Source organism: Hymenobacter sp. ISL-91 (assembly GCF_018613725.1).
GTDB lineage: Bacteria > Bacteroidota > Bacteroidia > Cytophagales > Hymenobacteraceae > Hymenobacter.
Genome location: NZ_JAGGPS010000007.1, coordinates 124,277 through 181,947, shown reverse-complemented (window position 1 = coordinate 181,947; position 57,671 = coordinate 124,277). Strand labels below are relative to the sequence as shown.

Here is a 57,671-nt window from a genome sequence, read left to right as displayed (position 1 = left end):
GCGGTGTGGGTGCTGCTCAACAACCGGGCGGGGGGCTTTACCAACCGCGGCACTTTTGGGGTGGGCAACGGCCAGCAGTATTTTTCGCAGCCTTATCAACTGGCTTTGGCCGATGTGGATGCCGATGGCGACCTGGATTGCATCAGCCTGAATAGCAACCCCAACGGGCTGGTCGTGCGCCTCAACGATGGGACCGGCCAGTTCAGCGGTACCTATCATATGGCGCTCAACGGCGGCGGCAGCCTGGCCGTAGCCGATGTGAACGGGGACAACGTACCCGATGCGCTGGTAGGTGCCAACAACACGGTGCAAACCCTGCTGGGCACCGGCCAGGGCACGTTCACGGTCGGTTCCAGCGTGAGCGTGGGCAACTTTCCGCGCACGATGGCCACGGGCGACGTGGACGGCGACGGCGACCTGGACCTGGTCACCAGCAACTCCGACGGTTACTCGCTTTCCGTGCGCCTCAACGATGGCACCGGCCGGTTCGGCGGCACTGCCAACCTTGCGACGGACCAAAACCCCATCGGTGTGGTTCTGGCCGACCTCGACGGCGACCTGGACCTGGACCTGCTCATGTGCCAGTCGACCGACAGCAATGTGCGCATCAGCCTGAACCCCGGCGTCATCACCACCACCACCACGGCGCCCGATTTCACGGCCGCGGTGCGCCTTTTCCCAAATCCGGCCAGCCAGCGGTTCAGCCTCATGCTGCCGGCCCGGCCCCAGCCGGCTTCGCTCCGTCTCACGCTACGCAACAACCTGGGCCAAGTGGTACGGAGCCAGCAGCTGCAGCTGCCCGCCACCGAAACCACGGCAGAAGTTGATGCGGCCGGCCTGGCGCCTGGCATGTACCTGCTTCAGGGCAGCATCGGCAGCCAGGGATTCAGCCGGCGCGTGGTGCTTCAGTAGGCGGCCCGGCCGAGGTATAGTGCTTTTTTGGCCGTGCGCCATGCCTATCCCAAAGCTCACCCGCTTTCCCTACGACTACCTTGATTTTATCCTGGGTTGCTTACCTCCTTGCTTAGCCCCCTATTCCTCCGCATTTTCCGCTTTTTAATGAAAACAAGTCTACTTGCGCTGCCCTGGTGTTTAGGGCTGAATCTGCTGGCTTTCGGTGGCCACGCACAACCAACTGTACTGTCAGTTTCTCCCGTGGCCAACACGCTTAGTGCGTCCCGGCAAAGCACGGTAAGCGCCACGCTTAGCGAGGTGCTGGATCCTGCAAGCACCGGAGCGCTGCTGGTACACAGTAACCGGCGCGGGGGGCTGCGTAGCGGCTCCAGCGGCACTACTACCGTTAGCGGCAACACCGTGGCCTTTGCCCCCACTTATGCCTGGCAACCCGGCGAAACCGTGCGGGCCACCCTGACAACGGGCCTCCGCAACCCGGCGGGCCAGGCGCTAGGTACGCCGCGGGTGTTCGAGTTTACAACGGCCACGGGCGGTACGGGCCGTAGCAATTTCCTGCCCGCGGCCGCCGCCCCCGATGTGGCCGTAGCCTCTTCGGCCCGCGATGTAATGCTGGGCGACATCGACGGCGACGGCGACCTGGACTTGGTTGCGCCCAGCCCCAACTTCACCGGTCCGGGCACAGTTAGTGTCAGGTTAAACAACGGCAGCGGCGTTTTTGCGCCGCCCGCTACCAACGCCGAAGTGGCAGTGGGCCACTACTGCCTGCGGGCAGCGTTGGCCGACGTAGACGGCGACGGCGACCTGGACCTGCTCACGGCCAACGCCAATTACAACGGTCCGGGCAGCGTCAGCGTCCGCCTCAACGATGGCCACGGCTCTTTCAGCGCGCCGGCTGCCAACGCCGAGGTGGCAGTGGGCACCCACCCCGTGCACCTGGCCCTGGGCGACGTAGACGGCGACGGTGACCTGGACCTGGTAACGGCCAACGAAACCGGCTCGGTGAGCATCCGCCTCAACAACGGCAGCGGGCGCTTTACCCCGCCGGCCCTCAACCCCGACCCCCAGTTAGGCAACACCCTCAAGTTTGTGGCGCTGGGCGACCTGGATGGCGACGGCGACCTGGACATCGTGGCCGCCAACTACGGGGCGCTGCCTTCCCTGGTGAACGTGTTGCTCAATACGGGGCAGCAGACGGCCAATTTTCAGCTGCCCGCCACCAACGGCGCTATCCGGGTGGGACTGAATCCGGTTAGTCTGGCGCTGGGCGATGTGGACGCCGACGGCGACCTGGACCTGGTGGTAGGCACCAACGACGGCGGCCCCGGCCAGCTGAACGTGCGCCTCAACAACGGTAATGCCAGCTTCAGCAACGGCCCCAACGCCTACGTGGGCAACGCCTACAGCCTGCTGCTGGGCGACGTGGACGCGGACGGCGACCTGGACGTGGTGGCATCGGCCGGCTCGCTCAACTCGGTTAACGTGCGCGTTAATATGGGCAACGGTACCTTCGAGGCACCACCAACCACTCCTAATGTAGCCATCGGCGAATTTGTAACGGGGGCGGCCCTGGGCGACGTGGATGGCGACGGTGACCTGGACATCGTCAGCACCAACTCCGGGGGTATGGTCAGCGTCCGGTTCAACCAGCCCACCGATGCGTTGCCGGCGCCCACCATTACCGCCTTCAGCCCCACCAGCGGGCTGGTAGGCACCGAGGTAACCGTGTCGGGCACTACGTTTACCAGCGCCACCACCGTGCTGTTCAATGGCGTGGCGGCAACCCGCGTAACGGTCGTCTCTGCCACGCGGCTTACGGCGACGGTGCCGGCCGGGGCTAGTACCGGCCCCATCACAGTGCGCACACCCAATGGGGAAGCCGTGAGTAGCACTTCGTTTTTCGTGCTGCCCCCGCCCACGCTGCCTACCTTGGTTGTGGCCGGTTTGAACCCGGCCCGCAACCAGCCCAATGCGCCCCGCGCCGGTGGCGTGGCCGTTACATTCTCTTCGCCCATGCAGGATGTTGCCGCCACCCGCCAGGCCCTGCGGGTGAGCAGTGCCCAGCGCGGCGGCTGGCTGACGGGCGCGGCCAGCGTGAGTGGCAGCACGCTCCGTCTGCAGCCCAAATACACGTTCATGCCCGGCGAGAAGCTGTTTGCTACCGTGCTGCGCGGCCCGCGTAGCGTAACCGATACGCTGTTTCGGCGGCCCTACGTGTACCAGTTTCACGCGGCCACTTCGGGCGCGGGCCGCAGCTACCTGCGTCCCGGCTCCGAGGTAGCCGTGGGCTACTACCCCAGTAGCGTGGCGCTGGCCGATGTGGATGGCGACGGCGACCTGGATATGATTACGACCAACCAATATGCCGCCACCGTGAGCGTGCGCCTGAACGGGGGCGACGCCTCCGGCTCCAATACCGGCCGGTTTTCGGGTGGGCAAACTATTGAAACGACCAAAGGACCGCGCCAGGTGCATCCGGCCGACGTGGATGGCGACGGCGACCTGGACCTGGTGCTGGCCTGCGAGGGCTATACCGGCGGCCAGGTGAGCGTGCGCCTGAATGGGGGCGACGCCTCGGGCTCCAATACCGGCCGGTTCTCGGGCGGCAATGATATCCGCGACCTATCCAGCCCCTACAACCTGGCGCTGGGCGACATCGACGGCGACGGCGACCTGGATATGGTAACGGCCGACCGCAGCCTGGGCTACATCCATGTAACCGGCAACGGAGGGGCGGGTCTTTTTGGCGTCAATTACCGGATTCCGGCCGGGCGCGACCCCAGCGGCGTGGCGCTGGGCGACGTGGATGGCGACGGCGACCTGGACCTGGTATTTGCCAGCGGCGGCGACGGCACCGTGCGCATTTGCCTCAACGAGGGCAACGAAAGGGGCGGCTACGGGGGACGCTTCAACCCCCAACCCGCGCAGGAGCTGCTGAACGGCAACACCCCCGCTAACCTGCTGCTGGCCGACATTGACGGCGACGGCCACCTGGACTTGCTGGTGGGCAACGAGCAGGACGGCGTGAGCAAGGTGCTGGTGTACCGCAACACCGGAGCAACTTCGGGCAGCGGCGCGCCCCTGTTTGGGCCGGCTACCGGCGTGGCAGTGGCCGGCACGCCTCGCCGCATTGCCCTGGCCGACCTTGATGCCGATGGCGACCTGGATCTGGCCATCACTTACGGCAGCATCAGCACCTCGGTGAGCGTGCGGCTGAACGGGGGCGATAATTCGGGCTCTAACACCGGCGTTTTTTCGGGCGAAGGCAACTACGAAGTCGGCATCTCACCTCAGGGCCTGGCGCTGGGCGACGTGGATGGCGATGGTGACGTGGATGTGCTGACCGTGGGCCAGAGCAACAGTGCGGTCAGTGTCCGCCTCAACACCGATGGCGGCGGCGTGCTAAGCAGCCCGGCAACGACGGTCTGCGCGGGCTCCAACCAAGGCACGCTTACGCTAAACTACGCCGTAGGCACGGTGCTCGGCTACCAGGCCAACACGGGTTCCGGCTACACCAACCTGCCCGGCACCGAGCTGGCCTTTACGTTTACCAACCTCTCCGCCACCACCACCTTCCGGGCCGTATTGCGCAACCCGGCCAACGAAATCGTGTATTCCGAGCCGGTAACCATTACGGTGCTGCCGCTGCCCGTAGTGGCACTAGCGGCGGCGGGCCCGACTACGGTTTGCGCCGACACTTCGGTTCGGCTTACCACCACCACCGATGCGCCGGGCTACACCTACCAGTTTCTGCGCGACGGGCAGCCGATTGCCAGCGCCACGGCTACCATTTACGCGGCTACCGCCAGTGGTTCCTACACGGTTCGGGTTACCAGCTCCGCCGGCTGCAGCACGGTTTCGGGCGCGGTAGTCGTGCGCGTAAATCCCGTTCCGGTTCGCCCAACGGTATCGGTGAGCTACGCGCCGGGGCCGGTATTAACCAGCAGCGCCCCAACCGGCAACCAATGGTACCTGAACGGAACAGCGCTGCCCGGTGCGACGGCCACTACCCTGGCCACCGACCCCCATGCGGCCCAGGGTAGCTACACGGTCATCACAACCTCGGACCAGGGTTGCGCTTCACAGCCTTCTCTGCCGCTGGTCATCACCACAACCCGTTCCTCATCGGTGCCTACTGCTCTGCAGGTGTATCCTAACCCCACGCCCGATGGCCGCCTAACCGTGTTGCTGCCAAACAAGCGCGGCCAGACCACCCTCCTTAACCTGTATAATCTGACCGGCCAGCTCCTGCTTTCCCGCACCGTACTGCCCACCGATAACCAGGTATTGCTGGATATCGGCACGCTCCCGGCCGGGGCCTACCTGTTGCGGTCAGTTACCCCACAGGGCTCCGAAAGCCGCTTACTTATCAGGAACTGATTTTGGCAGATGTGCTGCCGAAGTGATTTTACGGCCTGAAAAAAGAGCAGAAGCCCAACGAGCGAGTACCCCGAAAATATGCTTTGGAATACTCGCTCGTTGGGCTTCCGCTACTTCATACGGCTTGCTTGAAAAGCGCGTGTATCAGAGCCGCTGAAATACTTCCGGAAGCCGGCCGGCCCGAAAGTCACGCTTGCCCGGCTGACGCTCTACTGGCTCCGGTGAATACTACGCGAAGCGGAAGCAGCAATTTACTGCCTCATGAACCGCCGCAGGTACGGAGCCGTTTTGCTGGCTTCCGACCTGGCTACCGTGGCCGGCGAACCTTCGGCTACCACCTGGCCGCCCTCGTCGCCGGCGCCGGGCCCCATGTCGATTACCCAGTCGGAAGCGGCCACCACGCGCATGTCGTGCTCCACTACTACCACCGTGTTGCCGGCCGAAACCAGCGCCTGCAGCTGCACGAGCAGGCGCTCCACATCGGCGGGGTGCAGACCGGTGGTGGGCTCGTCGAGCACGTAGAGGGTGTGGCCGCGGGCGGGGCGCTGCAGCTCGGTGGCCAGCTTGATGCGCTGGGCCTCGCCCCCGCTTAGCTCGGTGGCCGGCTGGCCCAGGCGCAGGTAGCCCAGGCCCACTTCGCGCAACACCGTCAGGACCCGATGCACGGGCGGCTCGTCGGCGAAAAAGGTGCTGGCCGCATCCACCGTCATGCCCAGCACCTGGGCAATGTTCTGGCCGTTGTACTCAATTTCGAGGGTTTGCTCGTTGTAGCGGGTGCCGTGGCAGACGGGGCAGGGCGCGTACACGCTGGGCAGAAACAGCAGCTCCACCATCACGAAACCCTCACCCTGGCAGTTTGGGCAGCGGCCTTTTTTCACGTTGAAGGAGAACTGCCCGGCATCGTAGCGGCGCCGGCGGGCCTCGGGCGTGGCCGCGAACAGCCGCCGCACGTGGTCGAACAGACCGGTGTAGGTGGCCATGTTCGAGCGCGGCGTGCGGCCGATGGGCTTCTGGTCGACCTGCACCAGCCGGGTGAGCGGGGCCGCGCCGGGCGAGAAGCTGAACGTGAGGGCCGCACCGGTTGCATCGTCCTGATCGTCGCGGTCCAGAGCCAGCCGTTCGTCGTCAGTTTCCGGCTCGTCCTCCATCGGGGTTTTCTCGCGGGCTCCTTTCACTTCCAGCTTCAGCAGCTGGCTCACCAAACTCGATTTGCCCGAACCCGACACGCCCGTGATGGTCGTGAGCACGCCCAGCAGGAAGCGCACCGAAAGGTCGTGCAGGTTGTGGCGGGTAATGCCCGAAAGGGCCAGCCAACCGGCTGGCTCGCGGGTTTCGGCTGGGGCGGCTGGTTTATCCTCTTCTTCCGGAAACAGAAACCGGCGCGTGTGGGAGGCCGCTACCTGCCTCAGTCCCTCGGGCGGGCCGCTGTACAGAATCTGGCCGCCCTGCTCGCCCGCCTGCGGCCCCACGTCCACGAGCCAGTCGGCGCGGCGCACCACGTCGAGGTTGTGCTCGACTACGAACAGCGAGTTGCCGACGCGGCGCAGGCTGGCCAGGGCCGTGAGCAGGGCCTCCGTATCGGCCGGGTGCAGGCCCGCCGAGGGCTCATCGAGCACGTACACCACCCCAAACAGGTTGGAATAGAGCTGAGTGGCCAGCCGCAGCCGCTGCAGCTCGCCGGGCGAAAGGCTGGGCGTACTTCGTTCCAGGGAGAGGTAGCCCAGACCCAAATCGAGCAGCACCGCCAGCCGGGCCCGCAGGTCTTCGGCAATGCGGCGGGCGGCCTCCACCTGAGCCGGGTCGTGGGCGGCGTGTTGGGCATGGCCGGTTTCGGTGCCGGCCTCGTAGGGCTGCAGCAGGGCCGCTACCTGCTTGAGCGGCAGGGCCGAGAAGTCGGCAATATCGAGGCCCGCAAACGTCACGCTCAGCGACTCGCGGCGCAGGCGCTTGCCGTGGCAGGTAGGGCACGCGGTGCTCAGCATGTACTGTTGCACCCGCTTTTTCATCTGGGCGCTTTGGGTGTTGGCGAAGGTATAGAGCACGTGCCGCCGGGCGCTGCTGAAGGTGCCCATGTAATTGGGTTCCTGCTTCCGCTTAACAGCCCGCTGGGTTTGCTCGGGCGAGTAGCCGGGGTACACCGGCACCACCGGCTGCTCGTCGGTGAACAGTATCCAGTCGCGCTGCTGCTGGGGCAAATCCTGCCAGGGCGTGTCCACGTCGTAGCCCAGCGTCACGAGGATGTCGCGCTGGTTCTGGCCGCCCCAGGCCTGGGGCCAGGCGGCAATGGCCCGCTCGCGAATGGTGAGCGTGGGGTCGGGCACCATGCTCTGCTCGGTTACCTCATACACGCGGCCCAGCCCGTGGCAAGTGGGGCAGGCGCCCTCGGGCGTGTTGGCCGAAAACGCTTCGGCATAGATGATACTTTGCCCCTTGGGGTAGTCGCCGGCCCGCGAATACAGCATGCGCACGAGGTTGGAGAGCGTGGTAACCGAGCCCACCGATGAGCGGGTAGTGGGCGTGCCGCGCTGCTGCTGCAGGGCTACAGCTGGCGGCAAACCTTCAATAGAATCCACCTCAGGCACCGCCATCTGATGAAACAGCCGCCGCGCATACGGCGAAACCGACTCCAGATAGCGGCGCTGAGCCTCGGCGTACAGGGTGCCGAACGCCAGGCTGCTTTTGCCCGAGCCCGACACGCCGGTAAACACCACCAGCGCGTCGCGGGGTACATCCACGTCTACGTTTTTCAGGTTGTGCTCCCGCGCCCCGCGCACTTGCACGAAGCCAATAGTTGGCTGTTCAGCTTTCAATTCCGGCATACATTCAGCGTAAAGTAGAACCCGGCAATACGCAGAATTCACCCCTTTTGCCGAATAAGCCAGGCTTTACTCCAGCAAAACAGCTCTGCGTTTCCTCTGCGCAACCCTCCGCGGACCTCTGCGGGGAAGCCGTCCGCCCCTATTCGTCTACCAGCACCAAACTGGCCGAGTTGATGCAGAACCGCAGCCCGGCCGGCGCGGGCCCATCGGCCGAAACGTGGCCCAGGTGGCCGGCGCACATGTTGCAGCGCACTTCCACGCGGTGCATGTGGTGGCTGTCATCAAACTGAAACCGCAAGGCGTGGCGGCTGGCCGGCTGGGTGAAGCTGGGCCAGCCGGAAATGGCGTGGTACTTGGTGGCCGAATCGAACAGCAGCTGCCCGCAGCCGGCACAGCAGTAGCGGCCCGGCGCGTAGGAGCGGCAGAATTCGTTGCGGTAAGCCGGCTCGGTTTCGGCTCCGCGCAACACCCGAAACTGCCGCGCCGTGAGCCGGGCGGCCCACTCGGTTTCCGGTAGCTCCAGGCGGTGCGGGGGTTCGGGGTTGCCGTAGCGGGCGTATGTCAGCACGTCGCGCCAGCGCAGCAGCGGCCTAGGGCCAAGCGCTTCAATTTCCATACATTTAGCTCTGAAGATTTCCTACAAAGCACTCCCAGATATGGAAGTCCTCTACGACTCACCGCCACTTGCTATTTCCTACGATCCGGCTCACGAATGGCTCTACGTGGAGTGGCGCGGGAGCCATACGGCAGCCAGCGCCCTTAGCGGGGGCGAGCAGGTACTAGCCTGCCTGCGCCAGAAGCCCTGCCACAAAATGCTCAACGACAACACACTGGTAACGAATGATTGGGAGCCAGCTGCCCGCTGGGTAGGGAACGACTTTTACCCAGAGTTAGCCGACCTGCAGATGCGCTACGTGGCCTGGGTGTGCGCCACCAACTGGTCGGCGCGCAAGAGCATGGAAACGGCCATGCTCTTCATTACCACGCCCACCGTGGTGCTGAAGCTGTTTAGGAAGTCTGAGAATTCAAGGTTGGACGTCATGCTGAGCTTGTCGAAGCATCTCTACCGCTTCATTGAACGAACCTGACGAAGCGGTAGAGATGCTTCGACAAGCTCAGCATGACCGCCTGACGACTTCCTAAACAGCTTCGCTGTTTGATGATGTGGCCACGGCCTACAGCTGGCTCGTGCGCCAGGGCCGCTACTAACCGACACCACACCGGGCAGCGGCTACGAGCTGCACGAAAGCGTGGCGCTTCCGGGCTTGGTAGCGGCCCACGCGGGGCGGCGGGCTGCCAGGGTCTCGTGCTCAGGCTGCTCGTCAAAAGGCCGTTTCAGCACTTCGTGCAGGGTGTGCAGCGGGGCCAGGTTGCCCGCCTCGGCGGCTTCGATGGCCTGCTGGGCCAGGTAGTTACGCAGCACGTACTTGGGGTTCACGGCCAGCATGCCGGCCCGAATGGCTTCGGGTGTGCCTGGCTCCTGCCGCAGCCGGGCAGCATACTCCTCCAGCCAGGCCCGCAACGGCGCGGCTCCGGCAGCCTCGGGTGCGGCGTACGAAACGGCGCTCAGCAACTCCGTTGCCAGTCCCTCCGCCGATTCGTCGGCCAGTAGCCGGGGCACGAGGTGGGACAGGTGGCGGTAGAAGAGCGTCATATCCACCTGCGCTCCTTCCATGGCCGGCAGCAGGCTCCCAACCAGCAGCTTGTCGGCAGCCTCATCGGTGGAAGCCGTGAGGCCGAGCTTGGCCAGCAGGCGCACGTGGTGGCTGCGGTTGAAGGTGGCCACGTACTGGTTGAGGGCCGGGCGCAGCAGCTCAGGGTCGGGTACCAGGGGCGTGAGGGCCTGGGCCAATTGTGTGAGGTTCCAGAGGCATACCTGCGGCTGCTGCCCGAAGGCGTAGCGGTAGTTGGTGAAGTCGGTGGTGTTGGGCGTCCAGCCGGGCTCGTAGGGTTCCAGCCAGCCGTAGGGGCCGTAGTCGATGGTCAGGCCCAGGATGCTCATGTTGTCGGTGTTGAGCACGCCGTGCACGAAGCCCACCGTTTGCCAGTGCGCCACCATCTCGGCCGTGCGGCGCGCTATTTCAGTCAGCCAGGCCACATACACCTCTGGCGAATCGGGGGCGCCCAACTCGGGGAAGTGCTGGCGGATTACGTAATCGGCCAGCGCCCGCAGGTTGTCGGTTTCCTGGTGGGCCAGCAATATCTGGAAGTTGCCGAAGCGCACGAACGAGGGCGCCACCCGGGCCACGATGGCGCCCGGCTCGGGCCGGGCGTTGCCGTCGTAAAACATGTCGCGCAGCACCTCATCACCGGTGCTCACCAAACTCAGGGCCCGGGTGGTGGGCACGCCCAGGTGGTGCATGGCCTCGGAACACAGAAACTCGCGCACCGAGGAGCGCAGCACGGCCCGGCCATCGGCCCGGCGCGAGTACGGTGTAGGCCCGGCCCCTTTCAGCTGCACTTCCCAGCGTCGTCCGTCCTGGCCCGGCAGCTCGCCCAACGAAATGGCCCGCCCGTCGCCGAGCTGGCCGGCCCAGTTGCCAAACTGGTGGCCGCCGTAGCGGGCAGCGTAGGGCCGCATTGAGTCGGCCACGCGGTTGCCGGCCAGCAGCTCTACAGCCGCACCCTGCTCCGGCGGCCGCTCCAGGCCCAGCTCCGCCCCCATCTCTGCCGACCACTGCAGCAGCTGCGGGTTGGCCACGGGCGTAGGCGCTACGGGCGAATAGTGGTAGCCCGGCACTTGGCGCGGCACGTTCTCGCGCGAAGGGTCGCCGGCCAGCTCATCGACGAAGGAATTGGTAAACGTGGCAGTTTCAAGTGGTTTCATGGGGCGTAGTTGAGGGTAAACGAACGAAGGCCGATGCTGAGCGAAGTCGCATCGTCTCTGCTGCAATGCTAATCTATGAAACGTAACCCGGCTGCATTTGGCAGCTGGTGCCGCTTCTAGTAAGCCTGCTTCCCCCAGGCAGCAATAGGAGGCAACGGTGAGAAGAGCAAGTATCTTATTATACCTATATTACTTCCGCTTACGGGGTAAGCAGCGCATACTACGAGCACTCACCGGCAGAACGCATGAATGAAAATAGCTTTTCCAAGGTTCCCCTGGCTGGCACAGTCCTCATAACAGTAGCTGTCTGGGCGCTGCTGGCCTGGAGCCATTACCACGGCGGCGTGCCAAGCCATCATTTCCTGGCCCGGGCAGATATGCCCGAAATATCAAACTGGTGGGGCGGGCTGTTGCTGCCGCTGCTTGCCGGGTTGCTGCTCTTCCGCATCCGGAAGCAAGCCCTTAGCCAGACTGACTCGCATTCAACACCCACTCAGGCGTTGCTGCGTGCCCTGTACGGGTTTGTGGGGGCTTTGCTGTTTGGGGTCCTGATAGCCGTTTTGTTTACGGCCGGCAAATCGGATATGGCGGGTAATTTGCTGCTTGGTCTGTTTGCATTTGCCTTTTTTGTCCCGATTTACCGGCCGGAGTGCCTGCTGGGCTTTGTGCTGGGCATGACCTATACCTTCGGGGCCGTGCTGCCCATGCTAATTGGCACCGGATTGGGGCTGGTTGGCCTGGTGCTGCACGCCTACCTCCGGCGGGGCCTGCTGTATGCTGGGGCCAAGGTGCTGCCAACCAACAAACCCGGAGTCAACGGCTGATAACTATTGTCAGGCATTTGATCCGGTGCCAGCCAGCACCTGCCCGGCGTCCCTGGTGCCAGCTTCCACGGCCCCATTGAGGCGGCCCCACTCGCCGGTGGCAGTTTCAGCCCCTGCCCAGACGAGACGGCCCTGCCAGAGCGGTGTACGCAGCTCGGGTGGGCCCTGCAGCGGCACGGATAGCGGCGGGGCTTCCGACGGGCGTGCTGGTAAATGGTTCTTGGGCCCAGTCGAGTTCCTGGTAAGCCAGCGGGCGGGCAGCATCCGGCCCGAACACCCGCACCAGCTGGTCCACTACGGCTGCCTCACGGATGGCAAGCGGAGCACTACGCAGCGGATGAGGCGCAGCGAAAAACCCAAACAGCACGCCCAGCCGGCCTTCGGGCGGGCTGGCATCGTGGATTTCTGTGAGAGGCCCCTGCTGGCTCACGGCAAAACCCGACCAACCCTGGTCGCGCCAGAACGGCGTTTCGTAGGTCACCAGGCTTTTCATGGAGTGGCTCATCCAGGTAGGCAGTTGCTGCTGGGCGGCCTGCACGGCGGCGGGCAGCATGGGCTCAAAAGCCAGGTTGTGGGCAGCCAGGCGCGGCGGCAGCGCCACCACCACTGCATCGGCCTGGTAGGTGCGTGGCTGCCCGTTTTTCTCTGTTGTTACCTCTATCCCATCGGGCAGCTGCCGCAGGGCGGTGGCGCGGGTGCCCAGCTGCACGGTGCCACTGGGAAGCGCCGCAGCCAGGCGCTGGGCCAGCGCCGCCGCACCGCCCGCAAACCGCAGGTAGCCCGCCGAGCCCGATGGGTTGGGCAGCCGGTGTACTACGCCGCCCGTTTCGTAGGCGGTAGCTCCGGCGCTGAACTGCTCGAATAGCGCGAGTTGTACCTCCTGTGCCAGCGCCAATAATTGCGGCTGATGGCTCCAGCCCCAGGTGGCGCCCAGGTCGGCGGGGGCGGCACCGGCGAGGGCGGGCACGGCATGGGTACGGCCGCCCACCCGGTGGCGAGCCTCCAGCACCCGCACGGTGCGGCCGGCTGCCACCAGCCGCCGGGCCGCCACCAAGCCCGAAAGTCCGGCCCCCAATATAATAACCGAAGAAGAATCTGTCATAGGCTCCTTAACAGCTATGGGGCTGCAAAGTAACAGGCCAATACACTCAATCGGCCGTTTCAGGTGGATGTCAGCCCAATACCAGCGGAGTTTGCGAGGCGTTGGCAGTTGCAAATAAATTCCTTTATCTATATATTAATACACTGTCCTGCTGCTGGTTCTCGGCAGATTTCTCCCACCTTTCGCCACCGTACCATGAAAAACATTCTGGTTCCCACCGATTTCTCCCCCGAATCCCGGTATGCCTTTGAGGCGGCGCTGCAGCTGGCACAGCGCAGTGGGGGGCATCTGCTGTTGCTGCACTGCTTCGTCCCTCCTATCGACTCTAATATTTCCACCACCGGCGGGCTGGTGGGCAGTCATGGCCTCAACGATGTGTACGTACTCAAAAGCCTGCAGGCCGTTAAGCGCCGCATGCACGAGCTGATGGACCAAGCCCGGGAGCTGGCGCCCGGCGTACCGGTGCACGAGCTGGTGCTCACGGAGGAGCCCGAAACAGCCATTCCGGAAATTGTTCGCGAGCGAAACATTGACCTGGTGGTGCTGGGAGCACACGAAAACACTTCCTGGACCCGCTTTTTCCTCAGTTCGCATACCGAGCAGATCATGCGCGAAGCACCCTGCCCGGTGCTCACCGTGAAGCATCCGGTCAATAACTTCGATGTACGCCACCTGGTATTTGCCTCCGACTTCTCGGCCGAGGCCAACCAGGTAGTACCGACATTGCAGCAGCTACTAGGCCTTTTTCCGGATGCCATGCTACACCTGCTCGATGTGGTACCCAGCGCCGGCCACCATGCCAGGGCCCTGGAGGCCATCCACGCATTTGCCAGGCGCCACCAGTTCAGCCACTACGAACCCGACGTGTTCGATGCCCCCCGCGTCAGCACCGGCATCCCACGCTTCGCCGAGCAGGCCCATGCCGACCTCGTAGTAATGCTCACGCACGGCCGTTCCGTCCTCAGCCACCTGCTGCAGGGCAGCATCTCCGAATCGGTAGCCCTGCATGCGGCTCCACCGGTACTTACAGTACACGTGTAGCACGTATAGCCGCAGGCTGCTTTGCGGCCTTATGGAGCATGGTAGTTTGTGTTTATCAGCACGGTGTAGGGGCGGGGCTTGTCCCCGCCCGCCGTCCGCGCCGCTGCAACGGTTTTGTTCAACAGGAATCGTTCACCGGCGGGCGGGGACAAGCTTCGCCCCTACACCTTTTATGCTTATCCGTTCTGGTGGCATCGTTTTGCACAGAATATTCGGACGGTGCAGGGCTTGTCCCCGCCCCTACAGCGTGCTGGCAGGCGTATAGCGCGCAGCTTGGGGTTGCTACTTTTTCAGTGGATCGTGGCCCCAGTTCATGAGGGAGTAGCGCCAGGGCGAGGTGTCGGTTGTGCTTTTGTCATCGGGGCCGCCCTGGGCCAGGTGGCGGCTGATGTAACTATGCACCTTGTGCATGTGGTCGTGGTCGGCGGCGGTGAGGTCGGCTTTTTTCTTCTGCAGAATCTGCACGATTTTCTCGCCCGAGTGGTGGCCAATGCTGCTACCGTCGCCGCTGTCCTGGCCCACCGACTTTGAGTCGTCGGTTTTCAGCCACTTCTCCAGCTCCGTCGCCGTCATGTTCACGTCGTTTTTGAATTCGGTGTAGATAGTATCGGAATCGTGGTCGTTGGCAGCCATAAGCAGGTAGTTTTAAATGAGGAAGTATGGACCGCAGTTAGCCCGTTTCTTCAACGCAGTGCCTGTGGTACCGGTTACGCCCGACCCCACGCAAAAGGGTGGAGAAGCATCAGGCGTCGGCCCTGCTTCTCCACCCTTCCGCGCATTCAGCTTTTGCGCAGCAGCTTACAGCAACGTAACCCCTGCGTCGGCCATTTCGCGGCGCACTTCCTCGGGCCAGATGCTCACCTGCACCTCGCCAATGTGGCCTTTGCGGAGCATGAACATGCACACCCGGCTCTGGCCAATGCCGCCCCCAATGCTTTCGGGCAGTTCGCCCCGCAGCAGTCGGCCATGGAAATCCAGCTCCTGACGCTGCTCGCAGCCGCGCACGGTCAGCTGCCGCATCAGCGCCAGGCTATCCACCCGAATGCCCATCGACGACAGCTCCAGGGCCGTTTGCAGCACCGGGTGCCACACCAGCAGGTCGCCGTTGAGGCCACGGTAGCCGGGGGCAGTTTCGGTGCTCCAGTCGTCGTAATCGGGGGCGCGGCCGTCGTGGGCCTCCCCGTTGCCGAGCGCGCCCCCAATGCCCATCAGAAACACAGCCCCGTACTGCCGGGCGGCCTCATGCTCGCGCTCTTTAGGGGTAAGCTCGGGGTACTGGCGCAGCAAATCTTCGGCGTGCAGAAACGTGATGCGGCCGGGTAGCACTGGCAGAATATCGGGGTATCGGGCAGCCACTTCGGCCTCGGTAGCCCGCAGGGCCTCGTAAATCTGCTCGACAGTAGCGCGCAGGAACTCCGGTGTCCGCTGCTCGGCGGTGATGCACTGCTCCCAATCCCACTGGTCAACATAGATGGAGTGAATGGGCGAGTAATCCTCGTCGGGGCGCAGGGCGCGCATGTCGGTGAGCAGGCCACGGCCGGCCGTTATGCCCAGCTCGCGCAGCCGCAGCCGCTTCCACTTGGCCAGCGAATGCACCACTACGGCCCGGCGCTCGGCCAGGGCCTTTACCGGGAAAGCAACCGGCCGCTCTATCCCGTTCAGGTCGTCGTTGATGCCGGTACCATCGAGCACGACAATGGGGGCCGAAACACAGCTCAGGCGCAGGCGGCGGGCCAGCTCGCGGGCAAATACGCTTTTTACCAGGCTAATTGCCTCTTCGGTTTCGAGCAGGTCGGTGGTGGTCATTTCGGCGGTAATGGTGGTCATCATGGCGCTGTCTTTTAAAGAGTTTTGAGAGAGTTTTTATTTTCAAAAAGGCACACAGGTTTCCCTGCTCCGGCCGGAGCATTTTTTCGATTTTTATTCTACCAAATTCATTTAAGCTCCGACGCAGCAATCAGCCGTTGCAGGGCTATTTCTGCTTCAAAGGCACAAAAAAAAGCCTTCCGGAGAGGAAGGCTTGAGAAAAAAATCAATTACTGATTTTTAGTTTTCCCAGGGAGCAATAGCCTTCCAGTCCCGAATAAGATTATTATTCGAGTTATTATTCTGGCGGATATTGCGAAAGTGGCGCATTGGAATACCCCGTTTATTCAGGGGTTATACAAGTATAGCAAGACGCTATATTATTTGCAAGTTTTTATCCACATATTTTTGTTTATCCTGCTGTGTGGCCTGCTACGCGGGTTCGTCATCCGGCTCGCCGTTTAGCGCGTGGCGCACAGTACGCACGGCGGGCAGCACCGACAGCGGCACGGGCGCTTCGGGGTGTAGCAGGTGCAACAGCCGCAAGTACTTGGCCCGGCCTTCCGAACGCATCAGCGGCGGCACGGCATATACAAACACTTTAAAGGGTTCCGTTTTCTGAACGCCTATCAGCAAAAACCGCTCAGCCTGCAGCGCATCCGCATAAAAGGCCGCCTGCCGGTCGTAGTCGTAGTAGGTGCACTGCTCCACGAAGTGGTTGTAGTCGCGGGCCATGGTGGTTTTGAAATCCACAACCGTATAGGGGTAGCCAGGGTGGTCGATGACCAGATCGGCGCGCAGCTTGCAGAGCGTACCCGTAACCGGCTCGGTGAAGATGCAGCTAGGCTCGGGCGTGCCTACCTCAAGCAGCACCTTTACCTCGGGGTCGAGCTGCACGCCTTCCACCATCCACCAGATGAGCGTATCGTTGATGCCGGGCTGGCCGGCCTCGTAGAGGTCGGGTTCGAGCAGAGCCGTATGGAAGGCCGTGCCCAGGCCCAGCGCTCCGCCCACGCTGCTATGGGGTCGCGGCGGGCGGCCATTGAGGGCGTCGCGCAGGCGCGAAAGGTCGGAGTTGGCAATGGCCGGCAGGACGCGGTAGTCATCGTAGGGGATGCGCAGCAGATCGGGGCGGGCGGGCAGTGGCGTAGCGGTTGAGTCAGTCACGGAAGAAGAACAGCAGAACGGAAAGGATAGTTGGGCCTGGCCGGAATAAGGAGGTCTGGCTCACTCCTTTTGCTGCGGCTGCCCTCCTTTTGCAAATTTCGGCATTTCGTACTCGCCCACGCGGCCAAAGCGCCGTTCATGCTTCAGTCCTTCGTCTTCGCCATAAGGGTGGCCGCCAAAGCCGTGGCGCATCATGGCAATGGCCTTGGCCCAGGTGGGGTTTTGGTCGCGGGAGGTGAAGAGCTGCATAATGGATTGCGAAATAACCGGAATGGGCACTTCCATGCGCAGCGCATCGGCTACCAGCCAGTTCACTTCGCCGGTGTCTTCAATGTAGCTGGGTACATCGAAGCTGCCGCCTTCCTGGTCGTACATCTGTTTCATGAGCTGCACGAGCCACGAGCGCACCACCGAGCCGTTGTTCCAGAGGCCCAGAATGGCGCTGATATCGAGCTGGTCGCGGAAGTGCGTGAGCATGCCCATGCCTTCGCCGATAGCCTGCAGCATGCCGAACTCGATTCCATTGTGCACCAGCTTCACGTAGTGGCCCGTGCCAGTTGGGCCAGTGTGCAGAAAGCCCTCGGGCACCGCAGTATCCACAAAAAAGTCTTTCAGCTGGCTTACGGCTGCTTCTTCGCCACTCACCATGTAGCAGGCACCATTGCGGGCACCGGTTGGGCCGCCGCTGGTGCCGCAGTCGATAAAGTAAATACCCTTATGCCGGAGCCGGTCGGCCCGGCGGATGGAGTCGCCCCAATAGGAGTTGCCGCCGTCCACGATAATGTCGCCTTCCTCAACATACGGCTCCAGCTGGTCGAGCAGGCCATCGACAGCCGCGCCGGCCGGAATGTAGAGGAATACCTTGCGCGGGCGCTCCAGTTGCTGCGCCAGCTCGGCCACGGTGCCTACCACGCGCAGGTTTTCAGTTTCGAGGTCGGGCCGGGGCCGGATGTCCATGCCCACTACGGGGTAGCCCTTCTCAACGGCCTGCAGGGCCAGGCCCGCCCCCATCTTCCCTAAGCCGATAATTCCTATTTGCGTCTTTTTCATGCGGTGAATGCGTGAGTTGGTGAATGAGCTGTCATTGCGAGGAGGCACGACGAAGCAATCCATGGGGACAATGCCCAAAGCCCTGATAAGCGAAAAGCCCTGCGGTTGGAGTTTATTTCTTTCCGAGGCTTCGTGTTTTGTACGAGCGGATTGCTTCGTCTTACCTCCTCGCAATGACAGTTTGTCTACCCTGCCTCGACCCAACGGGCCAGTACGCGGGCGGGCGCCCCATCGGTGCCTTTTATTTTCAGCGGCAGGCACAGCAGCTCGTACTCGCCGGGCTGCGCGTGCTGCAACGCCAGCCCCTCAATGACGCTGATGCCCGAGCCCAACAGAATATGATGGGTATCGGCGTTGCCGACCGAGAGGTAATCGACGCCCACGCACACTACGCCTTTCTCGCGCAGCCAGGTGGCGGCTTCGGCTCCCAGGCGCACAAAGTCGGGGTCGAAGGGCTCTGTTGACCAGTTGCGGGCTGAGTTGCGGGTTTTGAACAGCACCCGTGCGCCTTTCTCCAGCGTTAGGTGCTCCACGTCGGCCAGGGCAATAACCTTTTCCGAATCGACGGCTACCACTAGCGCCGGTCCCATCAGGTGGCTTAAATCGAGGCTGGCTGCGTCGGAGCCGTCGGCCAGGAAGTGCAGCGGCGCATCAACGTGCGTGCCCGTATGCACGCTCATGCTAATTTCCGACACGTTGGCCGCCGCGCCATCGGCCATGCTCAGGGTGCGCCGGATGCGCACCGGCGCATTATCGGGCCAGTAGGCCATGCCGTCGGTGATGGGAGTTGTAAAATCAAGCCATTCCATAGTTCAGGGATTTAGAATCGGGGACAAACCGTGTTGAGGACGCTACGCAGACGCCCGGCCTCATTTCGGCATCCCCGGCATCTCATCGGTGTGGGGCTGAATGAGCTTGGCCACGAGGCCAGTCCAGCCGGTTTGGTGAGTGGCGCCGAGGCCCTCGCCGGTGTCGCCATTGAAGTACTCGTGAAAAAGCAGGTGGTCGCGGAAATGGGGGTCGGTCTGCAACTGCTGGTTGGCCCCGAAACAGGCCCGCTGGCCATTTCCATCGCGCAGAAATAAGCTAATGAGCCTCTCGGATAGCGCCTGTGAGATTTCGAGAATCGTGCAGTATGTGCCCGAGCCCGTGGGGTATTCCACCTTGAACTCGGGGCCATAATAGTGGTAAAACCGCTGCAACGACTCGATAATCATGAAGTTGGTGGGCATCCAGACGGGGCCGCGCCAGTTGCTGTTGCCCCCGAACAGCGACGTGGTAGACTCAGCCGGCTCGTACGTAACCTTCGCGTTTACGTCCCCTTCATGATCGAACACATATGGGTGCTGCAGGTGGTAGCGTGAGAGGCTGCGCACGCCGTGCTCAGACAGGAACTCGGCCTCGTCGAGCATGCGGCGCAGCAGCAGTTTCATGCGGTGGCCGCGCAACAGGCTCAGCAGGTGGCTCTGGCCTTTGCCTGGCTCCTGCCAGCGGCTTACCAAAGCGGCCAGCTCGGGGCGGTTGTCCAGAAACCAGTTCAGCCGGCTTACAAACCAAGGCACATCCTGTAGGGTAGCCGTATCGAGCACCTCCACGGCAAACAACGGAATGAGGCCCACCATAGAGCGCACCCGCAACGGAAAGCGGCCACTGTCGGGCGTATTCAGCACGTCGTAGTAGAACCCGTCCTCGTCGTCCCACATGTCGATACTTTCATCCGACACGCGGGTCATGGCCTGGGCGATGTACAGGAAATGCTCGAAAAACTTGCTGGCCAGATCCTGATACACGGGGTTGGTGCGGGCCAACTCCAGGGCAATGCGCATCATGTTGAGGGCAAACATGGCCATCCAGGCCGTGCCGTCGGCCTGCTCGATGTAGCCACCGGTGGGCAGCGGGGCCGAGCGGTCGAATACGCCAATGTTGTCGAGGCCCAGAAAGCCCCCTTCGAATACGTTGCGGTTGTCGCGGTCTTTGCGGTTCACCCACCAGGTAAAGTTGAGCAGCAGCCGATGGAAGACGCTTTCCAGAAACACCGTGTCGCCGGTGCCGCCGCGCTGTTTCTGGTCGATTTTGTACACCCGCCAGGTGGCGTAGGCGTGCACCGGCGGGTTTACATCACTAAACTTCCACTCGTAGGCCGGCAGCTGGCCATTAGGAGCCATGTACCAGTCGCGGCACAGTAGCCGGAGCTGATTTTTGGCAAAGTCAGCATCAACCATGGCCAGCGGCAGGCAATGAAAAGCCAAGTCCCAGGCCGCATACCACGGATACTCCCACTTGTCGGGCATTGAGATGATGTCGGCGTTGTTGAGCTGCTTCCAGTTGTGGTTGCGTCCGTGCAGGCGGCTGGCGGGCGGCTCGGGCAAGGCAGGGTCGCCGCGCAGCCACTGGGCCACATCGTAGTAGTAGTACTGCTTGCTCCAGAGCATGCCGGCCAGCGCCTGGCGCTGCACGTTGCGGGCGTCGGCACTCTCCACCCCCTTCTGCAGCTCGTGGTAATAGGCATCGGCCTCCTGCTGGCGCTGCTCCAGCAAGGGGGCAAAATCGGCGAAGGGCTGCGCGAGGCCGGGGGCCGCCAGCCGCAGCCGCACGGTGCGGCTTTCGCCGGCCGGTACCTCCAGCAGGTAATGCGCGGCGGCCTTGGTGCCCCGGCGGGCCGGATTTACGGCCTGCTCCTGGCCGTGAAGCAGGTAGTCATTGATGCCATCTTTGCAGTAGGCCGACGGGTTTTCCGAGTTGAAAAGGCGTTGGGCGTTGGTTTCGTTGTCGCAGAACAGCAGTTCGGGCATCTGCTTACCAGCCGGCTCGCAGTACAGCTCCAGGCCGGGCAGGCTGGTGTGGTCGACGGCTATAGAAGCATCCGATTCGGATGCCCGCAACTCGGGCCGGTACTGGTTGTAGCCCCAGGCCCAGGTGTTGCGCAGCCACAGCTGGGGCAACACATGCAGCGGGGCGGGCTGGTCGCCGCGGTTGTGCACTGTTATCTGCAGCAGCAGGTCGTCGGGGCCGGCTTTGGCATATTCAATCACAATATCGAAGTAGCGGTTCTGCTTGAAAACGAGCGTATCAATCAGATCGAATTCGGGCTTGTCGCGGCCGCGCCGGGCGTTTTCGGTTACCAGCCAGTCGTACGGAAAAGCGTGCTGCGGATACTTGTAGAGCATCCGCATGTAGGAATGAGTAGGCGTGCTGTCGAGGTAGTAGTACAGCTCCTTTACGTCTTCGCCGTGGTTACCTTCGGGGCCGGCCAGCCCAAACAGCCGCTCCTTCAGAATAGCATCCTGCCCGTTCCAGAAGGCCGGTGCCAAGCACAGTAGCTGCTCGTCGTCGCAGATGCCGCCAATGCCCTCTTCGCCCCAGCGGTAGGCGTACGAGCGGGCCATGTCGTGGGTAGTGTAGGTCCAGGGCTGGCCATCGGCCGAGTAGTCTTCGCGCACGGTACCCCATTGCCTGTCCGATACGTACGGGCCGAAGCGGTGCCACTTGGCCTTACCATCGCGCAGTTCCTGCTGCCGCTGCTGCTCCTGGTTCATGCGTTGGGGGTTCTTAGTTGTCAGTTGCTAGTTGTCAGTTGTCCGGCTGTTCAGTAGCAAGGTGGCGCTGAACAGCCGGACAACCAACAACTGACAACTAGCAACTGACAACTAGCAACTGACGACTAAACGCTTCAGCCATTATCGGCAAAGCCCGGATACAGGGTCATGCCACCATCGGCGAAAATGCTGGTGCCGGTTACATAATCCGACTCGTCGGAAGCCAGCCACACGGCTACCTTGCCAATATCGAGGGGTTGGCCAATGCGGCCGTAGGGAATGAGCGTGAGCAGCGACTTTTCTTCCTCGGGCGTGTCGCGGGCCGTGAGGTTGATGGGCGTGGCAATAGCGCCCGGCGCAATGCTATTGATGCGGATTTTGTCGGGAGCCAGCTCCTGGGCCATGCTCTTCATCAGCAGCATAATGCCGCCCTTGCTGGTGGCATAGTTTACGTGCCCGGCCCACGGAATTACCTCGTGCACCGAGCTCATGCAGATAATCTTACCCAGCGCACTCGAAATTTCCTCCTGCATGCCGCGGCGCAGAAACTCGCGGGCCGCCTCACGGGCACACAAGAACTGCCCCGTCAGGTTTACGTCGATTACCTTTTGCCACTGCTCCAGGGTCATGTCCACGAACTTGGCGTCCATTTGAATGCCCGAATTATTGACCAGAATGTGCAGGGTCTCGAACTTCTCGCGCACAAAATCGAACATGCGCAGCACATCGTCTTCCTTGCTCACATCTGCCCGAAACGGCACGGCCTGCCCCCCGGCATCGGTAATCTCCTTCACTACCGCCGCCGCCTCGTCGGCGCTATGGGCGAAGTTCACCACGACCGTTGCGCCCTCGGCGGCCATAGCCTTAGCTACTCCCGCGCCAATGCCGGAGCTGCCGCCCGTAATCAGGGCAATCTGGTTTTTGAGTCGGTCGGATGACAGGGGAGCAGGCATATCGAAAGAGTTGGGAAGCAAGCGCAGGCACTAGGCTGCAGCTAACCGCAGCCATAGGGTAGACTGCTTTAAAGCAACTTTGGTTACACCTAAACATTGCAATTAATTATAATTCAAGTCATTACAATAAATCACTTGCTTCCAGCCATCTAATCGACTACTCTTCGTGGCGGGTAAGAAGGAGATGCCGCTACCGGAAGCTATGGTGTCCCGACCCAAACGTGCGGACGCAAAAAACCGCCGCACCTGACAGGCACAGCGGTTTCAGCCATCCGGGCACACTCCCCTCAGAATGCGCCCAGATGTTTGGTTGCCCACAATAACCGCAGACGGCTTTTATGCCGGAAGGGTAGCAAACCCATGCATCTATTTCGCACGGCCGCTTGCCTTCTCGTTAGCGCCATATCTGCGGCAACAGGGCGAGGGCGTTGACTTATGAGTTGGAGAAAGCGGCAGAAGCCTCCTGGGCCACCGACTTCTCTTCAGCAGACATAATACCGTAAATGGGGTCCAGGTCAGCAAGGCTTTCGTTTTCCACCTGCAAATCCTTCAGCAGACCGTCATTGATATCGTAGACGAGGCCGTAAAGCTTTGGGGGGTTGGGGCCTCGCAGCGCGTTCTGGATGATGCTGGTTTTGGTCAGGTTGCGTACCTGCTCAATCACGTTCAACTCCACGAGACGTCGTAACCGGGCCGCTTCATCCTGAATGCCTGAAAACTCCGTTTCGTGCAGCCGGATAACGTCGCGGATGCCGGTCAGCCAGCCATCGATCAGGCCGTATTGCTTGTCGCCGGCCGCTGCAGTTACACCACCGCAACCGTAGTGGCCGCACACAACCACCATCTCTACTTTAAGCACTTCCACAGCGTACTGCAACACCGAGAGCAGATTGAAATCGGTAGGCACCACCAGGTTGGCAATGTTGCGATGCACGAACATCTCGCCAGGGCCGGTACCGGTTATGGCCGAAGCAGATACCCGGGAATCGGAACAGCCGATAAAGAGGTACTTAGGCTTCTGTCCGTTGGCCAGCCGGCTGAAAAACTCAGGGTCAGCCTGCCGGCTCTGGGCCGCCCAGCGGCGGTTATTTTCTAGTATTTCTTCCATTGGTTGAAGTTGAGTAACCGGTGTATTTTCAATCAAACTATACAGAGCTCATACCTGCCAGCACGATGTAGCGCCAACCGGAGGCCCTTATTTGCCTGCCCTTAGTGGCCCATTACCTCTACCTGAGGAATATTGCGCAGCTCTACCTCAATGCCCCGCTCGGGTGCTCCCCGACGGAAGTTTTCGATGGCCTCCAGCACATCGTAATCAATATGTACCGAGTCGGAGCCGTCGACAACTACACGCGTATCGTGCGGTAGTTCTTCCAGAGCCCGCATGATGCTGGCTTTGTTCAGAAACGACACCTGCTCGGCCAGCCGCAGAACAATAGGACCATCGGCTGCCTGTCCTGGCTCGCTGCGGAAGTAGGCCGAATCGTAATTGGCTTTGAGGATATAAAAGACTCCTACTACCAGGCCCATTACCACTCCCTTGAGCAGATCGGTGAACATAATGGCAACAATGGTGATGATAAAGGGTAGGAACTGCTGCAGCCCTAGCTTCCACTGGGTACGGTACAGCGTAGGGTTGGTGAGCTTATAGCCGATAACGAGCAAAATGGCCGCCAGCGCCGACAACGGAATCCGGTTGAGTAACGGGGCCAGAAACAGCAGGCTCACGAGCAACAACAAGCCGTGGAAAAAGGCCGACATCCGGGTTTGGGCACCAGCATTAATGTTGGCCGAGCTGCGGACGATAACAGCCGTCATAGGCAAACCACCTAGCAGGCCGCTAATCATATTGCCCGCGCCTTGGGCCATCATTTCGCGGTTGGTGGGCGTATTACGCTTGTGCGGGTCGAGCTTATCGACAGCTTCTACGCTAAGCAGGGTTTCGAGCGAGGCTACAATAGCAATGGTAAACGCCACCGTGTAGGTTTCGGGGCGGCTGAAAGCCGTCCAGTCGGGGGTTGTAATAAGTCCGGCCGCATCCTGCAGCGAGTTGATGGGCGGCAGGCTCACCAAGTGCTCCGAGCCAATCAGCAGGCCGGGCGCCATGCCCCGGAAGGCCTCGTTGAGCAGAATAGCTACCACTACTACTACCAGTGCCCCCGGCACCAGCTTGGCCACTTTCACGCGCTTGCTCAGCACCTTATCCCAGAACAGCAACAGCCCCAATGCTACAAAACCCACTGTAGCCGGACCAGGCTGAATGTTTTGCAGGGCATTGCCAATCTCGCTGAAGGTGTTAAAACCGTCGAGTTGCGTAAAGGTCAGGTCCTCGAAATAGTCGGCATCAACCCCCAAAAAATGAGGAATCTGCTTTAGAATCAGAATCAGGCCGATAGCAGCCAGCATACCGCGAATAACCGAGGTAGGAAAGTAGAGGCCGATGATACCAGCCCGGGCTATGCCCAAGCCAACCTGCAGAATGCCAGCCATTACCGTGGCTGCCAGCATGGCTTCAAATGAGCCCAGCGTAGCAATACCTGCTACAATAATGGCTGTGAGGCCGGCCGCCGGACCGCTTACACTCAAAGCCGAGCCACTAAGCCAGGACACGACCACGCCGCCCACAATACCGGCAATTACACCCGACAGCAGCGGTGCGCCCGAAGCCAGGGAAATGCCCAGGCATAGCGGCAATGCCACCAGAAATACCACCAGTCCGGCAGGTAAATCCTGGCTCAGCGAACTAAACGGTGATGGAAGGCGGTCGGAAACGACCGGAACAGCCTCCTTGTTCGGGGCCGGTGCATTTTTTATCATAACGAGGGGATGCAGTGCAGAAAATCAGGAGGGCAATCCACTCACTTGAGCGAAATCACCCCCCTAATGCAACAGTACGGCCGGCTCGTTAAACTCTGGTTAAAAATGAATTAAAGCCCGATTAAAACTATGTAAACACCTTTCTTACAGATATTTAATTTATGTACCTACTGCTATTTTTTTCGTATTTAGCCCCCTTTTAGGTTTTGAAGTATCTACCAAATTGTCAGGCAGCTAACCGGCTGCCGGGAAGCTGAGCTGTACACGGGTACCCTGGCCCAGAGTACTGGCCACTTCTACGCGTCCGCCATGCAGCTCCATTATTTTGGCCGTAAGCGGCAGGCCGATACCATGGCCGGGCACGGTCCGTACCGCTTCAGCCCGGAAAAAAGGCACGAATACCTGCTGGCGGTCGGCCTCACTCATGCCCGGTCCCTGGTCGACGACGAGCAGCTGGATGTGACTACGGGTGGCGGTAAGCGTGGCCACAATGGGAGCAGCCGGATTGGTAGCGGTGAATTTGCAGGCGTTTTCCAGAATATTGAGGAAGGCCACCAGCACCAGCGCCTCGTTGCCGAGCACGGCAAACGGCACGGCAGCTGCCACACCGGGGGTTTCGTGGAAATCGAGGTCGATGCGTCGGGTGGGATGACGCCGGTGCAACTCTTCGTAAGCCTGCAGCAGCAGCTCGTCGAGGCGCAGCCGGCTGCGTGGTACCTGGCTGGGGTCGTCGGAGGCGCGGGCAATCTGAAGCAGGCCGTTGGTCAGGTCTTTGAGTAGCCGGGCCGCATCGAGCGTGGTGCGCAGCACCCGCTGGTACTCTTCGGGGGTGCGCTCCTGCTGGAGCAGGGCTACTTCGAGCTGCCCGATAATAGCGGCAAGAGGCGTACGCAACTCGTGCGAAGCGTCGCGCACAAAGGTTCGCTGGCCTACAAAAGCTGTTTCGAGCCGATCGAGCAGGCTGTTGAAGCGCTGGGCCAGCAACGACACTTCGTCGCGACCCTGGCCAGGGCTCAGGCGCTGATGCAGGTCGGAAGCCGTTATGCTATCCACCTCGCGAATGATACGCTTCATGGGCATAAGCGCCTGACCGGCAAAAACCAGCCCCCCAATCCCTACTACTACAAGCGAAACCAGTAACCCGAAGGTGAGTACCGTTAGCAGGTTGCCCAGCTTTTCTTTGCTGTCGGCATCTGCCGATGAAGCTACCACCACAAAGTTGCCCCGGCCGGGCTCCTTGTAAAGCAGGCCCACTGTTTGATGGAAACGGCCCTTGAACCGTACCTCCCGGCCGGTTTGGCGCACCTGCTGCAACAGGGTAACCGGCACATTCTTGCCCTTGCGGCCCTCGCGAAACACCACCCGGTTGCGGGCGTCAAACACGTATACCTCTTCGGCTGGCAACGTGCGGTAAAACTGCCGCAGGTAGCGGCGGTACGATGCCCGGCTACGCTCGTCGCCGCGGCGCGTGCCATCGAGGTACACATGCGCAACCACCCGGGCCCGCGAAAACAGGCTTTCGGTAAACGCTTCGTGCCGCGACTGGTAAGTAAAAAAGTAGATTACGGCGGCAAACAGCAGCAGCGTAACCACCAAAATGGCTGCAAACTGCACCGTAAGCCGCGCCCGAATTGTCATCAGTTAGTTTTCGGTTGTTGGTTGCCGGGGGTTAGCTGGCTGGCACTGGATGGAGTTGCATCCTGCCAAATAGCAACTCATTTACTCTTCCTTCATCACGTAGCCCATGCCCACAAGCGTGTGGATGAGCTTGGGCGTGAAGTCTTTATCGAGCTTTTTACGCAGGAAGTTGATGTACACATCAATGACGTTGGAGCCGGTATCGAAGCTCGTATCCCAGACCTGCTCCAGAATATCTACCCGCGACACCACCCGGTTCTGGTTGCGCAGCAGGTATTCGAGCAAGGCAAACTCGCGGGCCGTTAGTTGGATGGGCTGGCCGGCCCGGTGTACCATTTTGCTGGCCGGATCGAGGGTGAGGTCGGCCAGTTGGAGCGTACCCCCGGCCGGGGTTACATCGTGGCGGCGGCGCGTGAGGGCCCGGATGCGGGCCAGCAACTCCTGAAACGCAAAGGGCTTCACCAGGTAGTCGTCGGCCCCGGCGTCGAGGCCCCGGATTTTGTCGTCGGTTTCGCCCAGGGCCGTCAGCATGAGGATGGGCACACCCGTGTTCTGGGCCCGCACCTGCCGGCACACTTCCAGTCCGTTCAGGCCCGGTAGCAGCGTGTCGAGGATGAGCAAATCGTAGCCTCCTTGCTTGGCCAGGCGCAGGCCCAGCAGACCGTCGGCCGCCAAATCTACCTGGTGGTGCTGTTCGCTCAGGCCCTGATGCAGAAACGCGGCTACCTTAGGTTCGTCTTCAACCAGCAAAATTTTCATGGCTGCAAGATACGTGGCCGGCCGGCATCAGCCCTATCAACGAAAAACCCCTCACTACGAAACGTAGCAAGGGGTTTTGGTGATCCCGCTGGGATTCGAACCCAGGACCCATACATTAAAAGTGTATTGCTCTACCAGCTGAGCTACAGAATCAGTCCACTCCACCAGGCCAAAGCCTTTTCAGAAGGGAGTGCAAAAGTAGCAGGCTTATTCGGACGGTGCAAGCAAAGGCGGTACTTTTCACCTCAGTTCGCGCTGTTCACCGTTCAATGGCCTGACAATCAATCAAAATTGTTTATTACCCTCCTATTCTTCTGCAAAGGAGCAGCCGCTATATTTTTGCCATTTCATCCTGTACGAAGTCGGCCAGGGTACGCAGGTATTCGGTGCTGAAATCGAAGCGGATGCCAGCCGCCGCGTAGATGTCGCCGATGGGCGCGGTATAGCCGAGGGCCAAGGCGCGCTGGTAGCCAGCTAAGGCATCCTGCGGGTTCTGGCGGTAGTTGCGCCACACGGCAATGGCGCCGAGCTGGGCCATGGCGTACTCGATGTAGTAAAACGGCACTTCGTAGAGGTGCAGCTGCTTCTGCCAGAGGTAAGGCTTGATATGCTCCAGTCCTTTCCAGCTCACGGTACGCTGGTTGAACTCGTCGAACAGCTCGACCCAGCGGGCGTGGCGCTGCTCCTCGGTGTGGGTTGGATTCTCGTACACCCAGTGCTGAAACTTGTCGATGGTGGCCACCCACGGGAAGGTTTCGAGCACGCTTTCGAGGTGGGTGCGCTTGGCCCGCCGCAGCTCGTCGGGGTTGGAGAAAAACACGTCCCAGTGGTCGAGGCTGAGCAGCTCCATGCTCATGGAAGCCAGTTCGGCTACTTCGGAAGGCGGGTGCTTGTCGGCGCCCAGCGGCAGGCGGCGCGTGAGGAAGCTATGCACGGCGTGGCCGCCCTCGTGCAGCATGGTTACCACATCGCGCAGGCTGCTGGTGGCATTCATAAAGATGAAAGGCACCCCTGTTTCGTCGAGCGGGTAGTTGTAGCCGCCGGGGGCCTTGCCCTTGCGGCTTTCCAGGTCGAGGTTGCCCATCTGGCCCATTGTGCGCAGGCACTGGCCCAGAAATGGGTCGAGTCGGTCGAAGACGACGGTTGTTTTCTCCAGCAACTCGGCCCCCGTCTCAAACGGCCGCAGCGGGGCCTTCCCCGATACGTCCACATCCAGGTCCCAGGGGCGCAGCTCGGCCAGCGCTAGGTCCTGGCGGCGCTCCAGGTCGAGGTTGTCGATGAGGGGAACCACGGTTTCGCGGATGGCGCGGTGGAAGTTCAGCGTATCCTGGGGCGTGTAGTCGAAGCGGCCCAGGGCGGCAAACATATAGTCGCGGAAGTTGGCGAAACCCGCGTTCAGCGCCATCTGGTGGCGTAGCCCGATCAGGCGGGTATACAGCTCATCAAGGGCCTTGGCATCCTGCAGGCGGCGTTCCTGCACGGCCCGCCAAGCGGTTTCGCGCACCTGCCGGTCGGGGCTTTTGAGGCGGTCGGCGGCGCGGGGCAGGGTCAGCTCCTCGCCGTCGAGCGTTACGGTCATGGCCCCGGCCAGGGCGGCGTACTGCTGCTGCTGGGTGCTGATTTCGGTTTTGAGCGGCACGTTTTCGGGCCGGTAGATGGCCAGCGCCTGCCGTACCGACCGCACAAACACCCGGTAGCGGTTTTCATCCAACTCGCTCAGAAACGCCGAGGCCAGCATCTTTTCGTTGAGCGCGTGGTCGTGGGGCGCAACGTGCGGCTCAATCTCGTTCACGAAAAACTGAAACGCCTCGGTGCGCGCATTGTCCTGGGTGTCGGAGGTCATGCGGATGTAGCGCCAGGCCAAATCTTCGCCGAGCACTGCCTCCAGTTCCGAGCGGTTCAGCAGCCAACGCTCCAACTCGGCAACCGAGCCCACCTCCCGGTCGCGCAACTCCAGAAAATACGGCTCTATCGTGGCCCAGTCGGTCACGGTAAACGACTCGGGCAGGTACTGGCGCGGGGGCCGCTGGGTGTCGGTAGCAAGGGTGGCGGCGGGCATAGAAGGGGGCATTTCGGGGAAGCTGGAAAGTTTGGAAGCGGGGGGCCAGAATGGCCAGTAGCGCGAAGCTCCAGCTTCGCGCTACTGGCCATTCCAGTTTCTTAAAACAGCCTAGCCAATCTCAATCACCACGTCGCTCGTGAGCGGGTGGCCAACGCAGGTGAGCACATAGCCCTGGTTCATCTCGGAGTCGGAAAGTCCTTCGCGCTCGTCGAGGTGGACTTTGCCCGAGAGGCACTTGCCGCGGCAGGCAGTACACAGGCCCGCCTGGCAGCTGTAGGGCAGGTCGATGTCCTGGTCGAGGGCGGCTTCGAGAATGGTCTGCTCGGGGCTGACCTCGAACTGGTACTCAGCGCCCTCGTAGTGAATGGTGACGTTGCGGGAGCTGCTTTGCTCCTCATCGGCAGCGGCCGATACGTCGCCGTGTCCGCCCGACTGAGCCGCAGCCTCGGCCGTGTCGGCGGCGGCCACGAAACTCTCGCGGCGCACGCGGGCAAGTGGCACGCCCAGCAGCTCCAGCGCCGATTGTGCTTCCAGCATCAGGCCATCGGGGCCGCAGAGGAAATACTCGGCCTGGGCAGCCGGAAACTGGTGGCGCTGCTCCAGAATGCGCAGCAGCGTGGTGCGGTTGAGGCGGCCCGTGTGCTTGTGCTCGGCCGACGGGCGCAGGGGCTGGCTGAAGACGTGCTCGATCTGGAAGCGGCCGGCGTACTGCTGCTCCAACTTCTGCAGCTGGTCAGCAAAAATCACCGAATCCTCGTTGCGGTTGCCATAAATGAGCAGCACGTGGCTTTTGGGCTCGTCGCGGAGAATGGCTTTGAGCATACTCATGAGCGGGGTAATGCCCGAGCCGGCCCCCACCAGCACAATGGAGCGCGCCGCCTGAGGCTGGGGCGCCAGCACGAAGTTGCCCAGCGGGGCCATTACCTCCAGTTGCTGGCCTACTTGCACAGTGTCGAGCAGGTAATTGCTCACCAAACCGCCCGTTACGCGCTTTATCGTAACGGCCAGGCGTGGGGCCTCGCCCGGGGTGCTGCTGAGCGAATAGGCGCGGCGCTCCTTTTTACCACCGGGTCCGCAGGGCAAAATCAGGGTCAGGAACTGGCCCGGCTGGCAGGCAACGGGCTGGCGGTCGGGCCGCTCGAAATGGATGGTAACGGCGTCGGGGGTTTCCTGGGTCAGTTCAACAACGTTCAGCGTCAGGTAAGGGCTACTCATAGGGGCTATCAGAACTTTCGGGGTGGGTTTGAACACAAAGTTCGTAATTCGATATTTGTTTCTTGTACGGAATGTGAGGCGGAACTGATTGGCGCGGTGCCAGGCCAGACAAACAGAACGATGTCGTCCTTCATCTTACACCTTCGCTCCGCTTAACAATTTCCCTTAACCCACCCCAATGCTTTCCGACTTACTCCGCCGCCACCAAACCGAGTTCGGGCAGGTACTGCCCCTCGACCTGAACGCGCCCGAGGTGGCGCGCCTCGATTTTACGGCCGCTAACCCGCTGCTTACGGCTGCCAACCTACACGACACAGCCGCCTTCGACCAGCTGGTAGCCCGGCTGCTGGCCGATAAGAACGCCCTGATTGGCGTGGGCGGCTACCTCGAAGACCGGGTAATCTACCGCCGTAGCCCCGGCCTCTTCGACGCCGACCCCACCGCCCCGGCCCGCTCGCTGCATTTGGGCGTCGATGTGTGGGTGCGCGCCGGCACGCCGGTGCTGGCCCCGCTGCCGGCCACCGTACACAGCCTCGCCGACAACGAAGGCCACGGCAACTACGGCCCCACCGTTATTCTGGAGCACGAGTTGGAAGGGGTCATTTTCTACACGCTCTACGGCCACCTCACGCGCCGCGAAACGGCCCTGCTGCGCCCGGGCCTCACCATCGAACAGGGCCAGACCTTCGCCGAAGTCGGCCCAGCACCCGAAAACGGCGACTGGCCGCCGCACCTGCATTTCCAGGTAATTGCCGATTTGCAGGGCCGCGTAGGCGACTTTCCCGGCGTAGCGCTGGTATCGGAGCGCGACACGTGGGCCGCCCTGTGCCCCGACCCAAACCTGATTCTCCAGATCACGGATTAGCACGGATTTAAGCGGATTTCACGGATTTTGTAGCTGGCGCGGTCAACTATTAAATCACAGGTACCTCCCCTTGAGTTGAACGAAAAAGGGCCACCCTGCGTAGGGTGGCCCTTTTTTAATCGTCTACAGAATCCGTGAAATCCGCTAAAACCCGTGCTACTCCGTGATCAGTCGAACTTGATGGCCGCGACGGGTTTGATGCGCGAAATCAGGTAGGTTGGGATGAGCACGGCCAGCAGGGAGGTAAAGAACGTGGCCGCGTTCAGCATCAGAATGATGGCCCAGTCCCAATGAATCGGCACGCGGTCCATGTAGTAGTTTTCGGGGTCGAGCGGGATGAGGTGCAGGTAATACTGCATGGCGCAGAAGCCCAGCCCGATCAGGTTACCCCACAGAATGCCGCGCACCGTCAGGCTCAGGCCCCTAAAGAAGAACATGCTCCGGATCTGGTTGTCGGTAGCCCCAATGGCTTTGAGCACCCCGATCATGTTGGTGCGCTCCAGAATCATGATGAAAATGGTGGCTACCATGTTGAAAGTGGCCACGAAAATTATCAGCACCAGGAAGATAACTACGTTGCGGTTGAGCAGCTTCAGCCACTCGAACAACTGCACATATTGCTCGGTGATTTTATCGAGCTTGAGGTCGTAGCGCAGGTTTTCGTAGAGGTTGTCGGCTACCGGGTCGAGGCGGTTGAAGTCCTTGAGCGTTACTTCGAGCCCGCCCACCAGCGTGTCGGGCCAGGCATTCAGGTCGCGGATCTGCCGGATGTCGCCGATAACAAAGGCCTCATCGAACTCGTCGAGACCGGTTTGGTAGATGCCACTGACCACGAACTGCCGCACCCGCGGCGGACTCTGGATAAAGTAGAACAGGGCCTTGTCGCCGACCTTGAGCCGGAGCTTGTCGGCCACCTTGCGCGACACCAGCACGTCGTTGCTGGCTGAGGAGTCGGGGAAGGAGATGAACTTGCCGGCAGCCAGGTTCTGGCGCATCGACGAGGGGCTGGTCTTTTCGTCGATGCCCTTAATCACCACGCCCAGCACCTCATCCTTGGTTTTGATGATGGCCGTTTTGCGGGCGAAAGGCTGAATAGTGGCTACCTGGGGGTTCTCGCCCAACTCGCGCATAAGCTGCGGCTGTCCGATGGGCTCGGCTTCGAGCGAGTTGTTAGTGTCGTACTTGCTGATTTGCAGGTGCGAGCCGAAAGAGAAGATTTTGTTCTGGATTTCGTTGCGGAAACCCTCCAGAATGGCAAACGATACCACCATCACGGCCAATCCCATGGCAATGCTGATGATGGCTATCTTTGTCACCGACGAGGTGAACGAGCCCGCATCGGCCCCGTCAATCTTATGAGATATGTACTGCGAAACGTTCACCGGCGTAAAGCTAGATGAATCCGAGTAGTTTTCCACCCCTGCCCATGCCTTCTTTCCTGCCCCAGAGTCTGCTCAGCCTCGCGCTCCTGCTCACCGACTGTACCCGCCCGGCCCAGACAGGTTCGCCTACAGCCGCTTTGCCCCCTGCGTCGGCCGCCCAAACGGTGGCCGCGCCGCCCCAGGTAGTGCTGGAACAACCGGCTGCCGCGCCGCTGCAGGTAGCCGCCGCGCAGTTCGACAAATACCTGCCGCTGCTGCAGGGCAAACGAGTAGGCTTGGTCGTAAACCAGACCGCCCGCGTGGGCCAAGCGTTTCTGGTGGATACGCTGCTGAGCCGGGGCGTGAACGTGAAGGTGATTTTCGGCCCCGAGCACGGTTTCCGGGGCGAGGCAGCCGATGGGGCTACTATTAAAGATGGTAAAGACGCCCGTAGTGGCCTGCCGGCCCTGAGCTTGTACGGCGCCACCAAAAAGCCCACCCCCGAGATGCTGCGCGACATCGACGTGCTGGTGTTCGATATTCAGGACGTGGGCGCACGCTTCTACACCTTCATCAGCACGATGCACTACGTAATGGAGGCCGCCGCCGAGCAGAACAAGGAGGTCATCATCCTTGACAGGCCCAACCCCAACGGCTGGTACGTGGACGGGCCGGTGCTGGAGCCCAAGTACAAAACCTTCGTGGGCATGCACCCCATTCCGGTGGTGCACGGCCTCACGGTGGGCGAGCTGGCCCAGATGATAAACGGCGAAAAATGGCTGGCCGGTGGCAAACAATGCCGCCTGACGGTTATTCCGGTAGCCGGCTACACCCACGCCACGCGCTACGAGCTGCCGGTGCGCCCCTCCCCCAACCTGCCCACGGCCCATTCAGTGAATTTGTATCCCAGCCTTTGCCTGTTCGAGGGCACCGACGTGAGTGTGGGCCGCGGTACCGACCGGCCGTTTGAGGTAATCGGGGCGCCTACGCAACCCTCTAGTCGTCCGTTTAGCTTTGTGCCCACGCCCAATCCCGGCTCCACGGCCCCGCCCCAGAACGGCAAGCGCTGCTACGGCCAGGAGTTGAAAGGCGTCGGCGAGGTCGGTTTCACGCTGTCGTATCTGATTGACTACTACAAGCAGAGCACAGCCAAAGACAAGTTCTTCACCTCGGGCTTCGAGCGGCTGATGGGTACGGCCGACACGCGCCAGCAAATTATTGCTGGTAAGTCGGAAGCCGAAATCCGGGCATCCTGGGAGCCGAAACTGGGCGCCTATAAGGTGATGCGCCAGAAGTATCTGCTGTATCCGGATTTTGAGTAGTTCTGTCATCATTTCCCGCAGAGGACGCAGTGTTTTCGCAGAAGGCGCAGTGTCGTTCTATTGAACTGCACTGCGCCTTCTGCGAAAACACTGCGTCCTCTGCGAGCTAAAAACTCCCGAACTACCATGCTAAACATCATCTTCATGGGCACGCCCGAATTTGCGGTGCCCACGCTCGAAGCCCTGCTGGGCTGGGACGGCTGCCGGGTGGTGGCCGTGGTAACGGCGCCCGACAAGCCCGCCGGACGCGGACGACAGCTGCAGGGCTCGGCCGTGAAGGCGGCGGCCGAGGCCCACGGCCTGCCGGTGCTCCAGCCCACCAACCTCAAGGCCCCCGAATTTCAGGCCGAGCTGAAGGGCTACGGGGTCAATTTGCAGGTAGTGGTGGCTTTCCGGATGCTGCCCGAGGCCGTTTGGAACATGCCGCCGCTCGGCTCTATCAACGTGCACGCCTCGCTGCTGCCCCAATACCGGGGCGCGGCGCCCATCAACTGGGCCCTCATCCACGGCGATACGCAAACGGGCGTGACCAGCTTTTTCCTGCGCCATGAAATCGACACCGGTAACCTTATTTACCAGGATGCCGTGGACATTGCGCCGGAAGACGACTTCGGCTCGCTCTACGAAAAGCTGAAGGCGGCCGGGGCGAAACTGGCGCTCCGTTCGGTGCAGGCCATTGCTGCCGGCGAAGCGCCCAGCATTCCGCAGCCCGAGCTGCCGGAGCTCCGGCCCGCACCCAAGCTCACCAAAGAAACCGGCCGCCTCGACCCCATGCAACAGTCGGCGCCGGCGCTGGCCAACTTGGTGCGCGGCCTCGCTCCCATCCCCACCGCTTTTATCCAGCTGCCCGACGGCCGCACGCTCAAAGTATTCAAAGCCCAGCCATTCAGCGACGAGGAAGCCAGCGGCCCCGACATGGGCGGCGCCGGCCACTGGTACACCGACGGCCGCAACTACCTGCGCCTGCAAACAGCCGACGGTCTGCTCGACCTGCTTGATGTACAGCTGGAAGGCAAAAAGCGCATGTCCATCCAAGACTTTCTGCGCGGCTTCGATGTGAAGCTGCTTGGCTAAGTCGGCTGTTAGTTGCCAGAAGGGGCACGTCATGCTTCGACTCTGCTCAGCATGACGTTCTTTTATTTCCTTTTGACCGGCAACTCATTCGTTCATTTTTTCACCATTCTACTCTATGACCGCACTCGTTGTAGCCGTGGCTGATAACGGCGTTATCGGGGGCGAAAACCGCCTGCTCTGGCACCTGCCGCTCGATTTAAAGCATTTCAAGCAACTCACACTGGGCCACCCCATCATCATGGGCCGGCGCACCTACGACAGCATCGGCCGGGCTCTACCCAAGCGGCGTAATATCGTGGTTACCCGCCAGGCTGGTTGGCAGGCAGAGGGCTGCGAAACGGCCGCCTCGGTACTGCAGGCCCTGGAAATGGCCCGCACCACCGATGAAGACATCTTCGTTATCGGGGGCGGCGAAATCTACCAGCAGGCCCTGCCCGCCGCCGACACCGTGTACCTGACCGAAGTACACCATGCCTTTGAGGGCGACATAACCTTCCCCGAACTGCACCCCGGCGAGTGGCGCGAGGAAACCCGTGAGCGGCACGAGCCCGACGCCACCCACGACTATGCCTTCAGCTTCGTGACGCTGCGGCGGCGGTAAAAAGCAAACAGGACTTGACATAAAGAAAGCCGTCATCCTGAGCAAAGCGAAGGACCTTATCACGCAAGAACGAATCGGTGTTACGGTCGTTCTTGCGTGATAAGGTCCTTCGCTTTGCTCAGGATGACGGGTTTTTACCTGCTCACCGGAGCAACACCAGTTTGCCCCAATCTTTTTTGAAGGCTTTGTCGGCGGCGGTGGCGCGCTGCTTGAATTCGCCGGTGGGGTCATCGAGCACCACGCGGTAGAGGTAGGTGCCGTTGGCCAGCCGGTCGCCGTAGGTGTCGGTGCCGTCCCAGTACTGCTCGGTGATGTTGTTACCGATGCGCAAGGGGCCCATGTCTGCCATCATAATCTCCTTTACTACGCGGCCTGTCAGGCTCACGATCTGGATTTTCATGTTGCGCGGCGGCGCAGCTCCGGTTAACGTGAAAACGAAGCGGGTTTTGCTGGTTACCGGGTTCGGATACGGGAATACGTTGGTGATACCGGCACTGGAAACGACTTCGAACGTGATGCGGTAAGGCTCGGTACCGGCCGCATTGCCGCTACCGTCTTTGCCCTGTACCTCCAACGTATACATGCCATCGGTGAGGGGCTGGCTCTTGCCCGGCTCGAACACCATGCGGGCCAGGCCCTGGGCCGAATCGGCCTGGAAAGACGTGATGCTGGCTCCATTCAGGTCGATGGCCTGGCCGGCCCCACCGGGGCGGGTGAGCACCAGCAGGAAGTTTCCGCGGCTGGTAACCGGGCGCAGCTTATCCAAATCGCGCAGCTGAATGCTGATACTGGGCCGCGACGACACGATTTCGCCGTTGAGCAGGTGGCGGCCGTCGAAAGCCACATCGAGCACCGGCGGGGTGTCGTTGTTGGTTACCTCGAAGGGCACTATGGACAGTTCGTTGTTGAAGTAATCCTGCTCGGGCTGGCGTCGCGGGTTAAGCACTACCTGTCCCGACAGGGGCCCGTAGAGGCCGCGGGCATCGAGCGTAACGTTGTAGGTCTGCTGCGTATGGGCCCGCAGGGCCGGGCCGCTGAGCGGGTAGTACCGCTCGCGCGGAACACCAGCCGTGCCCGACCGCAACACGATGTAGCCCACGAGCGGCGCCTTGAAATCAAAATCTGATACGTTCTGGAAGGCTACCGGCACCGTAACCGCGCCCGTTTTCTGGGCCTGCTCCGTTAGTTGCGCGGCCGTAAGCGGCGTGGTGCTGGGGCGCACTACCCCTTCGGGTACGCCCTGGTAGGTTACCAGCCACTGCTCCAGCTGCGGAGTCGCGTCGCCGGGATTGTCGGTGCTGAAAGTAGCCTGCAGCTGCAGATACCGGTACTCTTTAGCCGATACCCCGCCCAGAGCCAACGCCCGGTTCGTGATATTGGGATTAAGGACCGTGGTAGCACCCAGGCTGTCGATACCCAACAGTTGAAGCGTATAGTCGGTACCTGGAGTGGTGCGGATAGTGTGGAAGAGCGTCTCCCACTGCTGGGCCGGACCGATACGGGTTGACGTTATGGTCGCCTGCTTTGTATTTTCGTTGAAGCTCCATTGCCCACCGGGCACGGCTACCTCTACCCCGCTCCGCTCGTCGCGGCGGAATTGGCCGGGGTGGCTCTGCGACCAGCCGCCCTGGGTGCGGCCCTTTAATACCCGGAACGAGCTGACGGCCCAGTCGGAGCTTTCGTCGCCCTGCGGCGCGTGCAGGCGCACGCGCCAGTACCACACTATGCTGTCGGGCTGGCCGGGCAATACAGGCAGTGCAGGCGCCCATTCGGGCACCATTATGGCCGTCAGCTTGGCCTGCCGCAGCGGGCGGGCAAAAGTCTGGGTAGTATCCAACTCAAAATCGTACTCGCGGCTGACGGTGGTGGGCACGTTGCTCTGGGCTACCAGCCGTACCTCGTTCGAGCCCACAATGGCAAACTCGGGCGGGCTGAGCGTAGTTACCCCACCCGTCAGGAAAGTATAGTTGAGCGTGGCTCGATTGTTCGTTTCATCGAGTTCGGGAATAGTGTTATCAGGGTCGATATCCACCTGAAACGTATTCTGGCCGGCCACACTGCCGGTGATGGGGTTGACCAGCGCCAGCGTGTAGGTGGTATCCTGACGGGGCTGGGGCACCACAAAATCGAAGGTGCTTGTGGTACTGCCCACAGTGCGCGTTACCCGAATCGGGAGTGGGCCGGTGGTGATTTTGCCGGGGTTGCTTACGCCCAGTTTCAACTGGAATGAGGCGCCCGGCGTAGCTGGTACCACGGCGGCGGCCAGTTGCAGGCGGCTGTCGGAAGTCTGGAAATCGGGGCGTTCGGGCGAGAACAACCGCAGGGCCGGGTCGCCCTGCCAGATGGTGCTCATCAGCGTTGGGATGGAATAAAGGTTGTTAGCGCCCGTCAGGAGTCTGGTTTGCAGACGGCGCAAGGCTTCGGCATGCACCTCAACTACAGGCTTACCATACCACTGCGGGTCATTGAACAGCAGCTTATACGTCAGTTCATCCACCAGATGAATATTGGGTGCCACATCGAGCCAGGAAGAAGCCAGAAAGCCGATGCACCCTTTATCAGCAGTCAGCAGCCAATCCTCACCCATAGAGCCGAAGGGCTGAAAGGCGTTGCCGGCCGAGCAGCCACTGATGAACATTACCGGGTAACGCCCCTTATTGGCGTAGCCGCTGGCTGGGGCCAGAATGTTGGTCGGAGTCAGGTCGATGTCGCGGACTCCGCCGTGGCCGAAGTAGCTGATAACCGACAGTCCGGCGTTTACCTGCGGCGCAATATCAACAGTTACCGTTTCGCTGCTCACCCGCCCAACGCGGTCATCAAAGCGCACGATACGGCCGCCAAAAAAGGGCTTCTGCATAATCTGCCCATACTGTTGCAGGTAGTCCCGGAATTCTTCCTGCTCGGATACCGTCTGTCCACCGGCCAGCAATAGCACATTGCGCCGCCAGGGTTCCAGTCCCAGCCCCTCGTGCTCCTGCAGCTTACGCAGGTAGCTCATAATCTGGTCGGGGTTCTGGGCCGAAACCCGGCCAGTAGCGATTTTGGGAATGTAGTCGTCCTTCTGCCAGTCGGCAGTGAAAAAGATGTCAGAGGCGCCCCGTGAGCTGGTAGGCACATAGTCGGAGCTGAAGCCGTAGCGGGTAGGCGACGTCTGCCGGTGGTATACATTGTTGGCTATCTTCTGCCCCGTTTCGTAGCCTTTGCCCAGCAACAGGAGGTAGCGGGCGCGAGCCCCGCCGGTAGCCTGCGCCCACTGCGCAAACTGCCGGATAGCCAGCGCCGATTTCTCGCCGTAGTGGAACTGGTCATAGAGCTGCTCGGTACTTACCACCAGCGTATCGTAGCCGCCGCCCGTTGCCGAAGCCCGGTAGCTGGCGTAGCTATGCGCCGCATTAGCGGTGGCTCCATCGGTGCTGGGCCGCATCAGTCCGCGGGCGCTTACTATTAAAAAGTTGGCCGTAGCCGGCAGCGCCCGGAAGCGCACTGGCTGGGCCGGTAGCGGCGGCACCAGCGCCCGGGCCAGATCGTGCAGCCGAAGCTCCCGGCTATTCCCTCCGGCCGTTGCAAATACCACCTGGCTGGCAGCGCCTGCCGGCTGGGGCAGCACGCGCGTCACGTTGTAGGGGTCTGTCACATCATAGCCCAGCACGGTAGCGGGCAGAGCCGCAACGGAGTAAGCGGCCGGCCCGGCCAGCGTCGAGTCAGAGCGGAAGGTTACGCCCGCCTGGCCTGCTACCCAGCGGGGAGCCTGCGGATACGTCAGGCGAGCGTAGCCAACAGTTACGAAGTTGTCCTTGGTGAAGCCTGGCACCTGGGGAGCCACCACCCTGATGCGCAGCTTGCCGTCAGCATCAACATCAGTGGGCTGCAGCGTGGCCCGGAACAGTTTTTTGTTGAAGCCCGCCAAGTCGAAGCGGCCGATTTCGCGGGGGTTCCCCCCCGATACCAACGACACGATGACGGTGCGGGTTATCTGCCGGAAGCCAGATACCAGTACCTCTACAACAGGTGCACCCGCAACGGTGCTTAGCGAGTCAAGTGTAAAGGTGTTGTAGGCGGCACCTACCTCTGTTGTGTTGCGGAAGCCAATCGGCCCCGACGTGAAGCCTTCACCGGCTTCCATCCAAGGCATATATATCTGCTTTTCCTCGCTGATATCGGCGTAATTCTCGGTGCGGAGCTGGGTGCGTTGGCCCAGCCAGTTGGGGTGGAGCGTAGCTGCCGCCACCTGGGATTGCGCCATCCGCTTGCCCAGTGCAGCGGGCGACACGGTCAGGAAATACGCGGCCGTGTCGGTAAACAAGCTATAAAGCGGGTTGAGCTGGTCGGCGGAGTTTTTATGCATCCCCCGGTCGAGCTGGCCGTCGTTGCGCTGGCCAAAAAACTCGACGAACGAGCTGGCATCCAGGGCGGTGGCGTTGCCGCCAACATGCACGGCTACCTCCTTGCCCCGCCGCCACAGCTGCAGCCGCCGCGGGTCGGCAGTGGTAATGCCGGCGCGCTGCAGGTAAGCGTAGTCGAGCCGGTAGATACCGTCCTTCGCGACCTTAATTTTATAGTACGGCTGACCGGGTACCAGCCACTCGTTGCCGTAGGGGCCCGACTGAGCTGAGGCGGCGGTGCCCAGCAGGCTCAGCAGTAGTACCAGCCACGCGGTTTTCAGGTAGTGGTGTTTCATATTTTTTAAGCTGTATGCTTTTAGCTGATAGCGGTTAGTCTTCGTTCCAAAAAATGGGCCAGGAACATCGAGCTGACCGGCTCATAACCGTACTGTTCCAACTGAAAACCATTATCCGTCAGCACGAAAAGCTAACCGCTAATAGCTCTCAGCTATCAGCTCACTTTATTCCGTAGCCCAACGACACAATAATGGAAGTGGGCTGTGAGCGTTGGCCCAGCTTTTCCACGGCCAGCCGGGTTAAAGCCATATCGAGGCGCAGGCCGCTCAGGGCTACGCCCAGGCCTAGGCTGGGTTGCACTTTCCAGGTCTCGGAACCCGTGAAGGACTGCACCTGCTGGGCGTTGCCCACGCCACCGCGCAGGTACACCAGGTTTTTGTAGCCCAACTCCAGGCCGGCGCGCGGGTCGAGGTTTATGGCCTTGCTCGATACCAGCGTGTTGCGCTGGCCATCGGTACTCAACTCCATGTCGAGGGCAGCCAAGGCGGTAAACTCGCCGGGCAACTCGAAGCGCCGGCTGCCGCCGAACACGAACAGCGGCAGCGTGATTTCGGTGCTGTTTTCCGGAATCTGGTCAAGGGCGTTGGCTGGGCCCTCGAACTGGTCGCGGTGAATGGTCCAGGCGTTGTAGGTGGTGGTGATGTCGCGGGCCATCAGGCCCAGCTGCCAGCCGTTGCGCCGATACTGCACGCCGGCATCAATGCCAAAGCCAATGGCATCGGCAAACGAGCCAATGTTGCGGTAGATGACCTTGGCGTTGGCGCCCACTTGCAGGCCCTCAATAGAGCTTATCTGGCGGGCGTAGGAGAGCAGCAGTGCGTAATCGGCCACCGAGAAGTAGCGGATGTTATTGTAGTCGATGTAGCCGTACTCGTTCACCAGGTTGCGGGTGTCGGCAATGTCATCAACGCCCAGCCGGATCAGGCTCACGCCCAGGGCGCTTTTGTCGTCGAGCTTCATGCCGAAGCCGGCATAGTCGTTCTTCACGATGCCCGAAAACAGCTCGGAGTGCATCAGCACCCCGTCGTACTTGGTTTTCTGGCTCACCAGGCCGGCCGGATTCCAGTAGCCGGCGGTGGCATCGTCGGCCAAGCTGACCTGTACTTTACCCATGCCCAGCGCCCGGCCACCCACGCCCACGTTCAGAAATTCGTTGCTGTATTTGGGCGTTTTGGTTTGGGCCAGCGCCGGCGACAGTACTGCCACGGTTAGGCCGGCCCCCAGCAACAGGGCTTTGTGAAAGGAAAAGTGGAGCATAGAAAAGTAGGCCAGATTCGAGTCCGATAAAGGAAGAAAAACACTGTTCGGCAGCAACGCAAGATACTTAGTAATAGTGCGTCGCGGATTGCCTTGCCTGCTAAAAAGCTAAAAAGCAGGCCCAAAGATACGCTCCTGCCACTTAGCCCTACAATTGAAAATGCGCTGGAAGCCCTAAAATCAGGCAACAAAAAATATATTTCAACAGTACCTTGTGTTACATAGTACCTTTTGCTACCTTTGACTCATTCTTCACCCCCAATCTGTCTTCACTTATGAAAGTCGAGAACACCCAAGTGCAGATGCGGAAGGGCATTCTGGAGTTCTGCATCCTTGAAATCATTGCCCGCGGCGAAGTATATGCCTCCGATATGCTCGAGGAGCTGACGGCGGCCCGCATGCTGGTAGTAGAAGGAACGCTCTACCCACTGCTCACGCGCCTCAAAAACGCAGGCTTGCTGGACTACACCTGGAAAGAATCCATGAGTGGCCCGCCTCGCAAGTATTACACGCTCACCGAGGTCGGGCAGGACTTTCTGCACCAACTGCGCCTGACCTGGGAAGAAGTCCAGGAGTCGGTGCGCATCATCCGCCAGCATCCCGGCTCCGCGCCCGCGCTCTAAGCGCCGCTTCCCTTCCCTACTCCTATTGTTGACTTGTTGCAGCAACTACGATGAAAAAGAACATCAGCATCAACCTCCAGGGCATGATCTTCCACATTGAGGAAGACGGATACGAAGTGCTCAGCCGCTACCTCACCGAGGTAAAGGCCCACTTCAGCGGCTACCGTGGGCACGAGGAAATCGTGGCCGATATTGAGAGCCGTATTGCCGAGCTTTTCGCCGCCCGCATCACGCCACTCAAGCAGGTAATTACCCTGGAAGACGTGGAAAGCATGACCGCCAAGATGGGCCGCGTGAGCGACTTCCAGCCCGCCGACGAGGCCGATGAAGACGAGCAGCTGTTGGCTTCGGCCGTGGCCAACGGCTCGGCTGAGGGCACCTACACCGGCAACACCGGCGGCAGCAGCACTACCGATGTGCCCCCCACCACCGATGAAACCGAAACGGGCACCAAGCGCCTGTACCGCGACATGGCCAACCGCAAAGTAGCGGGTGTGGCCGCTGGTATTGCCCGCTACTTCGCCGTCAATCCACTCTGGATCCGGCTGGGTTTTCTGGTCCTGGCGCTTATCAAGCCCATTTCCCGGGGCGTGTTCGACTTCGACGATGAGTCGTTCCGCTTCGAGGGGTTCAGCCTGGGTGGTTTCGCGGTGCTGGCCTACATCGTACTCTGGATTGCCCTGCCAAAGCACTACGGTGCCACGCCGGCCGACGAGGACCCGACCTTCAAAAAGCTCTACCGCGACACCGACAACGGCAAAGTGGGCGGCGTATCGGCCGGTCTGGCCGCTTATTTCCGGGTCGATGTGGTGCTGATCCGGATTCTGTTCCTGGTGGGTTTGATTGCCGGAGGCTTCGCTTTCCCGCTCTACATTGCCCTCTGGATTCTACTGCCCGAAGCCAAAACGGCCTCCGACCGGCTCCGCATGCGCGGCTCGGCCGTTACGCTCTCGGCCCTCGACAGCAACCTGCGCGATAATCCGTATGCGGCTGGCTCTGACACCGGCACGCCTAATAACCGGCCCGTAGGCACGTTTCTGGAAGACTCGTTCAGCAACATCCGGCCGGTGCTCAACGGTATTGGCGGCATCATCCGGGCCATCGTAGGGGGCCTGCTCATCCTGACCGGTTTCAGCCTGCTGCTGCCCATTATTCTGGGCCTGGGAGTTGGCCTGGGCATGACGACGGCACCCGATTGGGTGGATGTGGGCCCGCTGCAGCCCTTCCTGCTCTTCAACGATATTTCCGTCTGGGCCGTGCTGTCGTTCTTTCTGCTGGTCGGCATTCCGGCGCTGGCACTGCTGCTTACCGGCATAAGCATGCTGCTGCGCCGGCCGGTACTGTCGAGGGCGGCCAACCTCACGCTGCTGGGTTTGTGGCTGCTGGGCATCGTGGGCAGCTCGATGGCGGGCGTACGGGCCAGCCGTGAGTTTCAGCGCGAGTCGGAGGTTACGCAAACGGTGGCCCTCAACGGCCTGACCAGCGCCCGACTAGTACTGGAGCGCCGCCAGCTCGATAACGACCAGTGGGTAGGCCTGGACATGATTGGTATTGACAGCGCCCAGGCACCCCGATTTGAGCGCATCATCTCCGCCAAAGGCTCGTCCGATTCGCTGGCCCGCCGCACGGCGGCCACATCCACTACCCACAACCTGCGCGTCCTCAACGACTCGACCCTGAGCGTAGACGACCACTTCACGTACCAGCCCAATGCCCGCCTACGCGACCAGCAGATGCACCTGCGCCTGCTCATGCCCCGCGGCCGGACCTTCCGCATGACGGAGAACTTTGCCAACTGGCTTGCTCCGGAAGACTATGTGACCGGCCGCCAACCCTACAAGCCGGAGAACTTTGTGTACCGCATGCAGGGCAGCCGACTGGAATGCCTGAACTGCACCGACGCCGACCTGCGTGGCACCAACGAGGACACTGCCGACGACGAAACCAGCGCCGATTACGACGAAGGTCGCGCCGATGCCAACATCAACCTCGACTTTGGCGGCGTAGACCGCTTCGACACCTCCGAAAGCGGCTACGGCAGCGGCCGGCGCAGCTACACCGAGTCGGACTTCGACCATGTATCGGTGGCGGGACCCTACCGGCTGGTAGTGCGCCCCGGCAGCAGCTACTCCGTCAAAGCCGCCGGCTCCGACGAGGCCCTGCGCCAGCTGCTGGTAGAGCGCAACGGCAGCGAGTTGGTTATCAAGCCCCGCAACCGCAGCGTGTTCCGGATGGGCGATTTTTCTTCGGAAGCCAGCCGCGTACTGATAACCGTGGAGCTTCCTGAGTTGAACGAGTTGGAGCTGGTGGGTGGGGCCCGCGCCCAGGTAAGCGGCTTTGGCACCGGCGACCTGCAAGTGGAGCAGGCCGGCGGCAGCCAGCTGAGCCTGGACGGCCAATTTGGCCAACTGAGCCTGGACCTGGCCGGCGCCTGCCGGGCAGCACTGCGCGGCTCGGCCACCGAGCTGATGATTGACGGAGCCGGTGCCTGCGAGGTAACCGCCCCCAACTTCACGGCCCGCAATGCCAACATTGATGTGGTGGGCGCCAGCAAAGTACGCCTGAATGTAACCGGCGAGCTGCAGGCCGAGGCCACCGGAGCCAGCGTAATCGAGTACACCGGCTCGCCTACCAATGTGCGCCGTAGCGCCGTGGGGGCCTCCAGCATCCGGGCCGTGCGCGACTAAACAGCCCGGCACGCGGCTCCGCACAGTAGGGGCAGGCTCCACAGTCGGCTTGCCCCTATCATTCTTCTGCTGCTGTAACCCACTGGCTTCTTAGCCGTTCTACTAGGCATAAAGGCATTCCCCGGCAGCTAGCTGTTGGCCCGGTTTTTATTCCGCTACAGCGTAGTGCCCCAGGGTACCTTGAGTAAGGGTCCGTATGTGAGTGAAAAAAATGCGACCCGGAGAGCCCCAGCCTGTTTCCCTGCTGCAACAGGAGGGTTGGGGCTTTCTTTTTCCGCCTGCCGCTTACTCGGCAAACGCAAAAGCGGCCGGCCCCACTCTGGGGCCGGCCGCTTTTTGGTTGATGCTTGATTGCCGCAGAGTCGCCGACTCATAAAAACCCGCGCTGGTGGCTGGTGTTGGCAGGGTCGCCGCCCGGGTTGAGGTCAGCTCGATGCAGCAACTGTTCGGTATCGAAACAACTTACCCCGCTACCGGCACCAAACCTTGCCGATGGCCCAACTCCAGCAGCAGCGCAAAGGCTTCGTCGTACTCGTTGCGCACCCGGCCCTCCAGAATGGCTTCCAGCAGGGCCTCCTTCAGTTCGCCCACGGCGCGGCTGGGCTTCAGGCCGAAGGTTTCCATGATAATTTCGCCCGTAATGACGGGCTTGAAGTTGCGCAGGCTGTCCTTCTCCTCCACTTCTTTCAGCTTCTGCTCCACCACATCGAAGTTGCGCAGGTAGCGGGCCACGCGGTTGTGGTCTTTGCTCGTAATATCGGCGCGGCACAGCAGCATCAGCCGGTCAATGTCGTCGCCGGCCTCGAACAGCAGGCGGCGCACGGCCGAGTCGGTTACCACTTCTTTTACCAGCGCAATGGGCCGCAGGTGCAGCTTCACCAGCTTCTGCACCTGGCGCATCTCCTCGCCCAGCGGCAGCTTAAAATCAGTGAAAATACCCGGCACCCAACGCGCACCCTTGTCTTCGTGGCCATGGAACGTCCAGCCCACACGCTTGTCGTAGCGCTTGGTAGCGGGCTTGGCAATGTCGTGGAGTACGGCGGCCCAGCGCAGCCACAGGCCGCCGCCGGCCGCGGCCACGTTGTCGAGCACCTGCAGCGTGTGGTAGAAGTTGTCTTTGTGGGCGTGCTGGCCCACTTTCTCTACCCCGTGCAGGCCGGCCATCTTCGGGAAGATGAGGGCCAACAGCCCGCTGCTGAATAGCAACTTGAAGCCGTAGCTGGGCTTGGGCACCAGCAGCATTTTGTTGATTTCGGTTGTAATCCGTTCCTGCGACACAATCTTAATCCGCTCCTTGTTGCGGGCTAGCGCATCAAACGTATCGGGCTCGATATCGAAGTTGAGCTGGGCGGCGAAGCGCACGGCGCGCAGCATCCGCAACGGGTCGTCCGAAAACGTAATATCGGGGTCGAGCGGCGTGCGGATGAGCTTGCGGGCCAAGTCGCCTATACCGTCATAGCGGTCTACCAGCGCCCCAAAGTCGGCCTCGTTCAAGCTCAGTCCCAGGGCATTGATGGTGAAGTCGCGACGGGCTAGGTCTTCTTCGAGCGTGCCGGCCTCCACCTCGGGCTTGCGACTCTCGGCCCGGTAGCTTTCGCGGCGGGCACCCACAAACTCCACTTCGATATCGGGTGTGGGCAGCATGGCGGTGCCGAAGTTCTTGAACACCGTCACGCGCGGACGGCCGGGCAGGCGGCGGCTTACCTCTTGGGCCAGCGCAATACCGTCGCCCACGCACACCACGTCTACGTCTTTGCTGGGTCGGTTCAAAGCCAGGTCGCGCACAAAGCCACCAATCACGTAGGCCGACGCCCCCTGGGCAGCGGCGGCGGCGGCAATGGTCTGGAACAAGGGCAGGTCGGGGAGTTGCGGCGTTTGCATGGCGCAAAGGTAACAAGCCCCCCAGTATGGGCTGAATCCGGGACCGGACCAGTTGACGTCATCATGAGCGACCCACACAAAAAAAGCGCCTCTGGAAAATCCAGGAGGCGCTTTTATTTGTGCGAGCCGTTGCCGGCTGTATGCTTACTGAGCTGGAACTTCTTCCACCAGTTTGTCGGCGGGTACGTCCTTTACTACAGCGGTGTCGCCAGTCTCAGGAGCCATTTCAGCGGCAGCCTGGTCGGCTGTGTTCTCGATGGCGTTACCGGCAGCATCGGTGGTGTTGGCAGCATCGGTAGCAGCGCTTTCGGCAGTAGCCTCAGCGTTTTCCTGGGTCTTCTCCGAGCACGAAGCAAGGGCGAAAGGAGCGAAAGCGGCCAATACGAGCAGGTTTTTGAACGAGAATTTCATGGTCAGTTTATAGAAGTGTGGTAAGATGATTTGGGGCTTCATACCAACTACCTGCAAAACGTAACCCCCTGTCGAGCTTACTTTTTTAAAAAAATTTATTCCCGTATCGTTTCCAGTGTGCCATCGGGCAGCACCCGCACCACCCGCGACGGTGCAGCGCGGGTGGTGTCATCCTGCCGCCAGTTCACTACATAATCTGCTTTGCGCACAAGCTCAGGATCCACCTCGCCGAACGTAGCCGGGGTGGGCTGCCCGCTGGTATTAGCCGAGGTGGATACCAGCCCGTGCCCCAGCCGCCGCAACACCAGCCGGCAGAACTCGTCGGTGAGTGCCACGCGCAGACCAATGGTACCGTCGGGGGCCAGCAGGTTGGGGGCCAGGTGGCGGCTGCCGGGCACGATGTAGGTGGTGGGCCGAGTTTGGGTGGCCAGCAGCTCGGGCAGGTTGGTGGGCACCACAGAGGCGTAGCGGGCAAACATAGTTTCATCGGCCACCAGTACAATGCAGCCCTTCTCGGCCGGCCGGTTTTTAAGCTTGTACAGCTGCTCTACGGCTCGCGACAGTTCCGCATCACAGCCCAGCCCCCACACGGTATCGGTGGGGTACAGTATCACCTGTTGCATCAGCAGCGCATCTACGGCCGCATCGGCCTCGGAACGCAGGAATTTTGGGGACATAAGTCGGAAGAATAATATGTGAGGAAGGCGAAGAGGCCAGATAGGAGCTACTCTGTTGCGCTCTGGGCATCTCCTACCGACTGGCACAGCTCGACCAGCACGCCGGCAGCCGATTTGGGGTGCACAAAGCACACGAGCTTATTGTCGGCCCCGCGCTTGGGCTCTTCATTGAGTAGCGTAAAGCCCGCTGCCCGCAGGCGTTCCATTTCGGCGCGAATATCAGTTACCTCGAAAGCAACGTGGTGAATACCCTCGGGTTTCTTCGCCAGAAACTTGGTGATGGCGCTATCGGGCGATGTGCCGGCCAGCAGTTCTATTTTGGAGCCGCCAACCTGAAAAAAAACCGTGTCTACGGCTTCGGAAGCCACATGTTCGCGCTTGTAGGGGGGCTGGCCAAGTAGGGTGGTATACAGGGCCGTAGCCGCTTCGAGGTCGTTAACGGCCAGGCCGAGGTGCTCTAGGTTGGTAAACATGCAGAAGGAATGGCAGGGGGCCGCTACCGGATAGCGCGGCTTCTTTGGTTTTGTTCTACTTTTGTAGCTACGAATGTAGGGCGAAACTAAACCTGTTTGCCGGGTTTTGTGTTCTACCTACGAATGATTCTCCGCTGACAAACCAGAACTCCGGGCTATGCTCAAATTACCCATTTACCTCGATAACAACGCCACCACGCCCCTCGACCCGCGGGTTCTGGAAGCCATGATGCCGTACCTGACCGAGGTATTCGGCAACGCGGCTTCGCGTAACCACCCGTTTGGCTGGGCTGCCGAAGAAGCTGTTGACTACGCCCGCGACCAGATTGCCGGCCTCATCAACTGCGACCCAAAGGAAATTATCTTCACGTCGGGTGCTACTGAGTCGGACAACCTGGCCATCAAGGGCATCTACGAGATGTATGCCCAGAAGGGCAACCACATCATCACCGCCACCACCGAGCACAAGGCCGTACTGGACACCTGCAAGCACATCGAGAAAATCGGTGGCAAGGTTACCTATCTGCCCGTGAATTCGGAGGGCCTGATTGACCTGGCTGAGCTGGAAGCTGCCATGACGCCCCAGACCATTTTAGTGAGCATTATGTTCGGCAACAACGAGACGGGCACTATTCAGCCCATCCGCGAAATTGCCGCCATTGCCCACAAGCACGGTGCGCTGTTCATGACCGATGGCACCCAGGCCGTAGGCAAGATTCCGGTTGACGTGCAGGCCGATGGCATCGACCTGATGGCTTTCACGGCCCACAAGATGTACGGCCCTAAGGGCGTGGGTGCCATGTACGTGCGCCGCAAGAACCCACGCGTGAAGGTTACTGCCCAGATGGACGGTGGCGGCCACGAGCGGGGCATGCGTTCGGGGACGCTCAACGTGCCCGGCATTGTGGGCCTGGGCAAGGCCTGCGAACTGGCCAAGCAGGAAATGGCCGCCGATGCTGCCCGCCTCAGTGCCATGCGCGACCGGCTCGAAAAGGAACTGCTGACGCTGGAGGAGAGCTATGTGAACGGCTCGGTGGAACGCCGCCTGCCGCACGTGGCCAACATCTCCTTCAAGTATGTAGAAGGTGAAGGCCTGATGATGGGCGTAAAGGATCTGGCAGTATCGTCGGGTTCGGCCTGTACTTCGGCCTCACTGGAGCCATCGTACGTACTCAAAGCCTTGGGCCTGAGCGACGACCTGGCCCATAGCTCGTTGCGCTTCGGTCTGAGCCGGTTTACTACCGATGAGCAAATCGATTACGCCATCAACCACGTAAAAGAAGCCGTTACGAAGCTGCGTGAAATGTCGCCCCTATGGGAGATGTTCCAGGACGGCATCGACCTCGACAAAATTGAGTGGGCCGAGCACTAGCGCGTTAATTATGGATTAGGAATTTTGAATTTCGAATTGGCCGCCTGAGCCATTCGCACAATTCAGAGCTTAATTCATAATCTAAAATTCAAAATTCTTAATTGAAAAAACATGGCTTATTCCGATAAAGTAATCGACCACTACAGCAACCCCCGCAACGTGGGTACGCTGGATAAAAACAAGAAAAGCGTAGGCACGGGCCTTGTAGGCGCGCCTGAGTGCGGCGACGTAATGCGCCTGCAGATTGAGGTGGACGAGGCAACCAACACCATCACCGACGCCAAGTTCAAAACGTTTGGTTGCGGTTCGGCCATTGCTTCTTCTTCACTCGCAACGGAGTGGCTGAAAGGCAAGACCGTAGACGAGGCACTGGCTATCGACAACATGGAGATTGTGGAAGAGCTGGCTTTGCCGCCCGTTAAAATCCACTGCTCGGTGCTGGCCGAAGATGCCATTAAGTCGGCCATCAACGACTACCGTGTGAAAAACGGTATGCCCGAGCTGGAAATGGCCAAGTCGCACCACTAGCCGTTACAAGCTGATAGCCATTAGCTTCTAGCTGTTAACCTTTTTCAGACCATCAGCTTAAAAGACTTACTGCTATGATTACTGTTTCGGATAAAGCAAAGGAAAAAGTAGAGCGGCTTATGCACGATGCGGAGCTGGACGCTACCTACCGCCTGCGGGCCTCGGTAGCGGGCGGCGGCTGCTCGGGCCTGAGCTACAAGCTCGACTTCGACAACGAAATGAAGCCCATGGATCAGGAGTTCGAGGACAAGGGGGTAAAGGTGGTAGTGGATATGAAAAGCTTCCTCTATCTGGCCGGCACCGAACTCGACTTCTCCGACGGCCTCAACGGCAAAGGCTTCTACTTCGACAACCCCAACGCATCCCGCACCTGCGGTTGCGGCGAGAGTTTCTCGGTATAGGGGTTCTACGCAATTTGTTTTTTACAAAAAAGGGTTCTGCCGGCTGGCAGAACCCTTTTTTCATACCTTCTATATATCTGCGTGCGGGCTGTGCAAAACACTTCTGCTGGTAACAGCTCAATGGGAGCACCTCGGACAGCAGGGTTTATTGCTTGATGATTTTACGCATTTCGCGGCCGGCCGGAGTGCTTATCTCCAGTTGGTATAGTCCGGTTGGCAGGGTAGTCATATCAAGCTCGGCTTTGCTGTCGAATAACTCTCCAGCCATCAGTGTGCCGCCCAGCATGCTGAGAATCCGGTAGCGTCCTCCGGCTGCAGGCAACTCTACCGTCAGTTTCGTCAGCACGGGGTTCGGGTACACGCGCATCTCACCCGGAGCAGTTACACTTATAACGGCCGAGTAGCTGCTTTTGCCATCGTGGTCGAGCTGATGCAGGCGATAGTAACCGGTGCCGGTTAGGGGCTGTTGATCGAAGACGGTGTACTCGTGGCGGCTGTTGCTGTTGCCTTGGGCCGCCACGGATGCAATAGTGCGGAACGCCTGGCCTGTGGCGGAGCGCTGCACTTCGAAACGGGCGCTGTTCTGCTCGGTAGCGGTTGCCCACCGAACCTGCACTCCTGCCGGCCGCCGTTCGGCCCCAAAGCTGAGCAACTGCACCGGCAACGGGTTGTTGGAGGCATCGGGGTCGGTGCTGGCCAGCGCGAACACGCTGAACGCATCAAAGGTCTGGAATGGCGCTGACGTGAGCGTACCAGCAACAAATACCTCGGGCGGGGTGCCGGCCACGCCGGTACTGGCCGATCGGCCGACACTGTTCCAAACGGTACCGTCGCTCTGCGCAATTACCAACGAGGGCTGCGCGGGGTCGGTTACCTTGTCGTCGGGGCCGAAGCTGAGCGTGACGGTACCGGTAAAAATACCCGGAGTCGTGATGCCCGGACTGGCCGAAATAGCATAGCGTCGAACGCCCGACACCCGGGTAATACCATCGTTGAAGGGCTGCGGAGCAGGTGCGCCCTCCATCTGCTCTACCGTAACAGTGGTAGCCTGCGTAAGCGTAGCCGGGGTTAGGGTTACGGGGCGGTAGGCACTCTGCTTGCCCACCGGAAACAGCTGGCTGGCAGTGGTATTGGCGGGCAACACCCGGGCTACCGGGCCATTCACGAAGCTGGTAGCACTACCTCCCTCAACAACTGAAGTGGCTGCCAGTGTTAGCAGGTTGATACTGGTAGTTGTGAGAAGGCCACTTTGCAAATCAAGCCCTCCATTGGCTCGTACGGGAGCAAGCAGCGTAATCCCACTGGCGTTGTTAATGGTAAGCGTAGCGGCCGAACCAAACACCACAGGTCCAGGGCCACTAACGGTTTGGGGTACTGTCCCATCGAAGACAACAGCACTGGCAGAACCCGGGTCGAAAGTAAGCGAACCGCCGGCATCCACCAGAATATTTCCTCCAATGAAAATACCGTTGGTTAAGTTAATGCCCACAGTGGTAGGGGCCGCCACCTCCAGGTTGTTGAGGATAGTAAGCGGTGAGCTGCCTTCCATGTTGGCTAGGCCTGAGCTAATAGTGGAGAAGCGCAGTAGTCCATAGGTACGGCCCGATAGTGCCGGCGAACCATCCGTTCGGGCAAAGTCATAGATACTGCCACTCTGGAACTCTACCAAGGTAGCAGGTTGGGGCAGGTCGAAGGGACTGGAGCCCCCCTCCTGCCGGTAGTTGGCACCACGCTCAAATACCACGGCATTCGGTACGCTGCCATCGAAGGGGCCGCCTGTGGTGTTTGCCCCGGCAACAAACAGGCCGCCTGCGGGCACCACAATGGCAATGGCCTCACGCCCGATCAGGCGGTTGGTACCCGTAACGCCAGTAGCAGCATCGGAGGTAAAGGCGCCGGCAATGCGAGCCGTTTCGCCGGCGGTAACGTCGATAACAATAGGCGCTCCGGCTGTAGATGGCTCCAGTCGGAGCGCCGAGCTGGTACCAATTGCCAGGTCGTCGCCGGCTACATTCCCGTCGAGCAGGAGAGTGCGGGGTGCTCCGGCGTTGGTAAGCGTGACTGACACCCGATTGGTAAGCTGTAGCTGAGCAATGGTTTGCGAAGAGGTGAAATCCAGAGCAGCAGTAGCAGAAGGCGTTACGTTGCCATCAAATACCAGTATATCATTGTTTGCGGGCGTGGTGCGGGCGGGTGTCCAGCTACCAGCGGCGCTCCAGCTACTGCCCGTACCGTTCCAGGTGTAGGTGGTAGCAACCGGAGCAAGTGTAGTAAAAGGCGCCGTGCCGGGCAGCGTCGTGAGGTAGTTCTGAGCACCTGCGCTGCCGTTGTAGGCGTACACATCCACAGTATAATCAGTCAGCGGACTCAGGCCTGTTACCGTCAAGCTGCCGGTGGTTCCATCAGCGGCCAACACATAATTTTCGGGGCCAGTAGCACTGCCTGCGGCGTAGGTGGCACTGGCGGTGTAAGTGGCCCCATCGGAAGGCGCAGCTGCTGCTACCGCCGTGGGCCGTATCACAACGAGGCGGGCCGCGCCATCACCACCCACCACATTGATATTGGCCGTACCGGAAGTAATATCAGTAACACTTACCGTGGGCTGCACGGTGGGTTGGGCAGCAGGCGTTGGCGCACCACACGTAACAGACAGATCATCGAATGCCAGATTACCGGCACTCTTAGTGTAAGTAAACCGGAAGCGTGTATATATTCCAGCGGCTAAGCTCGGCGAGGAAGTGGCGTTATAAGTAACAGTTGTGCCAGTTGTTGGTAAGGGGGAAATAGTAGCTATAGCTATGTAGCCAGATCCATTGTATCCTTCTATAAGCAGACCTGATGTTGCATTCGTACCATTACCTTTTATAAAAAAAGCTAGCTCTGTCGCCGTCCCAGTAAGAAGAGGAGTTTCAAGTCTATCACCGATAGAGTTAAATTGGGCAGAATTAGGGGAAGCACCCGAACTATTGTTAGTATTATATATAGTAAGACCTGATGTTATCACCCCGGATGAACGGATACCATCATTTCCGTTGAAGTCATTGAAGTTGTCGCTCAAGCATACTGCTCCCCCTACCGGCGCTGTATTTACCGTGCCACTTACTGGCACATCCTGCGAGGTACTCCCCGACACGTTGCTAATCGTGCCACTTACAGGTCCGGCCGGCGTAGTGGCCGCGATACGCACATAGATATCGGTAGCGGCTGTGCGGGAAGCTGTAACACTAGCTGCGAAACCGGATGCTGACGCCAACGACACCTCGAACCCAACGGGTGCCGTAACGGTAATTGGGGCTCCAAGACCATTTGGTGTCAGGGTGTACATCTGCGGGGGCGAGGCCGTTCCCTGCGTAGTACTCAGGCCATTGATACTGGTAGGGTTGGCTGCTATTGAGGCAACGGGAGCCGCTGTTACGCTGCCTTGCACGGCTACGCTAGCCGTAGCAGCGCCTAAACTACTGTGCGTAATACTGCCATTATAGGTGCCTGCAGTAGTGCCGCCCAACCGCACGTATACCGTGCCACCAGTAGCTGGCAACTGCAATGTGTTGGTGGCACTTTCATAACTGTCGGCAGTGGCCGAAAGCTGGTAACCCGCCGGAGCCGCGAGGTTGATTAGCTCCGCAAGGTTGGCCGCTGTCACAGTATAGCTCTGCTCGGCTGAAGGCGTACCTACCGTAGTACTAAAAGTGAGTGGCCCGGCCGGTACGGTTATGGTAGCCGGATTAGCATCTGCTGCTGTTAAGGCTACCTGATCCAGCTGAATGTTTCCCGCTGTTTTCAATACATATCGAAACCGGATATATCGGGAAGAAGGAAGCGGTTGGCTACTGAAATATTCTACTACATTACTCTTATCCGAAATACTATTGAGTACACTGTAACTGGATTCATCAGCTGATTCCTCTATTATAAATGTTCCTTGCGTATTCTGTCCACTGCCAGGATTACCCTTCAGATAATAACTGACATTGCCAACCGCCTCCGATACTCGTATGGTTAAAACATCTCCTGTGTCATCGAATTTAGCTGATCCATTGGCATTGTTGGTGCCCAAACTACTCGGATAGTCGGCCCCCAGTCCGTTTTGGACCCAGCCGCTAGGTAAGCCATTAGCCCATGGACCATTATGGGCTGTAGGCAAACTAGCCTGCCCCCAGCCCATTGTAGGAGTCAACAGTGTCAATATAGTCAACAATAGGCTCCACAGTAAGTGGGTTGACTGAGCATAAACCGACTGAGAAGAGGAAAAAGCTTTCACAGGCATAGAGCATAGATTGATAACTCAGTATACCCATATAAAATTACAAAAACAAGATTTTATCAATTATTTTTTGTTTTTAAGCTTGAAGAATAGAGTCGTATGAACAAAAAAAGCGCCTCCAGTATGGAGGCGCTTTTTTCTGATTGGCTTAAAGCAGATGCTTACTGCTTCACAATGCGACGGGTCACTTTGGCGCTACCGTTACCAACTGTCACCAGATAGGTGCCAGCCTTCAGGTTAGCCACATTGAGTTTTCCATCGGCTCGCAGCTGCTGTACCTGAATAGTGCGGCCCGACAAATCGGTGATGGTTGCTGATACACCTTCAGTACCGCCGTTCATCGTGATAGTGAGCTGGTCGGTAACCGGGTTGGGGTACATAACTACTTCACCGGCCTTCAGGAGGCTTACTGCCACAATGCTGCTGTAGCTGGTCTTGCCATCAAGGTCTACCTGCTTCAGGCGGTAGTACGACAGGCCATTCAGCGGCTGACGGTCTACCTCATTGTATACAGTAGCGGCGTTGGTGGTTCCTTGGCCGGCACGCGTAATCACAGGTACAAATGCACGGCTGTCGCGGCTACGCTCAACTACAAAGTGCTTGTTATTGAGCTCGGAAGCGGTTTCCCAACGAATAGCTACCTGCGAACCGCTGGCTTTAGCCGAGAACGATACGAGCGTTACAGGCAGTGGCGGCTCACCTGGAGCTTCAATGCCCGGAATCAGGTTAGGCGTTGGCGGCGACAGGTAGTTCTCGGCACCGGGTACAGCAATGTTCAGGTTGTTCTGAATGTTGTTGTACTCAAACGTATAGAAGTAATAGGTAACCGCCGGATTCAGGCCATCGATAATAACCGAGCTGTTGGCTCCCGAGTACACAACGAAGAAGCCGGGTGCAATCTGCGGACCTACGCCGTAAGTCTGGTTGCCTGTAGTGTAGGGCGTTCCATCGGCAGGCTGGCTTGTGGATGGCAATGTTGCCGATTCGCTGGCGACAATCAAACGACCTTCACCGTAACCAATAGCGGCATAGTTGGCAGGCAGCGTGAACGTTACAGTGGCAGTTGCACCATTACGCGTCACGTTAACAGCACTCCGCAAGGTAGGCTCCACGTCAATAGAACGGCCGGAGAGTAAGTCATTTGCACCAAACGACTGGGTGTTCTGATTAGCGAAGTCATTGCTCTGGAACCGTAAAGTAGACTGGCCAGTGCCGAGGTAAGTTGGACGGTAGCGTACAAAAATCTCTTGGTTGACTTCGTTAGTCATAGAATTAGGAGTCAAGACAATGCTATTGGTAAATGTCACATTGTCCAACGACAGCTGAAACTGCTGCTCATTATTAACATTGAGCGAGCTTGGCGTCAGCAACTTTGAAATTGTGATAGGCTGCAACACTCGCTTAGCATTGATAGTAATTGCCTGCGAAGCAGAAGTTGTGTTGATCACAACGTTGCGCACCTCCACGAATTGATTCAGGATCTGAATGCTGGGCTCGCTGGTACCATTGGCCTGAACAGCCTGCGAGGTGGCAGGGCTGCTGGAGTTGATGATAACATCGGTAATAGTAAGAGCTGATGGAGGCAAGAAGCGTACGTATACTTGCGTCCTAGGCACCTCACCACTTGAGCTCGGTGTAATCGAGAACGAATTACCAGTACCTACAACCCCTGCAAAAGTAGGGTCGAGCGAAACCTGGAAAAATTGCGGCGCGGCTATTCTCAGATCCTGTAGTAAGTTAGTACCCGTTACGAAGTACGACTGCACATCGGAAGGTATGCCAGGTACAGTGGAGAACTGAGCCAGTACACCCTCAATGTTAATAGTCGAGTTACCTTGGATGGCATTGGCTTGAATAGTAACAACTTTGGGGGCTGCGCCTGTGCTGGTAGCAGTAATAGTACCAGCGAATGCGCCGCTAGGCACTGGAGCAACCAGTCGCACTTCTATCTCGCGCAGAGAAACCGTACCGTCGGTAGGATTAATGGTGATAGGGCCATTCACAAAATCACCACCAGCCGAGGCATCCCGGAAGACGATATTGTTATTGGAGCCGGTCAACACCAATGGATCGTCTAGATTTCCAGCGTTGATAGAGAAGGCCAATGTCTGGGCTGAACCACTTCCGGAAACCGTCTGGAAGTCCAGATTGGTTGGGCTAACAACAATAAACGGACCGGTTGGAGCTACTGTAGCCTGCCCTTGTACTGCTACCGACGTGCTGGCATTTGGGGTAGTAATCTGAATGGCGGCGTTATAAGCACCAGAAGTTGCTGGGTTAAAGCGCG

The 57,671-nt window shown here is 60.2% G+C and carries 41 protein-coding genes and 1 tRNA gene (2 of these 42 running past the window's edge); 14 read left to right on the top strand and 28 right to left on the bottom strand.

Annotated features, from left to right (window positions below; all coding sequences use genetic code 11):
* Together J7E24_RS03595 and J7E24_RS03590 are read left to right on the top strand one after the other, a co-directional pair.
* Positions 1 to 912, top strand: partial view of an FG-GAP-like repeat-containing protein gene (locus tag J7E24_RS03595; RefSeq protein WP_215135203.1) — the final stretch only. It extends 4,083 nt beyond the left edge of the window; the window shows 912 of its 4,995 coding nt (coding positions 4,084–4,995); its start codon lies beyond the left edge, outside the window; its stop codon occupies positions 910 to 912.
* A gap of 147 nt (positions 913 to 1,059) precedes the next feature.
* Positions 1,060 to 5,292: an FG-GAP-like repeat-containing protein gene (locus J7E24_RS03590; protein ID WP_215135201.1), complete on the top strand. Its 4,233-nt coding sequence runs from the start codon at positions 1,060 to 1,062 to the stop codon at positions 5,290 to 5,292.
* 251 nt (positions 5,293 to 5,543) lie between these two features.
* Here J7E24_RS03590 and J7E24_RS03585 read toward each other — a convergent pair whose 3' ends face one another.
* Positions 5,544 to 8,111 carry an excinuclease ABC subunit UvrA gene (locus J7E24_RS03585; protein ID WP_215135199.1) on the bottom strand — a complete coding sequence of 856 codons (2,568 nt, stop codon included), beginning with the start codon at positions 8,109 to 8,111 and terminating at the stop codon, positions 5,544 to 5,546.
* Positions 8,112 to 8,250: 139 nt separating this feature from the next.
* Positions 8,251 to 8,727 (bottom strand): peptide-methionine (R)-S-oxide reductase MsrB, encoded by a 477-nt coding sequence (gene msrB, locus J7E24_RS03580; protein ID WP_215135197.1) that lies wholly within the window; start codon positions 8,725 to 8,727, stop codon positions 8,251 to 8,253.
* A gap of 40 nt (positions 8,728 to 8,767) precedes the next feature.
* Between msrB and J7E24_RS03575 the strand changes: the two genes are divergently transcribed.
* Positions 8,768 to 9,199 (top strand): hypothetical protein, encoded by a 432-nt coding sequence (locus J7E24_RS03575; protein WP_215135196.1) that lies wholly within the window; start codon positions 8,768 to 8,770, stop codon positions 9,197 to 9,199.
* Positions 9,200 to 9,342: 143 nt separating this feature from the next.
* On the opposite strand, the gene J7E24_RS03570 is transcribed toward J7E24_RS03575, so the two are convergent.
* Positions 9,343 to 10,938 carry a protein adenylyltransferase SelO gene (locus tag J7E24_RS03570; RefSeq protein WP_215135194.1) on the bottom strand — a complete coding sequence of 532 codons (1,596 nt, stop codon included), beginning with the start codon at positions 10,936 to 10,938 and terminating at the stop codon, positions 9,343 to 9,345.
* Positions 10,939 to 11,315: 377 nt separating this feature from the next.
* Between J7E24_RS03570 and J7E24_RS03565 the strand changes: the two genes are divergently transcribed.
* Positions 11,316 to 11,762, top strand: coding sequence for a hypothetical protein (locus J7E24_RS03565; protein WP_215135192.1), 447 nt, complete (start codon positions 11,316 to 11,318; stop codon positions 11,760 to 11,762).
* Between the two features lie 9 nt (positions 11,763 to 11,771).
* Here J7E24_RS03565 and J7E24_RS17960 read toward each other — a convergent pair whose 3' ends face one another.
* Both J7E24_RS17960 and J7E24_RS03560 read right to left on the bottom strand, forming a co-directional pair.
* Complete coding sequence (locus J7E24_RS17960) at positions 11,772 to 11,939, bottom strand: FAD-dependent oxidoreductase (RefSeq protein ID WP_410779717.1); 168 nt, start codon at positions 11,937 to 11,939, stop codon at positions 11,772 to 11,774.
* Positions 11,869 to 12,864: a flavin monoamine oxidase family protein gene (locus J7E24_RS03560; RefSeq protein WP_215135190.1), complete on the bottom strand. Its 996-nt coding sequence runs from the start codon at positions 12,862 to 12,864 to the stop codon at positions 11,869 to 11,871. The genes J7E24_RS17960 and J7E24_RS03560 overlap by 71 nt, the downstream gene beginning before the upstream one ends.
* A gap of 195 nt (positions 12,865 to 13,059) precedes the next feature.
* Between J7E24_RS03560 and J7E24_RS03555 the strand changes: the two genes are divergently transcribed.
* Positions 13,060 to 13,905: a universal stress protein gene (locus J7E24_RS03555; protein ID WP_215135188.1), complete on the top strand. Its 846-nt coding sequence runs from the start codon at positions 13,060 to 13,062 to the stop codon at positions 13,903 to 13,905.
* A gap of 282 nt (positions 13,906 to 14,187) precedes the next feature.
* On the opposite strand, the gene J7E24_RS03550 is transcribed toward J7E24_RS03555, so the two are convergent.
* The 14 genes from J7E24_RS03550 to J7E24_RS03485 all read right to left on the bottom strand — a co-directional run bounded on the left by J7E24_RS03550 (position 14,188) and on the right by J7E24_RS03485 (position 30,908).
* A complete protein-coding gene (locus tag J7E24_RS03550) occupies positions 14,188 to 14,538 on the bottom strand; it encodes a DUF3140 domain-containing protein (RefSeq protein ID WP_215135186.1) in 351 nt (116 codons plus the stop codon).
* Positions 14,539 to 14,703: 165 nt separating this feature from the next.
* Positions 14,704 to 15,732 (bottom strand): aspartate--ammonia ligase, encoded by a 1,029-nt coding sequence (asnA, locus tag J7E24_RS03545; protein ID WP_251047002.1) that lies wholly within the window; start codon positions 15,730 to 15,732, stop codon positions 14,704 to 14,706.
* Positions 15,733 to 16,143: 411 nt separating this feature from the next.
* Positions 16,144 to 16,878 (bottom strand): PD-(D/E)XK nuclease-like domain-containing protein, encoded by a 735-nt coding sequence (locus J7E24_RS17835; protein ID WP_215135184.1) that lies wholly within the window; start codon positions 16,876 to 16,878, stop codon positions 16,144 to 16,146.
* Between the two features lie 60 nt (positions 16,879 to 16,938).
* Positions 16,939 to 17,928: an NADP-dependent phosphogluconate dehydrogenase gene (locus J7E24_RS03535; RefSeq protein WP_215135182.1), complete on the bottom strand. Its 990-nt coding sequence runs from the start codon at positions 17,926 to 17,928 to the stop codon at positions 16,939 to 16,941.
* Between the two features lie 185 nt (positions 17,929 to 18,113).
* Complete coding sequence (locus J7E24_RS03530) at positions 18,114 to 18,737, bottom strand: cyclase family protein (RefSeq protein ID WP_215135181.1); 624 nt, start codon at positions 18,735 to 18,737, stop codon at positions 18,114 to 18,116.
* A gap of 60 nt (positions 18,738 to 18,797) precedes the next feature.
* Positions 18,798 to 21,464 (bottom strand): MGH1-like glycoside hydrolase domain-containing protein, encoded by a 2,667-nt coding sequence (locus J7E24_RS03525; RefSeq protein WP_215135179.1) that lies wholly within the window; start codon positions 21,462 to 21,464, stop codon positions 18,798 to 18,800.
* Between the two features lie 134 nt (positions 21,465 to 21,598).
* Positions 21,599 to 22,417: an SDR family oxidoreductase gene (locus tag J7E24_RS03520; protein WP_215135177.1), complete on the bottom strand. Its 819-nt coding sequence runs from the start codon at positions 22,415 to 22,417 to the stop codon at positions 21,599 to 21,601.
* Between the two features lie 433 nt (positions 22,418 to 22,850).
* On the bottom strand, positions 22,851 to 23,525 hold the full coding sequence (locus J7E24_RS03515; protein WP_215135175.1) for a carbonic anhydrase: 675 nt from the start codon (positions 23,523 to 23,525) through the stop codon (positions 22,851 to 22,853).
* Positions 23,526 to 23,626: 101 nt separating this feature from the next.
* Positions 23,627 to 25,234, bottom strand: a complete 1,608-nt coding sequence (locus J7E24_RS03510; protein WP_215135173.1) for a SulP family inorganic anion transporter — start codon at positions 25,232 to 25,234, stop codon at positions 23,627 to 23,629.
* Positions 25,235 to 25,468: 234 nt separating this feature from the next.
* Positions 25,469 to 26,872, bottom strand: a complete 1,404-nt coding sequence (locus tag J7E24_RS03505) for a sensor histidine kinase (protein WP_215135171.1) — start codon at positions 26,870 to 26,872, stop codon at positions 25,469 to 25,471.
* An 81-nt stretch (positions 26,873 to 26,953) separates the two neighbouring features.
* Positions 26,954 to 27,631 (bottom strand): response regulator transcription factor, encoded by a 678-nt coding sequence (locus J7E24_RS03500; protein WP_215135169.1) that lies wholly within the window; start codon positions 27,629 to 27,631, stop codon positions 26,954 to 26,956.
* A gap of 77 nt (positions 27,632 to 27,708) precedes the next feature.
* Positions 27,709 to 27,784: transfer RNA gene (locus J7E24_RS03495), tRNA-Lys, on the bottom strand.
* A gap of 178 nt (positions 27,785 to 27,962) precedes the next feature.
* Positions 27,963 to 29,702: a M3 family oligoendopeptidase gene (locus J7E24_RS03490; RefSeq protein ID WP_215135167.1), complete on the bottom strand. Its 1,740-nt coding sequence runs from the start codon at positions 29,700 to 29,702 to the stop codon at positions 27,963 to 27,965.
* A gap of 99 nt (positions 29,703 to 29,801) precedes the next feature.
* Positions 29,802 to 30,908 (bottom strand): ferredoxin--NADP reductase, encoded by a 1,107-nt coding sequence (locus J7E24_RS03485; RefSeq protein WP_215135165.1) that lies wholly within the window; start codon positions 30,906 to 30,908, stop codon positions 29,802 to 29,804.
* A gap of 178 nt (positions 30,909 to 31,086) precedes the next feature.
* Between J7E24_RS03485 and J7E24_RS03480 the strand changes: the two genes are divergently transcribed.
* A complete protein-coding gene (locus J7E24_RS03480; RefSeq protein ID WP_215135163.1) occupies positions 31,087 to 31,773 on the top strand; it encodes a peptidoglycan DD-metalloendopeptidase family protein in 687 nt (228 codons plus the stop codon).
* A gap of 167 nt (positions 31,774 to 31,940) precedes the next feature.
* Here J7E24_RS03480 and J7E24_RS17830 read toward each other — a convergent pair whose 3' ends face one another.
* Complete coding sequence (locus tag J7E24_RS17830) at positions 31,941 to 33,155, bottom strand: ABC transporter permease (protein WP_215135161.1); 1,215 nt, start codon at positions 33,153 to 33,155, stop codon at positions 31,941 to 31,943.
* Between the two features lie 44 nt (positions 33,156 to 33,199).
* On the opposite strand from J7E24_RS17830, the gene J7E24_RS03470 reads away from it, so the two are divergent.
* The 3 genes from J7E24_RS03470 (at position 33,200) to J7E24_RS03460 (ending at position 36,131) form a co-directional block, all read left to right on the top strand.
* Positions 33,200 to 34,456, top strand: a complete 1,257-nt coding sequence (locus J7E24_RS03470; protein WP_215135159.1) for an exo-beta-N-acetylmuramidase NamZ domain-containing protein — start codon at positions 33,200 to 33,202, stop codon at positions 34,454 to 34,456.
* Positions 34,457 to 34,582: 126 nt separating this feature from the next.
* Complete coding sequence (fmt, locus tag J7E24_RS03465; RefSeq protein ID WP_215135157.1) at positions 34,583 to 35,530, top strand: methionyl-tRNA formyltransferase; 948 nt, start codon at positions 34,583 to 34,585, stop codon at positions 35,528 to 35,530.
* Between the two features lie 115 nt (positions 35,531 to 35,645).
* Positions 35,646 to 36,131, top strand: coding sequence for a dihydrofolate reductase (locus tag J7E24_RS03460; protein ID WP_215135156.1), 486 nt, complete (start codon positions 35,646 to 35,648; stop codon positions 36,129 to 36,131).
* A gap of 142 nt (positions 36,132 to 36,273) precedes the next feature.
* Here J7E24_RS03460 and J7E24_RS03455 read toward each other — a convergent pair whose 3' ends face one another.
* Both J7E24_RS03455 and J7E24_RS03450 read right to left on the bottom strand, forming a co-directional pair.
* Positions 36,274 to 40,809, bottom strand: a complete 4,536-nt coding sequence (locus tag J7E24_RS03455) for a C25 family cysteine peptidase (RefSeq protein ID WP_215135154.1) — start codon at positions 40,807 to 40,809, stop codon at positions 36,274 to 36,276.
* 160 nt (positions 40,810 to 40,969) lie between these two features.
* Complete coding sequence (locus J7E24_RS03450) at positions 40,970 to 42,067, bottom strand: PorV/PorQ family protein (protein ID WP_215135152.1); 1,098 nt, start codon at positions 42,065 to 42,067, stop codon at positions 40,970 to 40,972.
* Positions 42,068 to 42,342: 275 nt separating this feature from the next.
* Here J7E24_RS03450 and J7E24_RS03445 point away from each other — a divergent pair, with 275 nt between their 5' ends.
* The gene (locus J7E24_RS03445; protein WP_215135150.1) at positions 42,343 to 42,690 is read left to right on the top strand and encodes a PadR family transcriptional regulator; all 348 of its coding nucleotides are present in this window, start codon (positions 42,343 to 42,345) and stop codon (positions 42,688 to 42,690) included.
* A gap of 50 nt (positions 42,691 to 42,740) precedes the next feature.
* A complete protein-coding gene (locus tag J7E24_RS03440) occupies positions 42,741 to 45,377 on the top strand; it encodes a PspC domain-containing protein (protein WP_215135148.1) in 2,637 nt (878 codons plus the stop codon).
* 462 nt (positions 45,378 to 45,839) lie between these two features.
* Here the strand turns inward: J7E24_RS03440 and J7E24_RS03435 are convergent, their stop codons facing one another.
* The 4 genes from J7E24_RS03435 to mce all read right to left on the bottom strand — a co-directional run bounded on the left by J7E24_RS03435 (position 45,840) and on the right by mce (position 48,819).
* Positions 45,840 to 47,258 (bottom strand): CCA tRNA nucleotidyltransferase, encoded by a 1,419-nt coding sequence (locus J7E24_RS03435; RefSeq protein WP_215135146.1) that lies wholly within the window; start codon positions 47,256 to 47,258, stop codon positions 45,840 to 45,842.
* A 144-nt stretch (positions 47,259 to 47,402) separates the two neighbouring features.
* Complete coding sequence (locus J7E24_RS03430) at positions 47,403 to 47,669, bottom strand: hypothetical protein (RefSeq protein ID WP_215135144.1); 267 nt, start codon at positions 47,667 to 47,669, stop codon at positions 47,403 to 47,405.
* 95 nt (positions 47,670 to 47,764) lie between these two features.
* Positions 47,765 to 48,346 (bottom strand): L-threonylcarbamoyladenylate synthase, encoded by a 582-nt coding sequence (locus J7E24_RS03425; protein ID WP_215135143.1) that lies wholly within the window; start codon positions 48,344 to 48,346, stop codon positions 47,765 to 47,767.
* 47 nt (positions 48,347 to 48,393) lie between these two features.
* A complete protein-coding gene (gene mce, locus J7E24_RS03420; RefSeq protein WP_215135141.1) occupies positions 48,394 to 48,819 on the bottom strand; it encodes a methylmalonyl-CoA epimerase in 426 nt (141 codons plus the stop codon).
* A gap of 157 nt (positions 48,820 to 48,976) precedes the next feature.
* Between mce and J7E24_RS03415 the strand changes: the two genes are divergently transcribed.
* The 3 genes from J7E24_RS03415 to J7E24_RS03405 all read left to right on the top strand — a co-directional run bounded on the left by J7E24_RS03415 (position 48,977) and on the right by J7E24_RS03405 (position 51,120).
* Positions 48,977 to 50,191 (top strand): IscS subfamily cysteine desulfurase, encoded by a 1,215-nt coding sequence (locus J7E24_RS03415; protein WP_215135139.1) that lies wholly within the window; start codon positions 48,977 to 48,979, stop codon positions 50,189 to 50,191.
* Positions 50,192 to 50,302: 111 nt separating this feature from the next.
* On the top strand, positions 50,303 to 50,719 hold the full coding sequence (gene iscU, locus J7E24_RS03410; protein ID WP_116940513.1) for a Fe-S cluster assembly scaffold IscU: 417 nt from the start codon (positions 50,303 to 50,305) through the stop codon (positions 50,717 to 50,719).
* Positions 50,720 to 50,793: 74 nt separating this feature from the next.
* Positions 50,794 to 51,120 carry a HesB/IscA family protein gene (locus tag J7E24_RS03405; RefSeq protein WP_215135137.1) on the top strand — a complete coding sequence of 109 codons (327 nt, stop codon included), beginning with the start codon at positions 50,794 to 50,796 and terminating at the stop codon, positions 51,118 to 51,120.
* Between the two features lie 145 nt (positions 51,121 to 51,265).
* Here J7E24_RS03405 and J7E24_RS17825 read toward each other — a convergent pair whose 3' ends face one another.
* Together J7E24_RS17825 and J7E24_RS03395 are read right to left on the bottom strand one after the other, a co-directional pair.
* Positions 51,266 to 53,728 carry a T9SS type A sorting domain-containing protein gene (locus tag J7E24_RS17825; RefSeq protein WP_215135135.1) on the bottom strand — a complete coding sequence of 821 codons (2,463 nt, stop codon included), beginning with the start codon at positions 53,726 to 53,728 and terminating at the stop codon, positions 51,266 to 51,268.
* 1,817 nt (positions 53,729 to 55,545) lie between these two features.
* On the bottom strand, positions 55,546 to 57,671 hold the 3' portion of the coding sequence (locus tag J7E24_RS03395) for a T9SS type A sorting domain-containing protein (protein ID WP_215135133.1). The gene runs 1,198 nt beyond the window's last position; 2,126 of the gene's 3,324 nt are visible here — the last part of the coding sequence; the start codon falls outside the window, past its right edge; its stop codon occupies positions 55,546 to 55,548.

Coding starts and splice junctions, on each gene's coding strand:
- iscU (WP_116940513.1), top strand. CDS start 50,303: ATGGCTTATTCCGATAAAGTAATCGACCACTACAGCAACCCCCGCAAC.
- J7E24_RS03590 (WP_215135201.1), top strand. CDS start 1,060: ATGAAAACAAGTCTACTTGCGCTGCCCTGGTGTTTAGGGCTGAATCTG.
- J7E24_RS03575 (WP_215135196.1), top strand. CDS start 8,768: ATGGAAGTCCTCTACGACTCACCGCCACTTGCTATTTCCTACGATCCG.
- J7E24_RS03480 (WP_215135163.1), top strand. CDS start 31,087: ATGCTTTCCGACTTACTCCGCCGCCACCAAACCGAGTTCGGGCAGGTA.
- J7E24_RS03520 (WP_215135177.1), bottom strand. CDS start 22,417: ATGCCTGCTCCCCTGTCATCCGACCGACTCAAAAACCAGATTGCCCTG.
- fmt (WP_215135157.1), top strand. CDS start 34,583: ATGCTAAACATCATCTTCATGGGCACGCCCGAATTTGCGGTGCCCACG.
- J7E24_RS03535 (WP_215135182.1), bottom strand. CDS start 17,928: ATGAAAAAGACGCAAATAGGAATTATCGGCTTAGGGAAGATGGGGGCG.
- J7E24_RS03445 (WP_215135150.1), top strand. CDS start 42,343: ATGAAAGTCGAGAACACCCAAGTGCAGATGCGGAAGGGCATTCTGGAG.
- J7E24_RS03430 (WP_215135144.1), bottom strand. CDS start 47,669: ATGAAATTCTCGTTCAAAAACCTGCTCGTATTGGCCGCTTTCGCTCCT.
- J7E24_RS03555 (WP_215135188.1), top strand. CDS start 13,060: ATGAAAAACATTCTGGTTCCCACCGATTTCTCCCCCGAATCCCGGTAT.
- J7E24_RS03570 (WP_215135194.1), bottom strand. CDS start 10,938: ATGAAACCACTTGAAACTGCCACGTTTACCAATTCCTTCGTCGATGAG.
- mce (WP_215135141.1), bottom strand. CDS start 48,819: ATGTTTACCAACCTAGAGCACCTCGGCCTGGCCGTTAACGACCTCGAA.
- J7E24_RS03560 (WP_215135190.1), bottom strand. CDS start 12,864: ATGACAGATTCTTCTTCGGTTATTATATTGGGGGCCGGACTTTCGGGC.
- J7E24_RS03425 (WP_215135143.1), bottom strand. CDS start 48,346: ATGTCCCCAAAATTCCTGCGTTCCGAGGCCGATGCGGCCGTAGATGCG.
- J7E24_RS03415 (WP_215135139.1), top strand. CDS start 48,977: ATGCTCAAATTACCCATTTACCTCGATAACAACGCCACCACGCCCCTC.
- J7E24_RS03455 (WP_215135154.1), bottom strand. CDS start 40,809: ATGAAACACCACTACCTGAAAACCGCGTGGCTGGTACTACTGCTGAGC.
- J7E24_RS03515 (WP_215135175.1), bottom strand. CDS start 23,525: ATGGAAGAAATACTAGAAAATAACCGCCGCTGGGCGGCCCAGAGCCGG.
- J7E24_RS03585 (WP_215135199.1), bottom strand. CDS start 8,111: ATGCCGGAATTGAAAGCTGAACAGCCAACTATTGGCTTCGTGCAAGTG.
- J7E24_RS03500 (WP_215135169.1), bottom strand. CDS start 27,631: ATGAAAATTTTGCTGGTTGAAGACGAACCTAAGGTAGCCGCGTTTCTG.
- J7E24_RS03550 (WP_215135186.1), bottom strand. CDS start 14,538: ATGGCTGCCAACGACCACGATTCCGATACTATCTACACCGAATTCAAA.
- J7E24_RS03435 (WP_215135146.1), bottom strand. CDS start 47,258: ATGCAAACGCCGCAACTCCCCGACCTGCCCTTGTTCCAGACCATTGCC.
- J7E24_RS03470 (WP_215135159.1), top strand. CDS start 33,200: ATGCCTTCTTTCCTGCCCCAGAGTCTGCTCAGCCTCGCGCTCCTGCTC.
- msrB (WP_215135197.1), bottom strand. CDS start 8,727: ATGGAAATTGAAGCGCTTGGCCCTAGGCCGCTGCTGCGCTGGCGCGAC.
- J7E24_RS03405 (WP_215135137.1), top strand. CDS start 50,794: ATGATTACTGTTTCGGATAAAGCAAAGGAAAAAGTAGAGCGGCTTATG.
- J7E24_RS03505 (WP_215135171.1), bottom strand. CDS start 26,872: ATGACAATTCGGGCGCGGCTTACGGTGCAGTTTGCAGCCATTTTGGTG.
- J7E24_RS03460 (WP_215135156.1), top strand. CDS start 35,646: ATGACCGCACTCGTTGTAGCCGTGGCTGATAACGGCGTTATCGGGGGC.
- J7E24_RS03525 (WP_215135179.1), bottom strand. CDS start 21,464: ATGAACCAGGAGCAGCAGCGGCAGCAGGAACTGCGCGATGGTAAGGCC.
- asnA (WP_251047002.1), bottom strand. CDS start 15,732: ATGACCACCATTACCGCCGAAATGACCACCACCGACCTGCTCGAAACC.
- J7E24_RS03490 (WP_215135167.1), bottom strand. CDS start 29,702: ATGCCCCCTTCTATGCCCGCCGCCACCCTTGCTACCGACACCCAGCGG.
- J7E24_RS03530 (WP_215135181.1), bottom strand. CDS start 18,737: ATGGAATGGCTTGATTTTACAACTCCCATCACCGACGGCATGGCCTAC.
- J7E24_RS03510 (WP_215135173.1), bottom strand. CDS start 25,234: ATGATAAAAAATGCACCGGCCCCGAACAAGGAGGCTGTTCCGGTCGTT.
- J7E24_RS03440 (WP_215135148.1), top strand. CDS start 42,741: ATGAAAAAGAACATCAGCATCAACCTCCAGGGCATGATCTTCCACATT.
- J7E24_RS03485 (WP_215135165.1), bottom strand. CDS start 30,908: ATGAGTAGCCCTTACCTGACGCTGAACGTTGTTGAACTGACCCAGGAA.
- J7E24_RS03565 (WP_215135192.1), top strand. CDS start 11,316: ATGCCCGAAATATCAAACTGGTGGGGCGGGCTGTTGCTGCCGCTGCTT.
- J7E24_RS03450 (WP_215135152.1), bottom strand. CDS start 42,067: ATGCTCCACTTTTCCTTTCACAAAGCCCTGTTGCTGGGGGCCGGCCTA.